Below are 57195 nucleotides of genomic sequence, written 5' to 3'. Positions count from 1 at the left end.
GACCAACGCGAACGAGCAGGTCGGCGACCTTCTCCCGCGCCTGCGACGCCGTGGCGAGCCCGTTGGCGAGCAATGGGGCCGCAATCGCCGTTCCCACCGACATGCGCGGATTGAGGCTCGCGAACGGATCCTGAAACACGATCTGCATCTGCTTGCGGAAGTGGCGCAAAGTGCGGGCATTCATGGCCAGCACATCCTGCCCGTCGATCAGGACGGTGCCGCTGTCCGGCTCCGTCAGCTTGAGAATGGAGCGGCCCGTCGTCGACTTGCCGCAGCCGGATTCGCCGACCAGCGCCAGCGTCTCGCCAGCGCGCAAGGTGAAGGAGATGTTCTCGACCGCATGAACGCGGCCCGAGACCTTGCCGAACAGGCCCGAGCGGATCGGAAAGCGCGTCGTGAGGTTGGAGACTTCGAGCAGCGGTCGCTCGGCAATCGAGACCGTATCGGGCGTCTCCGCCGGCTCGTCCGAGGTTCCCGTCAGCTTGTCGACGATCGGAAAGCGCATCGGCCGCGTCCGCCCGTCCATCGAGCCGAGGCGTGGCACGGCGGCGAGCAGTGCCCTTGTGTAGGGATGCGAAGGGGCTGCGAAGATGCGCGAGGTATGGTCGGTTTCCACCGCCTGGCCGCCATACATCACCACGGTGCGATCCGCGATCTCGGCAACCACGCCCATGTCGTGAGTGATGAAGAGGATCGACATCTCCTCTTCCTGCTGAAGCTCCTTCAACAGCTCCAGGATCTGGGCCTGGATTGTGACGTCGAGCGCGGTGGTCGGCTCGTCGGCGATCAGCAGCCTCGGCTTGCAGGCCAGCGCCATCGCGATCATCACACGCTGGCGCATGCCGCCGGAAAAGCGATGCGGATGCTCGTGGAAGCGCGACTTCGCCGCGGGTATCCGCACACGGTCGAGCAGGCGGATGGTCTCGGCCTCCGCCGCCGCGCGCGACAGGCCGCGGTGCTGAATCAGTGCTTCCGCAATCTGGAAGCCGATGGTGAGCACCGGATTGAGGCTCGTCATCGGCTCCTGGAAGATCATGGCGATGTCGTTGCCGCGAACATCCTTCATGCTCGCTTCGGGCAGCGTCAGCAGGTCGCGACCGGCAAGCCGGACACTGCCTTCGACGCGGCCGGTCTCCTTCGGGATGAGCCGCATGATCGAGAGCGCGGTGACGCTCTTGCCCGAACCGGATTCGCCGACGATCGCCACGGTTTCCCGCGAGGCAATATCGAACGATACATCGCGGACGACGGGAATCCATTGCCGCTCGCGCATGAAGGACGTCGTCAGGCCGGAAACCGACAGCACCGGCGACTGCGCGTTGACAGCGACTTGATCAGCTCCGCTTGCGCCCATGCTCATGCCAGTGTCCTAATAGCCACGAGTACGGTCGACACGCCCCGGCAATTCTTCACCGCGGCGGTGACGCGCGATCACGTCCAGCACGAAATCGACCGCCGTGTCCGGCGTGGTCATGCTGGCATTGTGCGGCGTGACCAGGATGCGCGGGTGGCCCCAGAACGGATGGCCTGCGGGCAGCGGCTCCGGTTCGGCGACGTCGAGGACGGCGCCTGACAATGCGCCGCTGTCGAGCGACGCGAGAAAGTCGGCTTCGACCAGATGCGGGCCACGCCCGACGTTGACGAGCGACGCGCCGCGCGGCAGGCGCGCGAACAAGTCTGCATTCAGGATGCCGCGGGTCTCGTCGGTCAAAGGCAGCAGGCAGACGAGAATGTCGGTCTGCGCAAGGAAATCCGGCAACGACTCCATGCCCGCATAACAGGTGACGCCGTCGAGCTCGCGCGGCGAGCGGTTCCAGCCGACAAGCGGAAAGCCGAACGCCGTGAGGCGTTCCAGCACGGCCTGGCCGAGCTGGCCAAGGCCCATCACGCCGACGCGCCGCCGCCTCGCCGGCGTGATCCGGATCTCGCGCCAGACCTGTTCCTTCTGCTGGTTGATGAAGTGCAGGAGATCGCGATGCAGAGCGAGCACCGCCATGGTGACGTATTCGACCATGGTCTCGGCGATGCCGGGCTCCAGCATGCGCACCAGCGGAATGTGTGGCGGAACTTTTGACGCGTCGAACTGGTCGACCCCCGCACCGACCGAGAAGACCAGCTCGAGATTGGGGAAAGTCGTCGCGATGTCGTCCGGCGGCACCCACGCCACGAGATAGCGGACGTCAGCGGGATCGCCGATGTCGGGCCAGAGCCGAAACGGAACATCGGGCGCGCGCTCGGCGAAGAAGCCCGCCCACTCAGCGCCCCGAACCATGTTGGCCTTGTAGAGGACCGTCATGCCGCAAAACCCTCAGAAGGGGCTGACCGGCGCGAGCCGGCGGCCGTCGATCAGGCGCTTGTGGCTGTAGGCCGCGGGATCGACGAGCGGCGTCGCGCCCGTTACGATGTCGGCGGCGAGCTTGCCAGCCGCAGGACCGATGCCAAAGCCGTGGCCGGAGAAGCCGGTGGCGAGGAAGAAGCCGGGCATGGCGTCGACCGGCGAGATGACGGGGATGGTGTCCGGCGTGCAGTCGATCGTCCCGCCCCAGGCTTCCGCGATCTCGATCTCTTTCAGCTCCGGGTTCGACTTGATCAACGAAGCCAGCGCGGCATTGACCAGAGACATGTCAGGCGCGGGATCGCGAACGCGCTCGGTCTCGAATGGCGACGGCTTGTCCAGGCTCCAGCTCGTGCCGCGCATGAGCTGGTCGAAGAAGGATTTGCCGAACGACAGTTTCAAGCCGTTCTTGCGATGCAGATAGGTTGGCCAGAAGGTCCGCGCGTAGCGGAACAGATCGGGCGACAGTTCGACCGTGCCGCGGTTGCGCAGCGCCAGCGTAAAGCCGCCGTCGAGGCGGCGGCGGATGCAATAGAAATCGGTGCCGAGCGCGCCGGAGGTGATCTCCGGCCCCGGCGTGGTCCGGCACGCGGTGGCGTTGACGAGGCCGATCGGCAGCTCGATGCCATGGCGGCGGCAGAACAGCGACGACCACGCTCCGCCGGACAGCAGCACCGATTGCGTGCGAATGGTGCCCTTCTCGGTGACGACGGCGCTCACCCGCCCGCCTTGCGTCTCCAACCCACGCGCGGCGCAGCCCTGATGAATGGTGACGCCGTGTTTTCGCGCGGCGGTCGCAAGCGCCGGCACCGCCATCGAGGGCTCGGCGCGCCCGTCGCTCGGCGTGTGCAGGCCGCCAACCCATGTCTCGGAATTGCCGGGCAGGCGCTCGGCGACTTCCGCCGGCGTCAGAACGGTCGAGTGGACCTGCATCTCGCGTGCCGTTGCGGCCCATCGCTCCCAGCTGGCGAGTTCGTCCTTGCTCTTGGTCAGGAACAGCACGCCGGTACGGCGGAAGCCGGCATCGACGCCGGCATCGTTCTGCATATCCTCCCATAACCGCAGCGCCTCGCGCGCCAGCGGGATCTCCTCACGCGCGCGACCCTGCTGGCGGCACCAGCCCCAATTGCGGCTCGACTGCTCGCCGCCGACATGGCCCTTCTCGACCAGGGCGACGGAGAGGCCCTTCTTCGCGAGGTGATAGGCCGCGGAGACGCCGATGACGCCGCCGCCGATCACGACGACATCCACCTGCGCCGGCAGGCGTTCGTCGCTGTTTATACGGGTGAGCGGCGGGGACATGGGACACTCCAGATATTCAGTTCGATGGAAGCTCGTCGGCTTGTCATGAGATGTTCATTCGCGGATCGAGCGCGTCGCGCAGGCCATCGCCGAGGAAGTTGAAGCTCGTGACCGCCAGCGTGATGGCGACGCCCGGCGCGATCGCGAGCCAAGGCGCGCTGGTGAGATAGATCTGCGCGTTGTTGAGCATGTTGCCCAGGCTCGCGGCCGGCGGCTGGATGCCGTAACCGAGATAACTCAGATAGGACTCCAGCAGGATCGCCTTGGCCACGTTCAGCGTCGCAGCCACCACGATCGGCGCGACCGCGTTGGGCACGAGCTCGCGGAACATGATCCGCAGGTTCGACGAGCCGAACGCGAGTGCAGCAACCGCAAACTCGCGTTCCCGCAGCGAGCGCACCTGGGCCTCGACGACGCGGGCCACCCACATCCAGGCGGTTGCCGCGATCAGCACGGTGGTGGTGACGAAGCCGGGCTCGATGAGCGCCGCGAGCGCAAGCAGCAGGAAGATGGTCGGAAAGCAGAGCATGGCATCGACCAGCCGCATCAGCACCGCACCGACCACGCCGCCATAGAAGCCGGCGAAGGCGCCGACGGCGATGCCCACCGCCATCGCGATCACCATCGCGATGAAGCCGATCGACAGCGAGACACGCGCGCCCATCATCAACCGGGCCAGCACATCGCGGCCGAGTTCGTCGGTGCCGAGGATATGCGCACCGGAAAACGGCGGCGCGAAGCGCTTCATGATGTCGATATAGGTGTCGTCGAACGGCAGGAGGTACGGGCCGAATGCCGAACCGAGGATGAGCAGCAGAATGATCACGGCGCCCGCGAGCGCGAGCCGGTGCCGGCGGAAGCGCCGCCAGGCGGCCTGGCCCGGCGCGAGCTGAACGGTCGTGAGGGCTGCGCTCGTCATCGCCTAGCCCACCCGGATCCTGGGATCGACGACGAGCGAGCAGCGACCCAATCAGCACCATGATCGCCGAGAACATCAGGATGCCCATCACCACGGGATAGTCGCGGTAGCCGATGGAATCGAGGAACAGCCGGCCCATGCCCGGCCAGGTGAACACGGTCTCGGCGACCAGCGCGCCCCCGAGCAGCGTCGGAAACTGAAGGCCGGCCACCGTGATCATCGGCAGCAGCGCGTTCCGCAAGGCGTGAACCGTAAGGATCCGCCATTCCGGCATGCCCTTGGCGCGCGCGGTGCGGATGTAGTCCTGGTTGATCACCTCGAGCATGGAGGAGCGCATGAAGCGGCCCCACATCGCGGTCTCGACCAGCGCCAGCACCAGGGCCGGCGCGATCAGATGATGCAGCAAGTCGAGGAAGGAGCCATCGCCGACGGTCTGCCGGTTGCCGGCCGGCAGCCAGCCGAGCTTCACCGAGAACACGTAGATGGTGACGAGTCCGAACCAGAAGGTCGGGATCGACAGCGCGATCATGGCGCCGACGGTTGCGAGCGTATCGAACAGCGAATAGCGGCGCAGCGCACCGAGCACACCGATCCAGCAGCCGAGCAGGACGGCGATGATGGTCGCGGTCGCCATCAGCTCCAGCGTGGCGCCGAGATGAGAAGAGATCACCGACAGCACCGCCTCGCCGTCGCGATACGAGCGGCCCCAATCGCCCCTCAGCATCCGGCCGAACCAGTCGAGATACTGGATCGGCAGCGGCCGATCGAGCCCGAGCTGCCGGGTAACGCGATCGAGGTCCTCCTGCGTCATCTGCGCGGACGCCGCGAATTGCGAGAGCGGACCGCCGGGCGCCAGATGCAGGATGGCGAAGCCGATCGCGGACACGATCACCAGCAACATGATCGCCTGCGCCAGGCGATTGGCGACGTAACGGGCCATCTCAGGCGATCTCGCGCACCTGAACCATCAAGCCCAGTACCATTCGCGGATGTTCCAGCAGTTGATCGACATGTTGATGTTGGGACGGAAACCCTGGAGCCCTTCCTTCACGCCCTCGGCGATGAAGCCCTGGAACAGCGGCAGGATCGCGAGGTCGTCGCGGATGAGCTTTTGCAGATTGCCATAGGTCGACTTGCGCTGCGTCAGATCGAATTGCTTGGCACCTTCTGCGAGAAGCCGATCCGCCTCAGGGTTGCGATACTGATAGGTGTTGTAGCCGCGGCCACCCTTGGCAGGAATGGCGCCGGAGCCGAAGCGAGGCGTCACGTCGGGGTCGCTGCCCAGCATGAAATTCACCCCCACGATCACCGAATTGAATTTCGACTGCTGCCAGAAATCGCCCCAGATCACGGCCGCCGGCATGTTGTTCACGCGCATCGCGGCACCGATCGCGCGCCAGTCCTGGATCAGCAGTTGCTGGGTTTGCTCCCGCACCGCATTGCCCGACGTTGTGGAATTGGCGAACTCGAGCTTGACGCCGCCTTTCTCGCGCACGCCGCCAGCGCCGCGGACCCAACCGGCCGCATCGAGCAGCGTGTTGGCCTTGGCCGGATCGTATTTGTGCTGCGGCAGTCCCTGCTGGAACGACCAGGCCTGTTGCGGCACGAAGCTTTCGGTCTGCGTCGGCAAGCCGTAGTTCAGCGCGTCGATGATCGCCTGCTTGTTGATCGCAAGATAAAGCGCCTCGCGCACGGTGCGGTCCGCCAACGCGCCGAACTCCAGATTCGGCGCGATGTGCTCCACCGACGACGTCGAGGAGACGAAGATCTTGCGCCCCTTCAGCGTCTTCGCCTCCTGCACGAAGTTCGGCAAAATGCCTTGCAGGCCGGTGTAATCGACCTGCCCGGTACGGAACTGAGTGTAGAGCACGGTGAGATCGGGAATGTATTTGAAGACCACGCGCTCAACGTAAGGTCCCTTGCCGTGGTAACCGGCATGCGCATTCAACTGAATGTGGTCGCCGGGAACGCGCTCGCCCCAGCGGAACGGCCCGGTGCCGACAGGCGCGTTGTGGAACGGCGAGGCGTTCGGATCGGTCACCTTTTCCAGGATGTGCTTGGGCACGATGAAGGTCAGCGATCCCAGGATCGACATATAGGGCGAATAGGGCGCTTCCATGCGCCAGTGAATCTCGTCGGGCGCGACGACCTTGATGTCCTTCACGAGGCTATGGCCGACGCGGCTGCGCGCGCGGAAATCGGGATTGTTGATCAGCTCGAGCGAGAACTTGACGTCCTCGGCCGTGAACGGCGTACCGTCGTGCCATTTCACGTCGCTGCGGAGCTTGATCTTCCAGGTCAGGCCGTCGGCCGACAGGCCGCCATTCTCGAGGGTCGGGACTTCGCGGGCGAGGTCGGGAACGAACTTGCCGTCGGGATCGATGAACCAGAGCGGCGAGAACACCTGCCACCAGATGCCCTGATCGACTTCGATGCCCGGCATCAGGGGATGAAAGACCGTCGGCTCCTGCGACAGCGCCGCGATCACCTGCCCGCGCGGCTTGTCCGGCGGTTGGGTCGGGCGTTCGGTCTGCGCAAATGCGTTGCCCGATAGCGTCCATCCCGCCGCGGCGCCCGCACCGAGCTGAAAGATCTGACGGCGATTCGGATTGCCGAGATGCAGTGCCCCAACGCCGAACTTCCCGGTGTCGTCCGCCATGACCACTCTCCGTTGTCGCACGCGGCACCGTCTCCCGCGCCCCCGAGATCCCCGGCAAGGGACAGGAGTGGGCTTTAGTGCTTCTAAATTTTTCTATCAAAAGTTCATCACGACTAAATACAGCTGTCAATCGCATTGCTAGGATGCGCGACCTTTTCACTTCGACTGAAGCTCCGGACCGTCGTCCTCCGGGCTGAGATGATGCATGGGAGAGCGACATGGATGGTCGCGGCGAGATCAACGATCCGAAGGATGCCCCGGCGATCGAAGCCGACGACGCCGTCGACCAGCGCCTCGGTGAGACCGTGCGGCTGCTGCGCCAGCGTGCGGGCCTGTCGATCCAGGACGTCGCCAACAAGACCGGCCTCTCCAACGGCATGATCAGCCAGCTCGAACGCGCGCGTGCCATGCCGTCGATTCGCACGCTGCGCCTGCTCAGCATCGCGCTCGACGTTCCCATCTCCTATTTCTTCGAGACCACCGATCCCGCCGACGTGCAGCGCTACATCGTGCGCAAGAACAGCCGGCGCCTGCTGCGGCTCACCGCCAGCGGCGTCGTCAAGGAGGCGCTGACGCCGGCAGACAAAGGCCAGCTCGAACTCTACGAGCTCACGCTCAATCCCGGCGCCTCGTCCGGCACCGACTTCCTGCAGCACACCGGCGAGAAGGCGGGCTATATCCTCTCCGGCAGCCTGCGACTGTGGCTCGACAACCAGGCCCACCTGCTCGAGGCCGGCGACAGCTTTCGCTTTCCGAGCATCGTGCCGCACATGTTCGACAACCCGACCCAGCAGACGGCGCGCGTGATCTGGGTGACGACGCTACGCCAGACCGATTCGCCGGCAGGTTGAAGCACCACCACCCGACACCACCGCAAATTGCCCCTCGACGCCGCCGCGCGGAATCTGTAGCTGACATCTGTAGCTCACGTGGAGCCGGACATTGACAGGGCGGACACGAGGGGTCCGCGACTGACGCGCTGGTGTGAGACCATGAAACTCAGGGGGCTTCTGACACTCGCGATGGCCACGCAGGTCATCGTGACCGCGGCGGCTCTCCTCGTCTCCTATGCCGCGACCGGAATCGGGTTCGGCATTGCTCAGATCGTCGCCCTGCTCGCAAGCGGCGCCACTGCCGTCCTGCTCGCTCGTCTGTGCACGCGCGCGATCGAAATGGCGCAGGAAAAACGCGCCGCCGCGTTACTGACCGAGCAGGCGCGGGCCAGCGCACAGATGACGCAAGCCGTCATCAAGACCGCGCTCGACGCCTTCGTTCAGACCGACCAGAACGGCATCGTGCTGGAATGGAGCCTTCAGGCCGAGGCCTTGACGGGATGGACGCGCAAGGAGGCGCTCGGCACCGACGTCGTCAACCTCCTCATTGCCGAGCCACTGCGCGACGGCTTCAGGCAACGCATGATGCGGCTGCTGCCGGAACTGTCGGATACGCCGATCGGCATCCGGTTCGAAGCGACCCTGCTGCACCGGAACGGCGACGAGATCCTGATCGAGGCGTCCAGCACGGCGCTCCACATCGGGGGTCGCACCCTCATCAACAATTTCGTCAAGGACGTCACCCGGAAGCGCGCCGCCGAGGAGCAGCTGATCCAGGCCCAGAAGATGGAGGCGGTCGGCCAGCTCACCGGCGGCATCGCGCACGAATTCAACAACATGCTCACCGTGATCACGGGCACGATCGAGATCCTCGCCGACGCCGTGAAGGACAATCCGCCGCTCGCGACCATCACCAAGCTGATCAGCGACGCCGCCGATCGCGGCGCCGCGCTGACGTCGAGCCTGTTGTCCTTTGCCCGCAAGCAGGCGCTCAAGCCGGCCGAGAGCGACATCAATGAACTGCTCGAAGAGCTCGCAAAGCTGCTGCTGGCAACCTTCGACAAGAAGATCGAGATCGTGACACGGCTCGACGGCAACGTCTGGCTCGCCCTCGTCGATCGCGGCCAATTGAGCTCGGCGCTTCTCAACCTCGCGATCAACGCCCGCGACGCGATGCTCGATGGCGGCAGACTGACGCTGACGACGCGCAACGTCGTGTTCGGCGTCCGCGAGGCCGTGGCGGTCGGGGCCGGCTATGCCGGCGACTATGTCGAGATCGAGATCGCCGACACCGGCACCGGCATTCCGCCGGCCATTCTGGAGCGGATCTTCGATCCTTTCTTCTCGACCAAGGACGTCGGCAAGGGCACGGGGCTCGGGCTCAGCATGGTGTTCGGTTTCGTCAAGCAGTCCGGCGGCGGCATCAAGGTCTCGTCCGAGGAAGGACGCGGCACGATTTTCACGATCTACCTGCCGAAGGCGGAGGCGAGCACGCTTCGCCCCGCCGCCTATGACGAGCGCAAGGTCGTGGGCGGGACGGAAACCATCCTTTGTGTCGAGGACGACCGCGACGTCCGCCAGTACGTCACGGTCCAGCTCGAAAGCCTCGGCTACAAGGTCATCCCGGCCGCCAATGCGGCCGAGGCACTGGCCATCGCGGCCGAAGGCACGCCCTTCGACCTGCTATTCACCGACATCGTGATGGCCGGCAGCTTGAACGGACGAGAGCTCGCCGACGAGATGGTGGCAGCGCACCCCTCGCTGCGGGTGCTTTTCACGTCGGGCTATGCCTACGACGCCCCGCATTCGCAGGGACGCGCCACCAAGGGCGCGCCGCTTCTGACCAAGCCCTACCGCAAGGCCGAGCTCGCGCGCATGCTGCGCCGCTCTCTCGACACCGCTGTCGACGACGCGGGCGATCCGATCCCGACGCCCTATTCCGTGCAGGCTGATCTCGAAGGCTTTCTGCGCAGGCAGGCGGCTGAACGCGACGGGCATTAGTGCGAGTCTTGCGCATGGACAGCGCATGGCTGCTGCGCAACACTCCGTCTCAGTTACAATCCCATTGGAGGCGAGCCATGACTGCACTCGAAAAAGGCATCACCGCGAACGGTACGGGGTATGGCGGCAAGACCTGGAACATCCTCGGCCAGGTCTACTTCCCGAAGGCGGTCACCGAGTCCACCTTCGCGTTCGAAACCAACAGCGATCCCGGCCAGTTCGTGCCGGTGCACATCCATCCGACCCAGGGCGAATTCATCCTGGTGCAGGAAGGCACACTCGACCTCAAGCTCGACGGCAAATGGGTGAAGGCTCATGCCGGCGACCTCGTGCGCCTGCCGCGCGGTATCCCGCACGGCTATTTCAACAAATCCGACAAGCCCGCCCGCGCGTTGTTCTGGGTCTCGCCGATGCAGAAGCTGGAGGCGCTGTTCAACCAGCTCCATGACCTGACCGACCCGGCCGAGGTCGTGCGCATCTCGGCGCTGCACGAGGTCGACTTCCTGCCGCCCGAAGCCAACGACTAGGCTACGATCCCCCGACCGACGAATCGTTGGGGGAACCGGCCATGCCTGCACGACGTCAACTCCTCGCAATCACCGCGGCGCTTGGGCTGCTCCTTACGACGTTCGTCCCGAGCCGGGCGCAAACGCTCACGGCCAGGCAAGCGGAAGCGCTTGCCTCCTACGAGCGTGCGCTCGACGACTTCAAGGCGATCCTGGCCGAGCGGCGCCGCCAGATCGAGGCGAAGCAGCCGCTGCCGAACCTGCCGGGCCAGGCGCTGTATCTGGCACGCGTCGCCGTGATCAGTGCCTACAAGGATCTCACCGACGCCATGCCGTCGCGGATCGGCAGGCCCAACAAGTTCGAGATACCTCCGGCCTATTTCGATGCCGACATCGAGCCGCTGGTGGACGAATACTCAAAGCTGTTCGAGATCATGGAAGCGCCGCCGGCCGGCGCGCAGAACTCGGGGACGCCGTTCAAGGACGTCGTCGATCTCGCGGTCGCGATCGCGCGCGCCAAGGGGCTTGCGCCTGACCACGCCGAAGCCGCGGGCCGCATCAGCCTCGGGCTGTTCTTCGCCGAGACCAACGGCAAGCAGAACGTCCGCAACGGGCGCTCGAACACCTATATGGGCAGCTTCCAGACCGGCCCGTCCGAGGACCGCAACGGGCGCAGGAAATGGGAGGCCATCAAGGCCGAGATCGCGGCCGCCGATCCCGACTTGAGCGCGCGCGATGACAAAGAGGAGGCGCGGGCCCGCGGCACCGATTATCGCTTCAATCACTGGACCAATGTGCGCGACGGCCTAATGAACGCGCATGCGGATGTTTTCCGGGATATCCCGGGAATCGTGAAGACGCTGCCCGACCCGATCGACCAGATGAAGCTGTTCGAGCTGATCCAGATCGTTCCCACGCCGACGCGGTCGGCGCTCAAGTCCGGCGATCTCCTGAACTACAGGGTGTCCAGTCCGACCATCATGAAGCACCTGCGCAACAACAGCATTTTTGCTTTTGGACAGGCCGACCGGGCGCGCACCTCCGCAAGCTTCCGCGAGATCCTCGCGGCGATGTGGCTGTTCAAGCGGAAGTTCGAGAAGGCGATGGCGAAATACGCAGAGATCAAACCGCGCTGAGGTCGCGGTTTGCGACATCAAACGCTCATGGCGAGGAGCCCGCCAAAGCGGCGTCTCGAACCATGCAGACCGAGCACGTTCGGCAGCCTCCCAGCTGTTCGTATCCGATCGCACTGGCCCGTCCTATTCGGTGCGGATCGGCGTGTCCTTCAGGCCGTTGTTATCATAGGCTTTGCGTAAGGTGCCATTCGTCACCGCCTCGTTCATGAACTTGGCGACGAAGGTGAGCGCTTGGGGATGACCGAGCGGCACAGCGACTGCGGTGACGGTCTTCTTGAAGGTTTCGTCGAGCACTCGCGTGCCCGGAATCCTCTGCGCCATCTTGTTGAGCTGGTCGCGCGACAGCGCGAAGGCGTCGATCTCGCCGCTCTTCAGGAGGCCGAAGATTTCGTCGTAGGTCTGATAGCCCGTGACCTTCGCGTTCTTCAAATGCGCGACCGCGCCGCGCATGGTGGTGGTGGCGTTGACGGCCGCGACCTTGATGCCGGGCTGGTCGAGCGTGACGAAATTGGTGACGCTCGAGCCGGGCTTGACGATGTAGGTGGCGTCCGCGACCTCGTAGATCGGGCCGAACATCATCCTGGACTCGCGCTCGGGGTCCTTGGGCAGCCAGGTGACGTCCTAAGCACCTTTTTCAAGAGTGCCTTTCGACGCCGCATCGGTGATCTGGCCGGAATTCTGGTGCACGACATATTCGATGGGCACGCCGAGCTGCGCAGCCATCTCCTTGCCGAGATCGACGGGAACGCCGGCATAGCCGGCTTCGGTCTTGGTGGACCAGAACGCGCCGCCCGCCGGGCTGATCGCGATCGCGACCCGCAGCTTGCCGGTCGGCGCGATCTCGTCCTTCAGACCATCGGCTAGCGCGGGCATGGCAACCGCCGCTGCGAGAACGAGGCCGGCAAGGACCGACTCAAGCACCGACTGGAGAGACGTGGGCATGTCATGATCTCCCGACCTTTTCTTCTTTTATTCTTCTCTTGTTCGTCCCGACTACTCCGCGTGCCGCCGCAGGGCCTTTGACATTATTCTGGTCGATCCTGCGCGCGATGAAAAGCGGTTTGTGATGGCAAAACTGCCAAAGGCCACAGCGCAGGCTGTAGCACAAGGCCGACGACTGCCATGGCTATGGTGTTCCACGTCCGGGCATTTGTTGGTAGCCTCCCGCCCCGACAGACAGCAACCGGGGGCCACCGAATGACCTGCGCGAATCCCGCATCTCCCGCACGGCGCAACGGAGCGTGGAGACATGTCGGGCAGGCACTGGCCGCCGCGATGGCGGTGGCCGCGCTCACCGGCTGCGAGGACAAAAATACGTTCGTCGCGCCGCCCCCGCCCAAGGTGGACGTGGCCGCGCCGGTGCAGCGCCCGGTGACCCGCTATGTTGAGGCCACTGGCAACACCGCGCCGGTCAAGAATGTCGATCTCGTCGCGCGCGTGCAGGGATTCCTGCAATCGATCGACTACCAGGACGGCGCGTTCGTCAAGCAAGGCACCCAGCTGTTCACGATCGAGCCCGAGACCTACAAGCTCAAGCTCGACCAGGCGCAGGCGGCCGAGGCCGGCGCGCAGGCCTCGCTCCGGCAGGCGGAAGCCGATTACAAGCGGCAGAGCGATCTTGTGCAGCGGCAAGCGGCCTCGCAAGCGACCTTGGACAACTCGACCTCGAACCGCGACAACGCACAAGCCAACCTCCAGCAGGCCCAGGCCAATACCCGCCTCGCCGAAGTCAACTACGGCTACACCAAGGTCAGCGCACCATTCGACGGCATCGTCAGCGCGCACATGGTCTCGATCGGCGAACTCGTCGGGGTCTCCTCCCCGACTCAACTCGCCTCCATCGTTGCGATGGACCCGATCTATGTGAACTTCACCGTCAACGAGCAGGACGTGCTGCGCATCCGTGCCGAGGCCGCTCGCCGGGGGCTGACCGCCGCCGACATGAAGCAATTTCCGATTCAAGTCGGTTTGCAGACCGAGGCCGGCTATCCGCATGAGGGCAAGCTCGACTATGTCGCCCCGACCCTCACCCAGTCGACCGGCACGCTCGCGGTGCGCGGTCTCGTGCCCAACGACAAGCGGGTGCTGCTGCCCGGCTATTTCGTCCGCGTTCGCGTGCCCTTCACCCAGGAGAAGGACGCCCTGCTCGTGCCCGACACCGCGCTCGGCAGCGACCAGGGCGGCCGCTATCTCCTCGTCGTCAACGGCGGCAACGTCGTCGAGCAACGCAAGGTGCAGATCGGTCCCGTCGACAACGGCCTGCGCGTGATCGAAAGCGGCTTGAAGCCGGACGATCGCGTGGTGACCGCAGGGCTGCTGCGGGTGATTCCGGGCCAGAAGATCGATCCGCAGGTGACGAAGATCGAGCAGCCGCAGGCGTCTGCCAAGTAAGTAGGAGCGCCAGCCATGATCTCAAAGTTCTTCATCGAGCGGCCGGTCCTCTCGAACGTCATCGCGCTGCTGATGATCCTGATCGGCGGCGTCGCGCTGTTCAACCTCGCGATCGCGCAATATCCCGATGTGGTGCCGCCGACGGTGCAGGTCACGACGCGCTATCCCGGCGCCAGCGCCAAGACCGTGATCGACACCGTGGCACTGCCGATCGAGCAGCAGGTCAACGGCGTCGAGGACATGCTCTACATGCAGTCTTACAGCGGCTCCGACGGCACCTATACGCTGACCGTGACCTTCAAGATCGGCACCGACCTCAACTTCGCGCAGGTGCTGGTGCAAAACCGCGTCTCCAGCGCGCTGTCGCAACTGCCCCAGTCGGTGCAGAACCAGGGCGTCACCGTGCAGAAGCGGTCGACGTCGATCCTGCTGTTCGTGACGCTGACCTCGCCCGACAAGACGTTCGACAGCCTTTATCTGAGCAACTACGCCACCATCAACCTCCGCGACGAACTCTCGCGCCTGCCCGGCGTCGGCAACGTCACCGTGTTCGGCGCCGGCCAATATTCGATGCGGGTGTGGCTCGATCCGAACAAGCTGCAGGTTCGTGGCCTGGTGCCGCAGGATGTCATTCAGGCGATCCAGCAGCAGAGCCAGCAGGTCTCCGCCGGCCAGGTCGGCGCACCGCCGACACCGTCGGGACAGGCGTTTCAGTATACCCTCAACGTCAACGGCAGGCTCGACGACACCACCGAATTCGAGAACATCATCGTCAAATCGGGCACCAGCGGCGACGTGACGCGGGTGCGCGACGTCGGCTGGGTCGAGCTCGGCGCGCAGACCTACAGCCAGATCTTCTCGCTGAACAAGCAGCCGGCCACCGGCATCGGCGTGTTCCAGTCGCCCGGCGCCAATGCACTCCAGGTCGAGCAGGCCGTCGAGAAGAAGATGGCGGAGCTTGCAAAGGCCTTCCCGCAAGGAATGAAATACGACACGCCGTTCGACACCACCAAATTCGTGCAGGCCTCGGTGCACGAGGTCTACACGACCCTGATCGAGGCCGGCCTGCTGGTGCTGGTCGTCATCCTGGTGTTCCTGCAGGATTGGCGCGCGATGCTGGTGCCGGCAACCACGGTGCCGGTCACCATCATCGGCGCCTTCGCCGCCATGGCGGCGCTCGGCTTCACCATCAACATGTCGACCCTGTTCGCGATCGTGCTCGCGATCGGCATCGTCGTCGACGACGCCATCGTCGTGGTGGAGGGTGCTGCTCACAACATCGAGCAGGGCATGAATGGCCACGACGCCGCGATCAAGGCGATGGACCAGCTGTTCGCGCCGATCGTCGGCATCACGCTCGTGCTGATCTCGGTGTTCTTGCCGGCCTCGTTCCTCGCGGGCCTCACGGGCCGGATCTATTCGCAATTTGCACTGGTGATCGCGGCAACCGCGCTCTTGTCTGCTATCAACGCCGCGACGCTGAAGCCGACGCAATGTGCGCTCTGGCTGCGGCCGACCGTGCCGCCCGAGCAGCGCAATTTCTTCTACCGGGGTTTCAACGCGGTCTATGATCACGTCGAGCGTGGCTACACGAGGCTGATCGGCTTCCTGTGCCGGCATGCCACGATCTCGGTCGCATTCGCGCTGGTGCTGATCGGGATCGGCGGCTACGGGCTGTCGCGAGTGCCGACCGGCTTCCTGCCGATCGAGGACCAGGGCTATCTGATCGCCGCCGTGCAACTGCCGGACGGCGCCGCGCTGGAGCGGACCCAGAAGGTGCTCGACAGAGCGAGCGAGCTGATCAAGGACACGCCTGGAGTCCAGCAGGTCATCACCATCGCCGGCATCTCCGCACTCGACAACAGCGCCAGCCTTGCCAATGCCGGTGTCGCCTACATCATCCTGAAGGACTGGGACGCGCGCAAAGGACCGGGCGAAGATCTGCGCTCGCTGGTCTACGGGCTGAACGACAAGCTCGCTGTGATCATGGAGGCACGCACTTTGGTGCTGCCGCCGCCGCCGATCCAGGGCATCGGCAACGCGGCCGGCTTCTCGATGCAGGTCGAGCTGCGCGACGGCAACAGCGATTTCGCCAAGCTCCAGGCCATCACGGGCGCGATGGTCTCCAACGGCCAGAGCCAGAGCGCGCTGCAGCGCGTCCAGTCCTCGTTCCGCTCCTCGGTGCCGCAATTCAACGTCGAGATCGACCGCATCAAGACCCAGACGCTGCACGTCACGACGGACCAGGTGTTCGCGGCGCTGTCGACCTATCTCGGCTCGTCCTACGTCAACCAGTTCAACAAGTTCGGCCGCGTGTTCCAGGTCTACACCCAGGCCGATCCCGCCTTCCGCGTCACCGAGCGCGACATCGCCAACATGATGGTGCGCAACTCGAACGGCGACATGATCCCGATCGGCACCGTCGCGACGATCACGCCGGCCACCGGCCCCTCGCTGATCAGCCTCTACAATCTCTATCCGTCCTCGACCGTCATCGGCCTGCCCGCGCAGGGCTACTCCTCCGGCCAGTCGCTGAAGCTGATGGAGGAGATCGCGGACAAGACGCTGCCGCCGGGCACCGGTTACGAATGGACTGCCATGTCCTATCAGGAGAAGGCCGTCTCGAACCAGATCTACTGGGTGTTCGGGCTCGCCATGCTGCTGGTCTATCTCGTGCTCGCCGGCCAGTACGAGAGCTGGTACGCGCCGATCTCGGTCATCCTGGCGGTGCCGCTGTCGTTGCTCGGCCCCATGCTGATCCTCAACGGCCTGAAGATCGACAACAACCTCTATTGCCAGATCGGCCTGATCCTCTTGATCGCGCTCTCGGCCAAGAACGCGATCCTGATCGTCGAGGTCGGGCTCGAGCTGCACGGCCGCGACGGCAAGCCGGTGCTGGAATCCGCCATCGAAGCTGCGCGCGCCCGCTTCCGCCCGATCCTGATGACGTCGTTCGCCTTCATCCTCGGCGTGGTGCCGCTGGTCCTCGCAACCGGCGCCGGCGCCAGCGCGCGCAAGTCGATCGGCATCACCGTGTTCTCGGGCATGCTGGCCTCGACCTGCCTCGCGGTGCTGTTCGTGCCGGCGTTCTTCGTGGTGGTGCAGCGCTTCGAGAATTGGCGTGCGTCGAAGAAGACGTCCAAGACGGTGGCAGTGGCCGAGGTGAAGTCCTAGGCTTTCTCCGTGGAATTCGGCCGCGCCTCGCCGCTTGAGACCAGCAGCACCGAGACCTTTGCCTGCCTGAGCACGGCGTCGGCGACGCCGCCAAAGGAGAGGTGATCGGCCTGGATGCGATCGACGCCCATCACCACCAGATCGACGTCGGTGGTCTCGATCTCGCGCAGGATCGCCGCTTCAGGCGCCCGGTTCGCGCGCAAGGTCGTGGTGATGTCGACTTCGTAGCGGGCGGCGAGATCGCTAGCGTCCTTCAGGATACCGGCCTCCTGGCTCAGACCACGAGAGGCGCCGCGTTGCGCGCCCTTGTCGCGCGTCGTCGCGACATAGATCACCCGGAGCGAGCCTGATCCCGCCTGCGCCAGCGCGACCGCGACCTCGGCGCCGCGCTTGGAGACGCCGCTGCCGGAGACCGGAACGAGGATGTTGAGCGCCTCGGGCATCGGCTGCTTCAGGTGCTTGCCCTTGGCCGCGACGATCGCGAGCGGCCCTTCGAACTCCGCTCCAATATCCTCGATCTTGCGGTCGAATCGATCCTTGGTGGCCGCGACCTTGTCGATACCGACGACAAGGAGATCGAAGCCCTTCTTCGCTTCGTCTCCTATCGTCTCACCGAGCCCGGATTTGCGGACTCGCGTCGTGACATCGACGTTGCGGACATCCTGGTCACCGCTCGCTGATACCGCTTCAGCCGCCTTCTTCACCACCGCTTCGGGGCTTTCTTCCTCGTCGCGGCCCTTCTCCTGCTCCTTGGCGCGCTTGCCGATGTGCAGCACGGTGATCGGCAGGCCACGCATGCCCGCGATCAGGCCAGCGATGTGGGCGGCGAAGCTGGCATTGACGCTTTCGTCCACTGCCAGCAAGGGACGTTCGAGATTGGCGACGAAGCCGCGCTTCTCGAACTCCTCGCGCTCCAGGCGCTCCCTCTCCTCCTCGCTCATCGGCAGCTTCGCCAGCGCCGCGCGCAGCATCGGCGGCATTGCCATCGTGGTCACGATCGCCATGGTCACGATCATCGTGAACAGGTTCTGGCTGAGCACGCCGATCGAGAGACCGATGGTGGCGATGATGACCTCGGTCGAGCCGCGCGCGTTCATCCCGCTTGCGAGCGCCAGCGACTCCCGTGTGTTCAACCCGCCCACGGTTCCGCCGATGAAAGCGCCGCCGAACTTGCCGACGCTGGCGATCACGACCAGCAGGCCGGTGAGCATCAGCAGGTTGGGATCGCGGAGCACGGTGAGGTCGGCGCTCAAGCCGGCCAGACCGAAGAACACCGGCATGAAGAAGCTGGAGATCAGCCCGCGCAGGCGCTCGTCGATCTGCCGCGTCAGGATCGGGGACTCGCCGACCAGAATGCCGGCGACAAAGGCGCCGAGCACGGTGTGGACGCCGATCAGATGCGTGATCAGCGCCATCGCGCACATCATCAGCAAGATCACCGTGATGACCGGCGCGGTGCTGACGAGATTGTCGTTGGCCCAGCGGATCAACTGGAATGCGAGGCGGCGGCCGATGGTGAAGCTGATGGCGAGGAAGGCCAGCGTGCCCAGCACGGCTTTCGCCACCGAGGCGATATCCAGCGTGCCGTGCGAGGCCAGGCTGAAGATGACGGCGATGATGATCCAGCCGATGGTGTCGTCGATGACGGCGGTGGCGACGATGATCTGACCGACATTGCGGCGCATGAAGTTCATCTCGCGCACAACCACCGCGACGATCTTCACCGAGGAGATCGACAGCGCCGTGCCCATGAACAGCGACGCAACCAGGCGGGCTTGCGAATTCGGCAAGAGTGAGTCGGGCAGGAACTCGCCGAGCGCGAAGCCGCAAGCGAAGGGCACGAGGATGCCGGCGATCGAGATTGCGATCGCGGCCTTGCCGACCTTCCTGACCAGCTTGAGGTCGGTCTCCATGCCGGTCAGCAGCAACAGCAGCAGGATGCCGAACTGCGCGATACCGTCGATCATCGCTTTCTGCTCGGGCGTCTTGGGGAAGATTGCGTGCTGTGCGTCAGGCCAGACCCAACCGAACAGCGAGGGACCGAGCAGGATGCCGGCGAGCAGTTCGCCGATCACCGAGGGCTGGCCGAGGCGCTGCATGATCTCGCCGAGACCGCGGCCGACCGCGATCAACAGCACGATCTGCGCCACCAGCAGGAATTCCGACGGACCGGCCGATTTGCCGCCCTCGGCGCTGGCCGCAACGGTGGTGAGGACAAGCGCCGCGGGGACAAGGCCGACCGGTCGGAGCAGGCTCCACTGCATGCAGGAATTTTACCCCTTCATCTGCCCCGGCGAGGTGCCGGGATGACGGGGATAGAACCCGCGGCAGGCGCAGCAGGTTCCTGTCGCTTGCAGGTGGTTAGGGAGGCAACACCAAAAAGCGCGAAAACAACCCCATGCACAGTAGAGATGGGGTTGAAAAGGCTGGAGAAAAATTTGTGTGCGCCGAAGCCAGAATTTCGTCTTTGCCGAAATTGCTTGCTCCGTCGGGCAAAACACTGGCATGATGGCATCATCGGCAGACTAAGCGAGCCGCCGCCACATCCGCCGTCATTGCGAGCGCAGCGACTTGTCCGCCGAAGCTTTAGCGAAGGCGGAAGCAATCCAGAGTCCCTCCCCGGAAGGATTCTGGATTGCTTCGTCGCTACGCTTCTCGCAATGACGCGGTTGAAACGGGCGCGCGCCTCACGCAGATCCCTCACACCGCCTGCGGTGTCCTGATCTCGCGCGGGAGAATGATCGCGGCTGCGATCGCGAGCAGGCAGAGTGCGGCGAAGGCGTGCAGCATGGTGACGAAACCGCCCTGCTCGTAGAGCCAGGCGACCAGGCCGACCGAGGCGCCGGCCGCGGTGAAGCCGATGAAATAGCGCACGGCATAGGCGCGCGAGCGCCATTCCTCGCTGGTGTATTTGCCGACCATGGCATCGTTGACCGTGACCTGCCCGAACGCGCCCATGACGATGCCGATCGAAACCAGGATCAGCGGCAAATTGGACAGGCTCGCGGCCAGATACAGAAACGGCGCCAGCATGAAGGACAGCGGCAGCGCCACTGTCTTCAGCGAGTAGCGGTCGAGCAGCCGGCCGATCGTGTACTGCGTCATCGCGCCGAATACGTAGACGCAGGCGGCGATGACGCCGAGCAGCGCCGGGCTTTTGGTGAGATCGGCAAGCCGCTCCGCGAACAGCTTTGGCAGCGCCACGGTGACGGCATTGAACGTGGTGGAGATCGCGATCACCACGATCAGCAGCGACAGAATCACGCGCCACATGTCCTGCTTGGCGACCCGCGCCTGCGCTGCCGCCTGCTTCGAGCCCTTGCGGTCCTCGTGCACGACCATCATCGCAAAGGCGATGCCGATCAGGATGGTGACGATGCCGGGTACGATGAAGGCGAAGCGCCAGCCGAGATATTGGCCGATCACGCCGGTGACCAGCGCCGACGACGCGACCCCGAGATTGCCCCAGACGCCGTTGATACCCATCTCGCGGCCGAGCCTGTCAGCGTAGGACACAATCATGGCAGTGCCGACGGGATGATAGATCGAGGCAAAAATGCCAATCGCGAACAGCGCCGCGCCGAGCTGCGCCGGGGTCTGCACGAAGCCGACCGAGATCATGGAGGCGCCGATGCCGACGAAGAAGATCAGCATCATGTGGCGGCGGCTCCAGCGATCGCCGAGCCAGCCGGTGAGCAGCGAGCCCGCGCCGAAGGCGACGAAGCCCGGCGTCGCGTAAGGCAAGAGTTCCGAATAGGCCATGCCGAGCGCCGGTCCCATGATGATCACCGCGGCGGCGAAAATCAGCATCGCGTAATGGTCGATGAAATGGCCCGCATTGACGAAACTGATCACCCGGCTGGGGCTGTTCATGGGAATCCTCTCCTGCTCCGAAATGAGTTATATGTCTTGGGCATGACGGGATGCTGCCAATGACTGTCGTCGAGACGCCAATCCTCCGGGCGGTCCGAAGCAACCATCGCTCCCCTGCGGGCGTGCATTTGGTCGCGCGCGACTACCCCAAGGGCATGCGGATCGCTCCGCATATGCACCGCGAGGCCCAGCTGATCTATGCCGCCAAGGGCACCATGCAGGTGACGACGCCGGCAGGGCGCTGGCTGGTGCCGCCGGACCGCGCGGTCTGGGTGCCGGCCGGGCTCCAGCACGCCATCGATTTGCTCGCCGACATCGAGATGCGCACGCTGTATTTCGACCTGTCCTGGCTGAAGCGCGAGCAGCGCCATGAGGGACTGACCAAGGAATTCGTGGTGCGGGTGTCGCCGCTGCTGAACCAGGCGATCCTCGCACTGTTCGACGCGCGCAATACCGAGGAGCGGACTGATCTGCTGGTTCGCCTGGTGATGCTGGAATTGGTCCAGGCCGAGGATTCCGCGACCTTCGTGCCGCTGCCGCACGAGCCGCGCTGCCGGCGCGCGGCCATGATCGTGCTCGACGATCCCACCGGCCTGCACGACATCGACACGCTGGCGCGCGAGGTCGGAACATCAGCGCGCACGCTGTCGCGGCTGTTTTCCACTGAGACGCAGCTGAGCTTCAAGAGCTGGTGCCAGCGCGCAAGAATTGCGGCGGCGATCCAGCGGCTGTCGACCGATGCCAACGTGTCGGTGAAGCAGCTCGCGACCCAGCTCGGCTATGCCAGCGTGCCGGCGTTTTCCGCCGCGTTTCGCCAGGTGACAGGGCGGACGCCGACGGAGTTTGCGGGGAGGTAGGGCCGCGAACGTTCACAACACAAGAGGTCGTCATGCCCGGGCTTGTCCCGGGCATCCACGTTCTCTGGGGTGCCAACGAAGGTCGTGGATGGCCGGGACAAGCCCGGCCATGACGATGTGGAAGCTGCAGCGCCCCAAACTTTCATGCGCAATTGCCTCGCCGTGGCGGGGCATGACAGCAATCCTGGATCGCACACCCCCCGCTAAACTTGCCAAAATCCCCCGCTTGATTGTGATCGGCTTCCGCCCAAATCCCGTGTAAGATTCCCGCATCGCACAAACCCGACACGAAAGCCCCGATGGCCAACGCCTTCTTCTCCGACCTGCTCACCACCATCTCCGAGCGCGGCCGCACGCTGCTTCGCCGCGGGGATTCTGCCGACACCAAGCCGGACGCCGATGGGCTCATCGAGCTCTGCGGCGCGCTGCTGTCGGGCCGGGGCGAAGCGTCGGGCACCGCCATGGCGCGTGAGGTGCTCGACATCTACCAGGACCTGGATGCGGCGGGACGTCGCGCCTTTTTCGAAGCCCTGGTGCGCGATTTCGGCCCGGATCGGGAGCGCCTGTCCAAGGCGATCGAGACATGGCGCGCCAAGCCGGCCGACGAGGATGCCAGCGCCCTTCATTTTGCCTCCGAGCCGCGCCGGCAGGAGCTGATCCGCCGCCTCAACCGCGCGCCCGGCGGCACCGGCGATCTCGTCAAGATGCGGGCCGATCTGCTCGACATGATGAACGGGCATACCGATCTCGCCGCGCTCGATCGCGATGTCTCGCATCTTCTCTCGTCATGGTTCAACAGGGGGTTTCTCGTGCTGCGCAGGATCGACTGGTCGACGCCGGCCAACATCCTCGAAAAGATCATCCGTTACGAAGCCGTGCACGAGATCAGCGACTGGGACGATCTGCGCCGCCGCATCGATCCGGTCGACCGCCGCTGTTACGCCTTCTTCCATCCCGCGATGGTGGACGAGCCCCTGATCTTCGTCGAGGTGGCGCTGACCGAGACGATCCCCGGCGCGATCGCGCCGCTGCTCGCGGTCGATCGCCCCTCCGTCCCGATCGAGCGCGCCCGCACCGCCGTGTTCTACTCGATCTCCAACACCCAGCGCGGTCTCGGCGGCATCTCCTTCGGCAGCTTCCTGATCAAGCAGGTGGTGGAGGAGCTGCGCCGCGAACTGCCCAAGCTCGACAATTTCGTGACGCTGTCGCCGGTGCCGGGCTTCATGCCATGGGTGAAGCAGGACAAGGACCTGCCGCTGTCGGACGAGGACCGCGAAGTGCTGAAGCGGCTCGACGATCCCAAATGGTTCGAGAACCCCGAGACCACGACACTGCTGCGTGGCGTGATCGAACCGCTCGCGGCGCACTACTTCCTCAAGGCGCGCACGCCCAAAGGCAAGCTGATCGACTCCGTCGCCCGCTTCCATCTCGGCAACGGCGCCCGCCTCGAGCGCATCAACTGGTTGGGCGATCTCTCGCCGAAGGGCGTGCGCGAGTCCGCCGGCGTGATGGTCAACTACCTCTACCGCCTCGACGACATCGAGAAGAACCACGAAGCTTATGCGAATGACGGCGAGGTCGTGGCCTCGAGCGCGGTGAAGAAGCTGCTGAAAGGCGAAGGGCGGCGGCTGCTGGATATGCGGCTGTCGTAGCTATGCTGTCGTCCCGGCGGAGGCCGGGACCCATAGCCACTAAACGCAGTTTGATGAAGACTCGGAGTTGCCAACTCAATCCATAACCTCTCCCTGGGGTTATGGGTCCCGGCCTCCGCCGGGACGACACTGAGTTTGGGCCGCAGCGCGGCCTACTCCGCCAGCGCCTTCATCTCCTTGTAGAGATCCGACTTGCCTTCGAAGCCGATGCCTGACAGCTCCGGCATGGTGATGTGACCGTTCTCGACCCGGACGCCGTCGGGGAAGCCGCCATAGGGCTGGAACAGGTCGGGGTAGCTCTCGTTGCCGCCGAGGCCGAGGCCGGCTGCGATGTTGAGCGACATCTGGTGGCCGCCATGGGGGATGCAGCGGCTCGGTGACCAGCCATGAGTTTTCAGCACCTCCAGCGTGCGCTGGTATTCGCACAGGCCGTAGGACAGCGCGCAGTCGAATTGCAGCCAGTCGCGGTCGGGGCGCATGCCGCCGTAGCGGATCAAATTGCGGGCGTCCTGGTGGCTGAACAGGTTTTCGCCTGTCGCCATCGGGCCCGGATAGAATTCGGCGAGGGCTGCCTGCAGCGCGTAGTCGAGGGGGTCGCCGACTTCCTCGTACCAGAACAACGGATAATCCCGCAGCATCTTGGCATAGGCGATCCCGGTCTCGAGATCGAAGCGGCCGTTGGCGTCGACGGCGAGCTGCGCGTCCTTGCCGATCTCCTTCAGCACCGCCTCGATGCGGGTGCGGTCGTCCTCGATATCGGCGCCGCCGATCTTCATCTTCACGACGTTGTAGCCGCGATCGAGATAGCCGCGCATCTCGCCGCGCAGCATCGAGAGGTCCTTGCCCGGATAATAATAGCCGCCGGCGGCGTAGACGAACACGCGCGGATTGGCTTTGACGCCGTGACGCTCAGCCAGCAGGCGGAACAGCGGTTGTCCTGCGATCTTCGCCACGGCATCCCACACCGCCATGTCGATGGTGCCGACCGCGACCGAGCGCTCGCCATGACCGCCCGGCTTCTCGTTGGTCATCATCGCGCCCCAGACCTTGTCGGGGTCGAGATTGTCGCCGGCCACGTTCAACAGTGATTTCGGATCGGCCTCCAGGATGCGAGAGGCAAAGCGCTCGCGGATCAGGCCGCCCTGCCCGTAGCGGCCGTTGGAGTTGAAGCCGTAGCCGACGACGCGCTTGCCGTCGCGGACGAAATCGGTGACGACCGCAACCAGGCTCGTCGTCATCTTGGTGAAATCGATATAGGCGTTGCGGATCGGCGAAGAGATCGGTTTCGTGATCTCGCGGACGTCGACGATGCGGACGGACATGGGCTTGGCCTTTCATTTTCGTCATTGCGAGAAGCGAAGCGACGAAGCAATCCAGACTGCCGCCGTTGAAAGATTCTGGATTGCTTCGCTTCGCTCGCAATGACGGAGAAGAGAGCGTTCGCAATGACGAGGAGAGAGCGCGCTCCTACTTCTTATCCCTGAAATACGGCTCGACCGGGCCGTGCACCTTGATGGTCAGCGGGTTGCCGTGGCGGTCCTTGGCGTTGCCTGCGGTGACGCGGACCCAGCCTTCGCTGATGCAGTATTCCTCGACATTGGTCTTTTCGACACCCTTGAAGCGGATGCCGACGTCGCGCGCCAGGATGTCCGCGTTGTAATAGGGGCTGTTCGGATCGACCGAGAGGCGGTCCGGAAATTCGTCGCTCATGATTGTCTCGCTCATAACAGGGTCTCGATTTGCTGCCGCAATCCTTCGGGCCGGGCGGTCGGTGCGTGGCGCGCGACCACCTTGCCGGCGCGATCCACCAGGAATTTGGTGAAATTCCATTTGATGGAGGCGCCCAGCAGGCCGGATTGCTGGCGTTTCAGGTACTCATACAACGGATGCGCATTGCTGCCGTTGACGTCGATCTTCTCGAACAGGGGAAAGGTGACGTCGTAATTGGTCGAGCAGAACGCCTGGATCTCGCTCGCCGGTCCAGGCTCCTGCGCACCGAATTGGTTGCAGGGAAAGCCGAGCACCGAGAAGCCGCGCGGATTGAGGTCGCGATGCAGATCCTCCAGCCCGCGATATTGCGGCGTGAAGCCGCATTTGCTCGCGGTGTTGACGATCAGCAGCACCTGTCCCTCGAAGCTGCGCAGGGCGACTTCTTCGCCGAGAAGCGAGTTGGCCTTGAAGTCGTAGATCACCGACATCGCTAACCCACGGGGTCGATCGGCGACGGCGGCACGCCGCCCGCCTCGATCGCCTCGCCTGCGAGCAGGCAGAGATCCTCGCGATAGCGGCCGGACACGATGTGCACGCCGACCGGCGCCTTGCCGACGAGCCCGGTGGAGACCACGAGGCCAGGCAGGCCCATGAAGGGAATGGCGATCTGCGGCAGCTGCGCTTCCCACACGCGGTTGAAGGAGTCGTCGTCCTTGCGGTCGAGATGATCGGGGAACGGCAATTCGCCGGAGACCGGCGTCAGCAGCACGGCATAGGTCTCGAAGAACAGCATCCAATCGCGGGTCAGCGTGGCGCGGCGGGTCAATGCCTTGGCGTAATTCGCCTGGTCCATTGGCGTGACTCTGGCGCGGTTGCCGCGCAGGCACGCCAGCGCGCCGGGATCGCCTTCACGCTCGGCCATCTCCAGCTGCGCCTCATAGCCGTCGCCGAGCCAGAGCTTGATCTGCCACTCGACCGCTTCGCGCATCGGCGGGGTGTTCTCGATTGTCTCGACGGTCCAGGCGGCCCGTTCGAGCCGCTTGCCGGCGTCGATGACGGCGGCCTTCACCTCGGGCGCGGTGGCCAGGCCGTCCGGATTGAGACACAGCGCGGCGCGCTTCGGCCGCGCGGGGCCTTCCAGCGGCGCGGGCACGAACCAGGGGTCGCGGATGTCGCGGGCCGACATGGCCGCGAGCGAAATCCTGATGTCGTTGACGGTGCGGGCCAGCGGGCCCGACACCGCCATGATCTGCGGCCCGATCGGGCGCTCCGGCAGGGCCGGATTGAAGGCCGGGATGCGGCCGAGCGTCGGGCGCAGACCATGCACGCCGCAGGCATAGGCGGGATAGCGGATCGAGCCCGCAATGTCGGTGCCATGGGCGATATGGCCGATGCCGGCCGCGACCGCCGAGCCGGCGCCGCCGGAGGAGCCGCCCGGCGTCAGCGAGGCGTCGCGGGGGTTCTTGGTGTCGCCGTGGACCAGATTGGTGGTGAACCAGCGATAGGAGAAGGCCGGGCAATTGGTGCGCCCAAGCAGAACGGCGCCGGCTTTGCGGAAATTGGCGACCACCGGATTGTCCTCGCGCGCGATCAGATCGCGCTGCAGTTTCAGGCCGTTGGTGGTGGCAAAGCCCTCCTGGTCGACATTCGCCTTGATGGTGACGGGCACGCCGGCCAACGCGCCGGGGTCCTCCCCCCTGGCAATGGCGGCATCGACGGCGTCGGCCTGCTTGAGCACGTCCTCCGGCCGGTGGTCGATCACGGCGTTGAGGCTGGGATTGACGGCGTCGAGCCGGGCCAGGCCGGCCTGCGCGGCCTCCCTGGCGGAGACCTTTTTGGTTTTGACGAGGTTGGCGAGGTCGGCCGCCGACAGGCGCCAGAGATCTTGCATGGCTTGCTCCGTTTAACCGGCGTCTTTTAGCCCCGGGAACGCGGCAAAGCCATGCGGATTTCGCAGGGACGAAGGGCGAGAGCCGGGTGAGGCTCATTCCCCGTCATTGCGAGCGAAGCGAAGCAATCCAGACTGCCTCCGCGGAAGCAGTCTGGATTGCTTCGTCGCAAGGGCTCCTCGCAATGACGGGGAGAGAGTCGGGGCTCAATGCCGCGTGGCGGACTGGTCCGGGATGTCCAGCAGGGCCTCGGTGAAGGGGAATTCGAGCACGATCTCGCCTTCGCGGTCGGTGACCTCGATGACGGCTTCGAGCAGGGCCGGCTGGGTGCCTTCCGATCGCAGCACCTCCAGAATCATCTGGCGGGCAACCTCCCAGGCACGGTCGGGATTGCGCAGATCCTCTCCCTCAGGATCCACGATCAGTTCGTTGCCGATACGGGTGTTGAAGAAATATCTGGGCATCACGAAGTTCCAGTTGGGTCGCCTGTACCGGATTGAAAGCTGCACTGCACTCACAACTGCTTTATCAGGACAGGGTTCGCGACCGAATGCGCCATGCGCAAGGCAGCATCACCAGCAAGTATTGTTCCGCCAGCATTTTTCGCGCCGCAACATGGGCTTCTCGGGAAAATTTCACTGGCGAACTTTTCCACCCGCACTAACTTAGGGGTTGGGCGGATACGTCCGAATTCTCGAAAATGGAGAGCCGAAATGGCCTGGAAAGCCCCGAAGATCGTCGAAGTGCCCTGTGGCATGGAAATCAACATGTATGTGAGCGCCACCCGCAAGTAAGTGGCTGGCGATCTGCGTTCAGCGCAGGTGGGTCTTTCGGTCACGGCAGGTTTCCGAACGACGGAAACTGTGTTGGCCTGAGATCCACCTCGCAGCGTTCCTTCCAGGAGACGGATCATGCTTCGCGTCGTCGTCCTGGGCGCCGCAGCCGGCGGCGGAGTGCCGCAATGGAATTGCGGCTGCGAGGGCTGCCGGACGGCCCGTGAAAACGGCCAAGAGCTGCAACGGACCCAAGCCTCGGTCGCCTTCAGCGGCGACGGCGAGCACTGGTTCCTGATCAACGCCTCCCCCGACCTCCGCCAGCAATTGAATGCGACGCCACAGCTGCATCCGAAGGCAGGCGCGCTGCGCCATACGCCGATCGCAGGCGTGATCCTGACCAACAGCGAAGTGGATGCGGTGGCAGGCCTGCTGTCGATGCGCGAGGGCTCGCCCTTCACGGTCTATGCGCATGAGAAGGTGCTGGCGATTCTGAAGGCCAACAGCATCTTCAACGTGCTGAACGAGAAGAACGTGCAGCGCCAGCCGGTCGAGATCAATGAGCCGTTCGAGCCGCGGCTGCCGGACGGGGCGCGCTCAGGACTTGAGGTGCTGCCCTTCGCGGTCTCGGGCAAATCGGCCTGGTACCTAGAAGGCAAGGCGCATCCGGGCGGCGACACCGGCGAAGGCGATACGCTGGGGCTGAAGATCACCGACAAAGCGACCGGCAAATGCTTCTACTTCATCGCCGCCTGCGCCGAGGTCACCGACGCGCTCAAGACCGAGATCGACGGCGCCGCGCTGGTGTTCTTTGACGGCACGGTGTGGCGGGACGACGAGATGATCAGGGCCGGGCTCGGCCACAAGACCGGCAAGAGCATGGGCCATGTCGCGATGTCCGGCGACCACGGCGCCATCGCGCGGCTCGCCGACCTCACTCTCGACAGGAAGATATTTCTGCATATCAATAACTCGAACCCGGCGCTGCTGCCCGCTTCTCCCGAGCGCAAGGCCGCTGAAGCGGCGGGCTGGCAGATACCCGCCGACGGAACGGAGATCGTGCTGTGAATGCCGCGTCACTGACTGGAATGACCGCGCTCTCGATCGGCAAGGACATCAGGCTCAACTCGGCCGAGGAGCTGGAGGCGACGCTGCGCCATATCGGTGCGACGCGCTATCACAGCCTGCATCCGTTCCATAAGCTGCTGCACGGCGGCAAGCTGAACAAGGGCCAGGTCCAGGCCTGGGCGTTGAACCGTTACTATTACCAGAGCACGATCCCGATCAAGGACGCGGTGGTGATCTCGCGCTTCCGCGACCGCGCCACGCGCGTGGAATGGCGCCATCGCATCGAGGATCATGACGGCGATATCGGCTCCGAAGGCGGTATCGAGCGCTGGCTGAAGCTGACCGACGGCCTCGGGCTGGACACGGCCTACGTGGAATCGACCGAAGGCATCCTGCCGGCGACGCGCTTTGCGGTGGAAGCCTATGTGCACTATTGCCGCGAGAAGTCGCCGCTGGAGACGATCGCCTCCTCGCTTACCGAATTGTTCGCGCCGAACCTGCACGAAGTGCGCATTGCCGGAATGCTGGAGCACTACGACTTCGTCAATCCTGACATCATGAGCTACTTCAAGCGCCGGTTGGCGCAGGCGCCGCGGGACGCCGGCTTTGCGCTCGACTATGTCAAGGCGCATGCCACCACGCCCGAGCAACGCGCGTCGGTCTGCAACGCGCTGATCTTCAAGACCAACGTGCTCTGGGTGCAGCTCGACGCGCTCCAACACGCCTATGTCGAGGGCCACATTCCGCCGGGCGCGTTCGTGCCCCAAGAACACCAAAAAGCGAGCTGAGGAACAAGCGATGGCCGGGCCGCGTCACATCAGCGTCAGCGAGACCAGCCGGCCGGTTCTGCCGCGGCACGCCAAGCTGAAATATGACGAGACGCGAAACGTCTGGGTGATCCTGGCGCCCGAACGCGTGCTGGCGCCGGACGAGATCGCGGTCGAGGTCTTGCAGCTCTGCGACGGCGAGCGCAATGTCGGCGAAATGTCCGACCAGCTCGCGGCGAAATACGCCGCGCCGCGCGAGGCGATCCTGGCCGACGTCATCGTCATGCTGCAGGATCTCGCCGACAAGGGCTTTCTCACGGAGGCCCGGGAGAAAACGTCATGAGCGATGTGCTCGGCAATCCCACCATCCCGCCCGATGCCAGCGACAGCCTCGCGGTGCTGGAGAAGCAGCGCTCGACGGCAGAGACGTTCGGCATTCCGCTCGCCGTGCTGCTCGAGATCACCCATCGCTGCCCGCTGCAATGTCCCTATTGCTCCAACCCGGTCGAGCTCGACCGCTCGGGCAAGGAGCTGACCACCGAGGAATGGAAGAAAGTCCTGAGCGAGCTCGCCGAGATCGGCGTGCTCCAGGTGCATTTCTCCGGCGGCGAACCGACCGCGCGCAAGGACCTGGTCGAGCTGGTCAAGCACGCCAGCGACGTCGGCCTCTACACCAACCTCATCACCTCGGCCGTGCTGCTGACGCGCGAGCGGCTGAGCGAGCTTGCCGATGCCGGGCTCTGCCACGTCCAGATCAGCTTCCAGGGCGTCGAAGAAGCCCTCGCCGATCGCGTTGGCGGTTACAAAAACGGGCACCGCAAGAAGCTCGAAGTGGCAAAATGGACCCGCGAGCTCGACCTGCCGCTCACCGTGAACGCGGTGATGCACCGGCAGAACCTGCACCAGCTGCCTGAGATCATCCAGATGTCCGTCGATCTCGACGCCGACCGGCTCGAGGTCGCCAATGTCCAGTATTACGGCTGGGCGCTGAAGAACCGCGCCGCGCTGATGCCGACGGTGGCGCAGCTCGACGAGTGCACCCGCATCGTCGAGGAGGCGCGCGAGCGGCTGAAGGGCCGGCTAACGATCGACTATGTCGTGCCCGATTATTACGCGCTGCGGCCGAAGAAGTGCATGGGCGGCTGGGGCCGGCAGTTCTTCAATATTTCGCCGGCCGGCAAGGTGCTGCCCTGCCACGCCGCCGAGAGCATCACCGGGCTCGACTTCGAATCGGTGCGCTCCAACCATTCGATCGCCTGGATCTGGCAGAACTCCGAGGCCTTCAATCGCTATCGCGGCACCGGCTGGATGAAGGAGCCGTGCAAGAGTTGCGAATTCCGCGAGATCGATTTCGGCGGCTGCCGCTGCCAGGCCTTTGCGCTGACCGGCGACGCCGCCAACACCGATCCTGCCTGTGCGCTGTCGCCGCTGCACGAGACCATCTTCAAGCAGGCCGAGCGCGAGGCCGAGGGCGAAACCAACCGCTTCCTCTATCGCAATTTCGCCGGCGGCACTCTGGAATCCGGGAATGATGCCTGACGCCGACGCGGCCAGCTCAGTCAAGCGCGCCGATCCCTTTGCGCCGCTGACCTCCGAAATGCTCGACGTCGGCGACGGCCACGAGCTTTATGTCGAGAGCGTCGGCCGCACCGACGGCCTCCCCGCGGTCTATCTGCATGGCGGCCCCGGCAGCGGTTGCCAGCCCGACCATCGCCGGCTGTTTGATCCCGACCGTTTCCATGCCGTGCTGTTCGACCAACGCGGCTGCGGCCGCAGCCGGCCGAAGGGATCGCGCCAGCACAACACCACGCAGCATCTGATCGCGGACATGGAAAAGATCCGCGAGAAATTCGGCGTCGCGCGCTGGATGGTGGTCGGCGGCTCCTGGGGCGCGACGCTGGCGCTGGCTTATGCGCAGGCGCATCCCGCGCGCGTCTCCGGAATTGCGCTGCGCGCGACGTTTCTCGGCACGCGTGCTGAAGTCGAGATCGCCTTCACTTCGCGCCTGTCGCAATTCTACCCCGCGCTCTACGAGGATTTTCTGAGCGTGCTGTCGCTGGAGGAGCGCGCGCGGCCGGTGGAAGCCTACTATCGCCGCATCCTCGATGCCGATCCGGCCGTGCATGGCCCGGCCTCGCGCGCATGGCACGACACCGAGCGCGCCTTGTCGGAGCACAAGGCGGCAAAGACGCGGATCGACCTGGCGTCGCTGAACGTGTGGCGCACATTGCCGGCGACGCCGTTCATGGAGGCGCATTATTTCGTGCAGGACAGCTTCATGACGGAGAACCAGTTGTTGCGGAACGCCGGCAAGCTCGACGGCATTCCTGGCATCATCGTTCAGGGCCGCTACGATCTGTTGTGTCCTCCCGAGACATCGCAGGCGCTCGCGAAAGCGTGGCCGGGTTCCGAGATTCGTATCGTGGAAGAAGCCGGCCATTCGCTCTATGATACCGGCGTGCGAGACGCGGTCATGAAGTCGATCGCGGATATCGCCTCGAAGATCTCGCGATAGTAGGACAACAAGAAAATGCCGCTCGCCGGGAAAGGCATGCTGCTGACGTCGATGAACGTCGACGTTTCAGATGAAGCCGATTTCAATCGCTGGTACGATCGCGAGCATCTGGAAGAGCGCGTTGCGATCGAGGGTTTTCTGGAGGCGCGGCGCTATGTCGCGCACGCCGCCAATCCCAAATATCTCTCGCTGTATTCGACCGCGACGCTCGACGTGCTCGACAGTCCCGCCTACCGGGCGCGACTCGCCAACCAGACTGAATGGTCGCGGCGGAGCATGGCGCATTTCAAGGACATGCTCCGAGTGGTCGCCCGCATCACGATCAGCAATGGTACCGGACGTGGCGCGGCGCTCGGGCTCGTGCGGCTGCGGCGTACGCCGGACAATGCAGTCGCATGGCGTGACGCACTGCAAGACAGGCTGACGCCGGAAAAGCACGACGGCATCATCTCGATGCATCTGCTCGAAAGCGAGCCGGAACTGTCGGGCGCGACGGCGGACATTCCGGCGGTGCGCAACGAAGGCGCGCGCGACTGGTTCGTGCTGATCGACGGCACGCATGTCGGCGCGGTCTCCGCCGTGATCGCCGCGCGCTTCACCGGCCCTGCCGCCGCGCCATTCCCGCTTCCCGTGTCGGTCGGCACCTACAGCCTGATGTGGGACCTCGCGAAGAGCGACATCGCGCGCAACTAACCCATCGGACGCATCGCAACATGCTGCACCGCACGCATCTCGCGCGACCATTAATGATGTGCGCGCTGGGCTCCCATGAAAGCCGGTGATCCCCCAAATTTGCCGTTGTACTTCGGAACGGTTCTAATAAGCTAACCCAATGACGTCATTCAAGATCGCCGCGCGTTAGCGTTCGCCAAGCTCAAGAAAAGGCCGCGGGGTCTTTGAGCCTGCGCGGACAGGGTAGGAATGAAACCGACCGATATTGCGGCCCCCGACTACTTTCACAAAGTGGTCGATTGCCAATGGGCCTGTCCTGCGCACACTCCCGTTCCCGAATACATCCGACTGATCGCCCAAGGCCGCTACAGCGACGCCTATATGATCAATTGGAAATCGAACGTGTTTCCCGGAATTCTGGGACGCACCTGCGATCGTCCATGCGAGCCGGCGTGCCGCCGCGGACGCGTCGAGGAGACGCCGGTCGCGATCTGCCGCCTGAAGCGCGTCGCCGCCGACTTCAAGGACGACATCACGCAACGCCTGCCGCGGCCCTCGGCCAAGAACGGCAAGCGCGTTGCATTCGTCGGCGGCGGTCCCGCTTCGCTGACGGTGGCGCGCGATCTCGCGCCGCTCGGCTATCACTGCACGGTGTTCGATGCCGATCCGAAAGCCGGCGGCATGATGCGCTCGCAGATCCCGAAGTTCCGCCTGCCGGATTCAGTCATCGACGAGGAGACCGGCTACATCCTGGGTCTCGGCGTCGACTTCAAGGGCGGCCACCGCATCGAAAGCATGAAGGCGCTGCTCGCGGAGAAGTACGACGCGATCTTCGTCGGCTCCGGCGCGCCGCGCGGCCGCGAGCTCGACATTCCCGGACGCAAGGAAGCAGCCGCCAACGTCCATATCGGCATCGACTGGCTGTCCTCGGTCTCGTTCGGCCATACCGACAAGATCGGCAAGCGAGTCATCGTGCTCGGCGGCGGCAACACCGCGATGGATTGCTGCCGCACCGCGCGCCGCCTCGGCGGCGAAGAGGTGAAGGTCGTCGTGCGCTCCGGCTTCGAGGAAATGAAGGCCTCGCCCTGGGAGAAGGAAGACGCGCTCCACGAGGACATCCCGATCCTCAACTTCCTCGTGCCCACAGCCTTCGTCCACGACAACGGCAAGCTCACCGGCATCACCTTCCAGAAGGTGAAGGCCGAATACGACGCCAAGGGCCGCCGCAACCTCGTGCCCTCGGGCGAGCCGGACCAGACCATCGAATGCGACGACGTGCTGGTCGCAGTCGGCCAGGAGAACGCCTTCCCCTGGATTGAGCAGGACTGCGGCATCGAGTTCGACAAATGGCACATGCCCAAGGTCGATCCGCAAACCTTCGTCTCGACCAATCCGAAAGTGTTCTTCGGCGGCGACGCCGCGTTCGGGCCGAAGAACATCATCTGGGCGGTGGCGCAGGGCCATGATGCCGCGCTGTCGATCCACAAAATGCTCTCGGGCGAGGACGTCACCGAGCGGCCATTGCCGGAGGTGCACGTCTCCTCGCAGAAGATGGGCATCCACGAATGGAGCTATGACAACGACATCTCCAACGACAAGCGCTACAAGGTGCCGCATCGCGACAAGGTGATCGCGCTGAAGGACATCCGCACCGAGGTCGAGCTCGGCTACGACGTCAAGCTGGCGCTGGGCGAAGCCCATCGCTGCCTGAACTGCGATGTCCAGACCGTGTTCTCGACCTCGCTCTGCATCGAGTGCGATGCCTGCGTCGACATTTGTCCGATGGATTGCATCACCTTCACGGACAATGGCGAGGAAGGCGATCTCCGTCAGCGCCTGAAAGCGCCCTCGCTGCATCCGGACCAGGATCTCTATGTGTCCAGCGATCTCAAGACCGGGCGCGTGATGATCAAGGACGAGGATGTCTGCCTGCATTGCGGGCTGTGTGCCGAGCGCTGTCCCACCGGCGCCTGGGACATGCAAAAATATTTGATCGAGATGACTCACGCAGGTTCAGCATGTCCGACAAAAAGCCGATCAGCAGCGTAAACGACTTCGTCGTCCGCTTCGCCAACGTCAACGGATCGGGCTCGGCCAGCGCCAACGAGATGTTTGCGCGCGCGATCCTGCGCCATGGCGTTCCGGTGAGCCCGCGCAACATCTTCCCCTCCAATATCCAGGGACTGCCGACCTGGTACGAGGTGCGGGTGACCGAAGACGGCCATCTCGGCGCGCGCGGCGGCGTCGACATGATGGTCGCCATGAACCCGCAGACCTGGGACAAGGACGTCGCCGGCATCGAGCCCGGTGGCTATCTGTTCTACGATTCCACCAAGCCGATGCCGTCGACGAAATTCCGCGACGACATCACCGTGATCGGCGTCCCCCTGACCGCGATCACCAACTCGACTTACACCGATCCGCGCCAGCGCCAGCTGTTCAAGAACATCATCTATCTCGGCGCGCTCTCGGCGCTGCTCGACATGGATCCGAAACTGATCGAGCAGCTGATCGGCGAGCAGTACAAGGGCAAGGAGAAGCTGCTCTCGTCCAACGTCCACGCGCTGCATCTCGGCCGCGACTGGGCGCTCCAGAATCTGAAATGCCCGACCGGGCTGCGGGTGAAGAAGTCCGACAAGGTCGGCGACCGCATCTTCATCGAGGGCAACAGCGCCGCCGCGCTCGGCGCCGTCTATGGCGGCGCCACGGTGTGCGCTTGGTATCCGATCACGCCGTCCTCGTCGGTGGCGGAGGCTTTCACCGCCCACTGCAAGAAGTACCGGCACGATCCCCAGACCGGCAAGGCCAAATACGCCATCGTGCAAGGCGAGGACGAGCTGGCTTCGATCGGCATCGTGATCGGCGCCTCCTGGAACGGCGCGCGCGCCTTCACCGCGACGTCCGGCCCTGGCATCTCACTGATGACCGAGTTCATCGGCCTGTCATATTTCGCCGAAATCCCGGCCGTGATCATGAACATCCAGCGCGCCGGTCCCTCGACCGGCATGCCGACCCGCACCCAGCAATGCGACATCATCGCCTGCGCCTATGCTTCGCATGGCGACACCAAGCATGTGCTGCTGTTCCCGGAGGATCCCGCCGAGGCGTTCGAGTTCGCGGCCGCGGCCTTCGATCTCGCCGAGCGGCTCCAGACCACCATCTTCCTGATGCTCGACCTCGACATCGGCATGAACCACCGGCTCTGCCGGCCGCTGAAATGGGACGATTCCAAGCAATATGACCGCGGCAAGGTGATGACCGCGGAGATGCTGGAGGAAGGCCGCGACTTCGGCCGCTACCTCGACGTCGACGGCGACGGCATTCCCTACCGAACCTATCCCGGCACGCATCCGACCAAGGGCTCCTATTTCACCCGCGGCACCTCGCGTGATCGCTATGCGCGCTACTCCGAGGAAGGCTCGGTCTACGCCGACAACATGCAGCGCCTGATGCGCAAGTTCGAGACCGCGCAGGATCTGGTGCCGCGGCCGCTCCAGGCCAATGCGGAACGGCCGACCAAATACGGCGTGATCTATTTCGGCTCGACCACGCCGGCGATGGACGAGGCGATCGGATTGTTGGAGACACGAGGCCATCAGCTCGATCGCCTGCGCATCCGCGCCTTCCCGTTCCATTCGAGCGTGGCGAGCTTCCTCGCCGAGCACGATTTCGTCTACGTCGTCGAACAGAACCGCGACAGCCAGCTGCGCCAGCTCATCGTCAACGAGAACGGCATCGACCCGGTGCGGCTGGTGCCGATCGTGCATTACGACGGCTCGCCGATCACCGCCCGTTTCATCGCGAAAGCCATTGGCGACCACCAGGATCACCTTAAAGTGACCCCGCTCCGCAAGGCCGTGTCATGACCTACATCGCAAAGCCGAAATTCCACCATCCCGGCCTCAAGAAGAACGAGCTCGGCTACACCCATCGCGACTACGAGGGCAAGATCTCGACGCTGTGCGCCGGTTGCGGTCACGACTCGATCACGGCCTCGATCATCGAGGCCTGCTATGAGCTTTCGATCGAGCCGCACCGGGTCGCCAAGATCTCGGGCATCGGCTGCTCGTCGAAGACACCCGATTATTTCCTCGGCAATTCGCACGGCTTCAACTCCGTGCACGGCCGCATGCCCAGCGTGCTGACCGGCGCCAACCTCGCCAATCGCGACCTGATCTATCTCGGCGTCTCCGGCGACGGCGATTCCGCCTCGATCGGCTTCGGCCAGTTCGCGCATTCGATCCGGCGCGGCGTCAACATGACCTACATCGTCGAGAACAACGGCGTTTACGGTCTGACCAAGGGCCAGTTCTCGGCGACGGCCGACCGCGGCTCGAAGTCCAAGAAGGGCGTCACCAACACGGACAACGCCATCGACCTCGTCGCCATCGCGCTGCAGCTGGGCGCCACCTTCGTCGCGCGCTCGTTCTCCGGCGACAAGACCCAGCTCGTGCCGCTGATCGCGGCCGCGATCGGCCACAAGGGCGCGTCGTTCATCGACGTCATCAGCCCCTGCATCGCCTTCAACAACCACGCCGGCTCGACCAAGAGCTTCGACTATGTCCGCGAGCACAATGACGCGGTGAACCGGCTCGACGTGCTGGTCGGCCGCGATCCGATTGCGGTGGATTACGCACCGGGCACGGTGCAAATGGTCGAGCAGCATGACGGCAGCAGGATCGCGCTGCGCAAGATCGACGCCGACTACGATCCGCACGACCGGCTCGGCGCCCAGACCTTCCTGCAAAAGCACGCCGCAAAGGGACAGATCGTCACCGGCCTGCTCTATGTCGATCCCGACGCGGAAGATCTGCACGAGCATCTCAACACGGTCGAAACGCCGCTCAATACGCTGGAAGCGGACACGCTCTGCCCGGGCTCGGCGATGCTTGACAAGTTCAACGCCAGCCTGCGGTGATTGCTACCGCGCCGTTGCGGGCTGCCGGACGCGTACGGTGATCTTCTCCGACACGATGGGCGGCTCGAACGGATAGTGCTTGGCATCGCCCAGCACGAGTTGCAGCGTGTGGGTCCCGGGCGGAAGCTCGAGCAGCGTTTCGGTCTGCCCTGCCCCGAAATGCAGATGCGACTTGTCCTGCAGGATCGGCTCCTTGGGATCGATGGGGTCGTTGACGTCGATCAGCAAATGATGATGACCGGCATTCTGATACTCGTCGCCGGCATGGGTCACACCCATGTTGCGCAAGCCGAACCGGACCCAGAATCCGCCGCGGACCTTCTGCCCGTCATGCGGGGTGATGAAATAGAGCTTTGCGTCCTTGGGAGCTATCTTGCCTTGCGAAAAGGCCGTCGCCGGAAGCAATGCGAGCGCCGCCGCCAGTGCGACGCAACGAAGGATCTGCATCAAACCAACTCCTCCACTCAAGGGCTGAGCGCCACGCGGAAGCCGTGCGTCGGATAACGAACATGGGTGTCGTAGCCATCGCGGTTGGACGGCCGCACATATCTGGAATCGTTCTTCCAGGAGCCCGAGCGCAGGACATGGGCGCTGCAGTCCCCACTGCTCCATGCCGAGCCGTCGCCGGGCGCGCCCTGATAGGTCTTGTGCCAGCAGTCCTCGACCCACTGATCGACACCGCCGCCCATGTCGTGGAGCCCGAACGGATTAGGCCTGAAGCTGCCGACCTTCGCTGGTTGCTCGGCCGCGAGATCACCGCAATCCTTGCAACCGGCCATGCCCGGCTGCAGCTTGTCGCCCCACCAATATTTGGTCTGCGTTCCGCCCCGCGCGGCATATTCCCATTCGGCTTCGCTCGGAAGCCGATAAGTCTTCTTTGTCGCCTGAGCGAGATAGGCCGCATATTGCTGCGCGTCGGTCCAACTCACATTACTGACCGGCGCATCGTCCTTGCCGATGGCCGTGAAGCCGCACGCCTTTGCAGCGGCGCACTCGTTCCATTCCTGCACGGTCACCGGATATTTGCCGATCGAGAACGGCTTCACCGTCACCTGATGGACAGGACGCTCGGTCGGGTCGTCGTTGCTTCCCATCGCAAAGCTGCCGCCGCGGATGGCGACCATTTCGGGTTCGCGGACGGGAATTGGCGATGGAGTTGGCGCCGGAGCGGGCGACGGGGATGACGAAGCCGACGAGGGAGAAGGCTGCGGCGTCTGCGGCGCGGCTTCGCGCGGCGGAGGCTGCGGGCTTGGCGATGCGGCAGGAGAAACGGTAGTGACGGCGGCCTGCTCGCTCACCCTGCCCGGTGTCTGAGCCAGCAGATACCACAGCACACCGGCGGCAATCACCGACAGCGTGATACCCAGGAGAAAGATCAGAGTATTCTCGCGCCGCCCCCGCGTCCTGCCGACCGCGTCTGCATCCGGCAGCACTTTATAGACGCGCACGGGATCGGTGATGTTCTTGACCTTGCGGTCCCCGAGCGACTCGTAACCGCACACGACCTTGTGCTTGATCTGCTCGTAGATCGCGCCGGAGATAAAGACCTGGCCTGGTTCGGCGATGCCCTCGATGCGCGTTGCGATGTTGACGCCGTCGCCGTAGACGTCGTCCGGCTCCACGATGACGTCACCGAGGTTGACGCCAATCCGGTACTCGATCCGGGTCTCCTTCGGAAGCGAGGCGTTGCGGCCGATGAGATTCTGCTGGATGACGATGCTGCATCGGACGGCCTCGACCGGACTGTCGAAAATCGCGATGAAGCCATCGCCCGTCGTCTTCACCAGACTTCCATTGTGCTCGACGATGCTGGGCCGGATGAGATCCCGCTCGATCCGCTTGACGCGGACGTGCGTGCCCTCCTCGTCGGCCTGCATCAGGCGGCTGTAGGAAGCGATGTCACCGACAATGATGGCCGCGAGGCGACGAGGCATAGGGCCGTGCGAAGGCGGCTCGTCATTCCCGGATCTGAAGTTGCGAATTTCGCCCATCGCGGGGGGACTCCACAAACTTACAAGGCAAGCCCCAGCCTACGACCGCCAGAGGCGATCGTCTGTGAAGGCTATCACATCGATGACGTCGGGTAATCTCGTAAGAACCGCAGGGCGTCAGGTTCCGAAAGGCGAAGGGGTCACGTCGAATGAACCTTCATGACCCCACCGATGACTAAAGCCCGGCGTGGAACTGATCACCTGGCTCCGCCCAGCGATGATCCTGTCAGATGTGCGGACGTTGAACGCGTCGCACCCGGGCCGCGTCTACAGCGTACAGCTCAGCTGCTGCACGCGAGGCCATCATGAAGCTTTCTCTTTTTGCTGCCGTCTTCCTTGCCGCGCTTGGCGGCGCTGCTTACGGCGAAGAGGCCGACGATATCCGTGAGGCCAGCAAGGCCGAAGCCGAGACCTTCAACGCGCGCATGTATGCGGGTGCACCCGGCAACAAGGCCTATGCCTGCTTCGTGCGGCGCTACGATGCCGAGCATCTGGCGCGCCATCCGAAGCAGAAGGTCGCCTCGATGAAGTTGCTGATCTCGGCGGAATTGGACACGGAGGACAAGCAGCTCCACAACTCCTTCCGCCTGGGATTCAGATATCGTCACCGCTCCGGCGATTTCGATTCCAGCGGCTCCTGTCATCACGCCGTGTTCACCAAGAACGGCACCGAAATCCGCCTCGGTTGCGGCGTCGACTGCGAGGGCGGCGGCATCGGCGTCGCGCTCTCAAAGGACGACAAATCGGCGATCGTGCGGCTGGCGCAGGTCAGGGTCTGGCAGAACAACAAGCCGGATGAGGATGCCGAACTGTCACTGGTCGCCGGGGCCGACGACGGGATTTTCCGCCTAGATCGAACGGACAACAAGGAATGCGCCTCACTCGTGACCGACCGCAAGGAACTCGCCGCGCTCCGCCACAAATGATATGTGTCCGGCGCAATCGAGGGAGATCATCATGAACCGGCGGAACATGTTGTGGAGCGCCGTCTCGGGTCTGGGCGCGGCGCTTGGCGCCTCCAGCGCGAAGGCCGCGACCGAAGCCGGCACGGGCAATAAGCTGAAGGTGGTCTATCATTTGAGCGATGCCGAAAAAGTCAATTTCGTGCTCGGCAACATCCAGAACCATATCGACGGCGTCGGCGGTCCGGACCATGTGACGATTGCGCTGGTGATCCACGGGCCGGCGCTGAAGGCGTTTCACTCGGCGCAAGCCAACCCTGACATCAGCAAGCGCGTCGGCGATTTCTCCAAGGATGGGGTCGAGCTTGCCGCCTGCGGCAACACGATGAAGGCGCAGAACGTCACGCTCACGGATCTCCTGCCGGGCTTCGTCAGCGCGGAGAAAGGCGGCGTGGTTCGTTTGGCCGAGCTCCAGTCGCAGGGCTATCTCTATCTGCGGCCGTAGGGGCGCGGGAGGCGCCGCTACGTTGTCCGTCATTGCGAGCGGAGCGAAGCAATCCAGTCCCTCCGCGGAAGCAGACTGGATTGCTTCGTCGCAAGGGCTCCTCGCAATGACGGCGGAGCGGGTTGCGCGAGCGAGTGCCACTGCCTCGCAACGCGCTTGACTTACCCATAACTCCACGGTTATGAATGTATCCATAACTCATAGGTTATGAATGTATGCCCGCTGCCGCTCACGACCTTCTGTTCAGGACGCTCGCCGACCCGACCCGTCGGGCGATCTTCGAGCGATTGTGCCGCGAGGGCGAACAGACGGTTGGGGCCCTGACGGCACTGTCGGGCGTGTCCCAGCCGGCGGTCTCAAAGCATCTCGGCGCGCTGAAGCAGGCTGGCCTCGTGCGCGACCGGCATCAAGGACGGCAGACGCATTACAGCGCCCAGCCCGGCGCGCTCAATCCGCTGATCGACTGGACCAGCCAGATGGCAGGGTTCTGGCAGAACCGGCTCGACGCGCTCGACGATCTCCTGAAGAGGATGGACCAATGAACGAATCCACGGCCGAAACCCGATCTGTCGTCGTCGAGCGCGAATTTGCCTTTCCGGCAGAGCGGATCTGGCGCGCGCTGACGCAGCCGCATCTGATCGAGGAATGGCTGATGAAGAACGACTTCAAGCCGAACGTGGGCCACCGCTTCAACCTTCGCGGCGAGTGGGGCGGCGTGCTGGACTGCGAGGTCCTCACCATCGAGCCGCAGAAGACGCTCGCTTACACCTGGAATTTCTCGCATGACGACGCGGCGTTCGATCTCAAGAGCGTCGTGACCTTCACGCTGACGCCGACGGGCGCAGGCACTCACTTACGTGTCGAGCAAGCGGGCTTCAGCCCGACGCAGAAGCAGGCTTTTGGCGGCGCGCATGCCGGCTGGAAGCAGTTTTTCGCCAAGCTGGACGAACTGCTGGCAAGGGCAGACTAGCTCGGCCACCGGCCTTCATTCGATCATCTCAAGAGGAGGTTTCATTGACCGGAAACATGTGGGTTCGGCAGATCCATCGCTGGCTGTCGATCGCTTTCACGCTGGCCGTCATCGCCAACATCGTCGCCATGACCATGCAGCTCCAGGCCATCTGGATCGGCTTTCTCGCGCTCGTCCCGTTGATCCCGTTGCTCGCGACCGGGCTCTATATGTTCGCGCAGCCCTATCTCGGCCGACGCGACGGCACGCGACAGGAGGCGTGATCGTGACAAAGGCCGCGACCGCGACAAAGAAGGACGCGAATGGATCGTCGCCCTCCAAGCTGATCGACGGCAGGATCAAGGAGCTCGGCGACTGGCGCGGCGACATGCTCGGGCGAATCCGTGCCCTGATCAAGGAGGCCGATCCTGATGTTGTCGAGGAATGGAAATGGCGCGGCGTGCCGGTGTGGGAGCACGACGGCATCATCTGCACCGGCGAGACCTACAAGGCCGTGGTGAAGATGACGTTTGCCAAGGGCGCCGCGCTGGAGGATCCCGCCGGCCTTTTCAACTCGAGCCTCGACGGCAACGTGCGCCGCGCGATCGATATTCGCGAAGGCGAGAAGATCAACGAAAAGGCGTTGAAGGCGCTGATCCGCGCGGCCGTGGGGCTGAATGCGTCCAAAGCCAAGAAGAAGCCAGCGAAACGTTCCGGATAGAACAGCCGTTGTAGAGCCAGAACGCTTTCCTTCTTCCCTTGTGGGAGAAGGTGGCGCGAAGCGTCGGATGAGGGGTCTCTATCGGCACAGGAAACGTGGAGAGATACCCCTCACCGCAGTGAGCTTGTGTCTCCCGGCGTCGCCGCCCTCTCCCACAAGGGGCGAGGGCACATCAACGCGCATTGCTCCGCATTGTCAGCAGCGTCAGGCCGCCGCGGTGATCGGGCGGGGGCTCACGACATATTCGCGCAGCACCTTGTCGTTGGCGTCGACCTCGATCAGCGCAACGTCGTAGGTCCAGAGATCGGCCAGATGCTGGAGCACGCGCTTGGCGTCGGTCTCGTTGAGCTGCGCGCCCTTGATGACATGGTGATGCAGGATCAGCCGCCGGTCGCCGGAGAGATCGACGTCGACCACCTCGATATTGGCGTCGATGTAGCCGACATCGTGCTGCCGTGCCAGCTCGCGCCGGACGCGGCGGAAGCCGCGCTCGTCGTGAATGGCGTCGACCCGGATGCCGGCGCGTTCCTCGGGATCGTCATGCAAGTGGAACATGCGGAGGTGCCGCATCAGCTTCGGACTCAGGAACTGGGCGATGAAACTCTCGTCGCGGTAGTTGGCCCAGACGTCGCGTAGCACGCCCATTACGTCGTTCTTGCCGGCGATGTCCGGGAACCACTCGCGGTCCTCGTCTTCCGGCCGGGTGACGATGCGCTCGATGTCCTGCATCATGGCGAAGCCGAGCGCATAGGGGTTGAAGCCGGAGAAGCGCTGGTCGTCGAATTCGGGCTGGAACACGACGTTGGTATGCGACTGCAGGAATTCGAGGAAATTGCCGTCGCTGATGCGGCCCTGCTGATGCAGCTTGGTCATGATGCGATAGTGGACGTAGGTCGCCGTCCCCTCGTTCATCACCTTGGTCTGGCTCTGCGGATAGAAATATTGCGCGATGTGTCGGACGACGCGCAACAGCTCGCGCTGCCAGGGCGCCAGCCGCGGCGCACTCTTCTCGAGGAAATACAGCAGGTTTTCCTGCGGCAGGCCGAGCAGCTTGCGGCGGCGCTCGATGCTGAGCGCGGACCGGGTCTTGCTCTTTCCCGCCGGCACGGTGCGCCAGAGGTCGTTGAAGACCTCCTCCTCATGCTGGCGGCGGCGCCCTGCCCGCTTCTCTTCGGCGCGGAGATCGAGCTTCTTCTTGCCGGGATAGCGGTCGATCCCGTGCGACATCAGCGCGTGCGCGGCATCGAGGGTGCGCTCGACCTCGACGCGGCCGTAGCGATCCTCGCATTGCATGACGTAGTTCTTGGCGAAATCCAGATAGTCCAGGATGCCGTCGGCGTCGGTCCATTGCTTGAACAGATAGTTGTTCTTGAAGAAATGATTGTGGCCGAAGGCGGCGTGCGCGATCACCAGGGTCTGCATCGTCGCCGTGTTCTCCTCCATCAGGTAGGAGATGCAGGGCGAGGAGTTGATCACGATCTCATAGGCGAGCCCCATGAGGCCCTTGCGGTATGAGGCCTCGTGATATGCAAAGTGCTTTCCGAACGACCAGTGTTTGTAGAACAGCGGCATGCCGACGGACGAATAGGCGTCCAGCATCTGCTCGGCGGTGATCACCTCGATCTGGTTCGGATAGACGTTGAGCCCAAGATCTTTCGTCGCCACCTCCTCGCAGGCATCCGTGATGCGCTGCAAGGTGTGGAAATCCCAATCGGCGCCTTCGAACAAGCGTTCCGTCATGGAGCGGCTTTCTCCTGGGCAGTGTCGCGGCGCTGGAACAGATCGTGGAACACCGGAAAAATCTCGCTGCGCTCGCTGACCTTGCGCATCGAGAGCGGCGCGCCGCTGTTGCGCAGGCGCTCGTAGAGGGTCCAGAGCGAGGAATCGGACAGATCGAAGGCGCTGCCGCCGGACTCGCCGACCTCGAGGTAGGCGAAGAATTGGCAGACCGGCAGGATCTTGTCGGTGAGCAGCATGCCCGCGAGTTCGCCGTCGGAATAGGAATTGTCGCCATCGGAGGCTTGCGCGGCGTAGATATTCCAGTCCGACGGGCTGAAGCGTTCGCGCACGATCTCGTGCATGGCCTGCAGCGCGCTTGAGACCAGCGTGCCGCCGGAAGCCGGGCCGTAGAAGAAAGTCTGCTCGTCCACCTCCTCGGCGCGATCGGTGTGGCGGATGAAGACGATGTCGACATGCTTGTAGCGGCGCTTCAGGAATACGTAGAGCAGCATGTAGAAGCGCTTGGCGAGATCCTTCATGTGCTCGGACATCGAGCCCGACACGTCCATCAGGCAGAACATCACGGCCTGGGCAACGGGCTTGGGCACCGTCTCGAAGCGGCGATAGCGGATGTCGAGCGGATCGATGAAGGGAATGCGCTTGGACCTCGCCTTCAGTTTTTCGAGCTGGGCCAGCAGCACCAGGCGCTCGTCCTCATCCGCGCATGCGGCGATGGCGGCTTCCAGCTCCTCGATCTCCTCCTTGCTGGGACGCTTGAGCGCGATACGGCGCGCCATTGCGCGCCGAACCGTCCGGCTCACCGAGATGTTGGAGGGCGAGCCCGACGTGGTGTAGCCGGCGCGCTGGATGCCCTCGCTCTCGGTCTGCGCGATCTTGCGCTTGGCGAGATCGGGAAGTTCGAGATCATCGAGGAAGAGATCGACGAATTCGTCGCGGCTGAGCACGAAGCGGAAGGCGTCCTCGCTGTCGCCTTCGCCGGGACCGGAATCCTTGGCGCTGCCCTGGCCGGAGCGCTGGAGATAGTCGCCCTCGATGAACTTCTTGTTCCCGGGCAACACCATGTCGCGCGTTCCGCCGTCGCGGCGGAAACGCGGCTCGTGCATGCCGTCGAGCGGAATGGTGACCTCGCCACCCTCCAGGACGTCCTTGATGTCGCGTTCCTGCGAGGTCTTCTTGACGGCGCCCTGCACCAGGGATTTGGCCCGACGCAAGAACCGCTGCCGGTTCTCGAGACTCTTGCCGCCTGGATTCAGGCGCCTGTCAATAATGTGAATCGGCACTTTTCCATCCGCCTCAACCGGCCTGCTTCACGCGCATGTACCATTCGACGAGCCGGCGAACCTGACGCTCGGTGTAGCCGCGCTCCACCATGCGTGCGACGAACTCGCCGTGCTTCTTCTCCGTCTCGCCGTCCTTCTTCGACCCGAAGGAGATGACCGGAAGCAGGTCCTCGACCTGGGAGAATATCCGCTTTTCGATCACATCGCGAATCTTCTCGTAGGAGATCCAGGTCGGATTCTTGCCACCGTTCTGGGCGCGCGACCGTAACGAGAATTTGACCACCTCGTTGCGGAAATCCTTCGGGTTGGCGATGCCCGCCGGCTTCTCGATCTTGGTCAGCTCCTGGTTCAAGAGTTCGCGGTCAAGCAGCTGGCCGGTGTCGGCATCCTTGAAATCCTGGTCCTCGATCCAGGCATCGGCGTAGTCGACATAGCGGTCGAACAGGTTCTGGCCGTAATCCGAGTAGGATTCGAGATAAGCCTTCTGGATCTCGTTCCCGATGAACTCGGCATAACGCGGTGCAAGGTCGGCCTTGATGAATTCGAGGTAGCGCTTCTCGACTTCCTCGGGCAGCTGCTCGCGCTTGATCGATTGCTCCAGCGCGTACATCAGATGCACGGCGTCGGCGGCGACTTCCTGCGGATCGTGGTTGAAGGTCGCAGCCAGGATCTTGAAGGCAAAGCGGGTGGAGACACCGTCCATGCCCTCGTCGACGCCGGCGGCATCGCGATATTCCTGGACGCTGCGCGCCTTCGGATCGGTCTCCTTCAGGCTCTCGCCGTCGTAGACCCTCATCTTGGCGTAGGTCGTGGAATTTTCGTGCTTGCGCAGGCGCGACATCACCGAGAACCGCGCCAGCGTCTCCAGCGTCGCGGGCGCGCAAGGCGCGGCCGCGAGCTCGGAGCCCTGGATCAGCTTCTCGTAGATCTTCTGCTCTTCCGTGATCCGCAGGCAATAAGGCACCTTGATCACGCAGATGCGGTCGATGAAGGCCTCGTTGTTCTTGTTGGCCTTGAAGCTCGACCACTCGGCCTCGTTGGAGTGCGCGAGGATGACGCCGGTGAACGGGATAGCGCCGATATTCTCGGTGCCGATGTAGTTGCCTTCCTGCGTCGCGGTGAGCAGCGGATGCAGCATCTTGATCGGCGCCTTGAACATCTCGACGAACTCGAGCACGCCCTGGTTGGCGCGATTGAGGCCGCCGGAATAGCTGTAGGCGTCGGGATCGTTCTGCGCGTAGGTTTCGAGCTTGCGGATGTCGACCTTGCCGACCAGCGAGGAGATGTCCTGGTTGTTCTCGTCACCCGGCTCGGTCTTGGCGATCCCGATCTGGCGCAACCGCGACGGCTGGATCTTTGCGACCCGAAACTGGGAAATGTCGCCGCCGAAGGCTTCCAGCCGCTTGTAGCACCACGGGCTCATCAGGCCGGTGAGACGGCGGCGCGGAATGCCGTATTTCTCTTCCAGCATCGGGCCGAGCTGATCCGGATCGAACAGGCTGAGCGGGCTTTCGAACACGGGCGAGAGCTCGTCGCCGGCCTTGAGCACGTAGATTGGATGCACTTCCATCAGCGACTTGAGCCGCTCGGCGAGCGAGGACTTGCCGCCGCCGACCGGACCGAGCAGATACAGGATCTGCTTGCGCTCTTCGAGGCCCTGCGCCGCGTGACGGAAGAAACCGACGATGCGCTCGATGGTTTCTTCCATGCCGTAGAAGCCGGCGAAGGCCGGATAGGTGCGGATCGTGCGGTTCAAAAAAATACGGCCAAGGCGTGGGTCCTTGGCCGTGTCAATCGTCTGGGGCTCACCGATCGCTGCTAGCAGTCGTTCGGCCGCGTTCGCGTATTTCATGGGATCGCTTCGACACGATTCCAGATATTCCGCCATCGACATGTCGTGTTGGCTTCTCGCCTCGAACGACTTAGCGAAAGCGTTGAATAGAGAATCGTTATACATGATCCCTCTCCGCGTGAGTTCCGCTACACAATTGAACGAAAGCAGCGACCGGACCGTTCCTTAGCGCCACTCTCGAATCAGCGTGAGCACATGACGATCATTCGACACCCGGGCGCCTTCTCGGCGCAACGCACAACGTAGGCACAGGGTGAGTTACGAACAGGCACCTGCCTGATATTTGAGCGAATCTTTGTCTATATTGGCTCATTTCCAGAAAATGTCACTCGCTCGCAACATCCGGGCATTACCGGGGATGCGTTCATCCGGCGCTGCATCATAGCCGTCTGCGAACGGCGGCGAAGCCTTGGGTGCCGCGTTCATCTTCCTGCTGCAATGCGGTGCGTGGACCGCTGGCGGCGTGACAGTCGCGGCAAGCGCGCAGCAGTGTATCAAAATCGGTCGCCAGGCCCTCCGACCGGATGACGATGCGGTCGTCCCTCACGCAGCGGGCCAAGCCGCGGATGCTGCTGAGCTGCCGCTGCAGAGCCGGCGTCGGGGTCAGCACGATCACCTTGCGCCCGCGGCGTTCTTCAGCCGAAATCTCCGCGATCGAGTCCCACAGCAGAAATTCATTGCCGATGCGGAGATCGCGAATGCCGTAGGGGGTGACGATCACCACCGATCCCCGTTCGGCGGGGAGCACCCAGATCAGCCCACCGGTCATCAGGGCGAACACCACCACGCCGGCATAGCCGAGCATCGTGTCGTAATGGCCAAAAGCATTCCACCAGCCCAAGGCGAGCGTTGCGCTGAGCAGCGTCATGGCGAAGCCCGTTACGACCAGCAGCCGCAGTCGGGTCGTACATGGACCGATTTCGAGATCGTGGGACGCATCGACGCATCCGGTCGACGTGACCGATCGGGGTCTGTCCGTGACAGCGAGCGCCGGACGGTCATGATGTGCTTGCATGCCTTCCCCCAGCATGGCCATTCGCGACCGAGCCACAATGCATCAGGCGGACCGGAATCCGCTGATGAGTACTCCGCGCAGCCGCTAGCGGCGAGGCGAGGCTGCTGACGTTACACAACGAGGCCCGGCCGATTCCTCACGGCCGACAACCCTTTACGCAACTTGCGCTACCTCTACGCCGATCGCCATGATCGCGACGGAGTTACACTGGAGGATATGACGCCCATACCCTTGATTGGTTCCCTCAAGGAAGCATGTAAGCTAGAGGATAGCGCGTCAGGACCGGCGCGGAAACCCCTCGCCCGCAGGCTTGGAGATAAATTAGCATCATGAATCCCGTCAAAGAACTGGAAAAGCACGGACAAGCCGTCTGGCTGGACTTCCTGGCCCGTGGCTTCATCGCCAAGGGCGACCTGAAGCGGCTGATCGACACCGATGGCGTCAAGGGCGTCACCTCCAACCCCTCGATCTTCGAGAAAGCGATCGGCAGCTCGGACGAGTACGACGCGCCGATCGGCAAGGCCTTGAAGCGCGGCGACCGGTCGGTCGCCGACCTGTTCGAGGCCGTCGCGGTCGAGGACATCCAGAACGCCGCCGACGTGCTGCGCCCGGTCTACGACCGCCTCAAGGGCGGCGACGGCTATGTCAGCCTGGAAGTCTCGCCCTATCTGGCGATGGACACCAGCGGCACGGTCACCGAGGCGCGGCGGCTCTGGAAGGACGTCAATCGCAAGAACCTGATGGTGAAGGTGCCGGCAACGCCGGAGGGCCTGCCGGCGATCGAGACCCTGATCGGCGACGGCATCAGCATCAACATCACGCTGTTGTTCTCCAGGGACGTCTATCTGCAGGTCGCCGAGGCCTATCTCGCCGGTCTGGAGAAATACGTCGCAGGTGGCGGCGACCCCTCGCACGTGGCGAGCGTGGCGAGCTTTTTCGTCAGCCGCATCGACTCGGTGGTCGACAAGCAGCTCGACGACAAGATCGCCCGCGCCAACGACCCGAGTGAGAAGGAACGGCTCGCCGCGCTGAAGGGCAAGGTGGCGATCGCCAATGCGAAGGTCGCCTACCAGGATTACAAGCGCCTGTTCTCGGGTCCCCGCTGGGACAAGCTCGCGGCCAAAGGCGCCAAGCCGCAGCGCATGCTGTGGGCCTCGACCGGCACCAAGAACAAGGACTACAGCGACGTTCTCTATGTCGAGGAATTGATCGGTCCCGACACCATCAACACCGTGCCGCCGGCGACGCTCGATGCGTTCCGCGACCACGGCACCCCGCGCGACAGCCTGGAAGAGAATGTCGACGACGCCAGGCGCGTGCTGGAAGAGCTGGAGCGTTCCGGCGTCTCGCTCGATGCCATCACCGAGGAGCTCGTCAAGGACGGCGTCAAGCAGTTTGCCGACGCCGCCGACAAGCTCTATGGCGCGGTCGCCCACAAGCGCGTCACCGTGCTCGGGCCCGCGATCGACCGCCAGCTGCTCTCGCTCGGCGACGGTCTCGGCAAGGCCGTGGCCAAGAGCACCGAGGAATGGCGTGCGTCGGCAAAGATCCGCCGGCTGTGGCAACGCGACAAATCGGTCTGGACCGGCACCGACGAGGACAAATGGCTCGGCTGGCTCGACAGCGCCGCCAAGGCCGACGTCGCCGACTATGAGGATTATGCCAGCCGCGTGAAAGGCCAGAAATTTTCCGACGCCGTCGTGCTCGGCATGGGCGGGTCAAGCCTCGGGCCGGAGGTGCTGGCCGAGACCTTCGGCAAGAAGCCCGGGTTCCCGAAGCTGCACGTGCTGGATTCCACCGATCCGGCGCAGGTGGGGGCGATGGAGGCCAGGATCGACATCGCCAACACCGTGTTCATCGTCTCCAGCAAATCCGGCGGCACCACCGAACCGAATGCGATGAAGGATTATTTCCACGAGCGCGTCGCGCAGGCCGTCGGGCCGAAGGTCAAGACCGGCCATCGCTTCATTGCGGTCACCGATCCCGGATCGTCGCTGGAGAAGGCGGCGAAGACGCTGAACTATGCGCGCATCTTCCACGGCGAGCCCTCCATCGGCGGACGCTACTCAGTGCTCTCGCCGTTCGGCCTTGTGCCGGCGGCAACCGCGGGCATCGATATCAAGACCTTCGTCAAGCATGCGCTTGCGATGGCCCGCTCCTGCGGACCGGACGTGCCGCCAGCCGAGAACCCCGGCGTGCAGCTCGGCCTTGCCATGGGCCATGCAGCCCTCGAAGGCCGCGACAAGGTGACGATCCTGTCGTCGAAGAAGATCGCCGATTTCGGCGCCTGGGCCGAGCAGCTCATCGCGGAATCGACCGGCAAGGACGGCAAGGGCCTGATCCCGATCGACGGCGAGCCGCTGGGCGAGCCCGCGGTCTACGGCAATGACCGGCTCTTCATCGACATCCGTATCGAGGGCGAAGCGGACGCCGCCCATGACTCACAGCTTGCTGCGATCGAAGCGGCCGGCCATCCCGTCGTGCGCATCGTGATGAAGTCGATCGACCATCTCGGCCAGGAGTTCTTCCGCTTCGAAATGGCAACGGCGGTGGCGGGCAGCATCCTCGGCATCAACCCGTTCGACCAGCCGGACGTGGAAGCGGCCAAGATCAAGACCCGGGAGCTCACGGCGTCGTTCGAGAAGACCGGCTCGCTACCGGCCGAACGGCCGGTGGTCAGCACCACCGAGGCTGATCTCTACACCGACGAGACCAATGCCGCGGCCCTACGCGCCGCCGGCGCCAACGGCGACCTCACCTCATGGCTGAAAGCGCATCTGTCGCGCTCCAACCATGGCGATTACGTCGCCCTGCTCGGCTACATCGCCCGCGACAAGGCGACGATCGACGCACTCCAGGCCATGCGGCTCGAAGTCCGCGAGAAGCGACATGTCGCAACCTGCGCCGAGTTCGGACCGCGCTTCCTGCACTCGACAGGACAGGCCTACAAGGGCGGCCCCGACAGCGGCGTGTTCCTCCAGATCACCGCCGACGATGCCAAGGACTTGCCGGTGCCGGGTCAGAAGGCCAGCTTCGGCGTCATCAAGGCCGCGCAGGCGCGCGGCGACTTCGACGTGCTCACCGAGCGCGGCCGGCGCGCGCTGCGGGTCCACCTGAAGGGTGGGCTCAAGAAGGGTCTCGCGGCGCTCAATGCGGCGCTCAACGACGCACTGAATTAAGGGAATTCCTCAAATGCAACTCGGCATGATCGGCCTCGGCCGGATGGGCGGCAACATCGTTCGCCGGCTGATGCGCCAGGGACATTCGACCGTGGTCTACGACAAGGACGCCAAGGCCGTCGCGGGCCTTGCCGCAGACGGCGCTGTCGGGTCGGCGACGCTCGAAGAGTTCATTGCGAAACTGGAGCGGCCGCGCACGGCCTGGGTGATGCTGCCGGCCGGCCACATCACCGAGACCACGATCAACACGATCGCGGGCGCGATGCAGGACGGCGACGTCATCATCGACGGCGGCAACACGTTCTGGCAGGACGACGTGCGCCGCGGCAAGGCGCTGAAGGAGCGCGGCATCCACTATGTCGACGTCGGCACCTCCGGTGGAGTCTGGGGCCTCGACCGCGGCTATTGCATGATGATCGGCGGCGAGAAACAGGTGGTCGATCGGCTCGATCCGATCTTCGCCGCGCTCGCGCCCGGCGCCGGCGACATTCCACGCACCGAGGGACGCGAGGGGCGCGATCCCCGCATCGAGCAGGGCTACATCCATGCCGGCCCCGTCGGCGCCGGGCATTTCGTCAAGATGATCCACAACGGCATCGAATATGGCCTGATGCAGGCCTATGCCGAAGGTTTTGATATCCTCAAGAACGCCAACATCGAGGCCTTGCCGGCGGATCATCGTTACGATTTCGATCTCGCCGATATCGCCGAAGTGTGGCGGCGCGGCAGCGTGATCCCGTCCTGGCTGCTCGATCTCACCTCGACCGCACTCGCCGACAGCCCGGCACTGACGGAGTATTCCGGCTTCGTCGAGGATTCCGGCGAAGGACGCTGGACCGTGAACGCCGCAATCGACGAGGCCGTGCCGGCCGAAGTCCTGACCGCGGCGCTGTTCGCACGTTTCCGTTCCCGCAAGGAACACACCTTCGCCGAGAAAATTCTCTCAGCGATGCGAGCCGGCTTCGGCGGCCACAAGGAGCCGAAACAGCCGGCTGCTTCGAAGCCCAAATAGCGAGCCGAAGTAAAACGTAACAAGCGAAGGCCAATAGTTCGTGACAAAAGACCCGCAGCCAAAGCGCAAGCCGGAAAATTGCGCCTTCGTCATCTTTGGCGTGACCGGAGATCTCACCCATCGGCTGGTGATGCCCTCGCTCTACAATCTGGCGGCCGAGAAAATGCTGCCGGAGAAATTCTGCGTCGTCGGCGTGGCCCGCAAGGGCCAGTCGGATGACGAATTGCGCGACAGCCTGATGAAAGGCCTGCGCGAGTTCGCGACCCGCCCCGTAGACGACGTCGTCGCCCGGCAGCTCCTGCAATGCGTCACCTTCGTCGAGGCCGACGCCAAGGACCCGCCGTCGTTCGACCGCCTGCGCGCGCATCTCGATCAGCTGGAATGTTCGGAAGGTACCGGCGGCAACCGGCTGTTCTACCTCGCGACCCCGCCGGCTGCGTTCGCGCCGACCGCGCGTGAGCTCGGCCGCACCGGCATGATGAAGGAGAACGGCGCGTGGCGGCGGCTGGTGATCGAAAAGCCGTTCGGCACCGACCTCGCCTCCGCGCAAGCGCTGAACGGCGAACTGCTGAAGATCATGGACGAGCACCAGATCTACCGGATCGATCACTATCTCGGCAAGGAGACGGTGCAGAACATCCTGGTGCTGCGCTTCGCCAACGGCATGTTCGAGCCGATCTGGAATCGCAACCATATCGACCACATCCAGATCACGGTGGAGGAGAAGCTCGGCGTCGGCCATCGCGGCGGCTTTTACGACGCCACCGGAGCGCTGCGCGACATGGTGCCGAACCATCTGTTCCAGCTAATGTCGCTGGTCGCGATGGAGCCGCCGGCGCGTTTCGACGCCCATTCCGTGCGCTCCGAGAAGGCCGAAATTCTGACCTCGATTCAGCGTCCGAGCGAAGAGGAGGCGCTGAAGAGCTCGGTGCGCGCACAATATCTCTCGGGGCGCATCGGCGACGACGAGATCCCGGACTATCGCAAGACCGAGGACGTCAAGCCCGGCAGCACCACCGAGACCTATGTCGCGCTGAAGCTGATGATCGACAATTGGCGCTGGGCCGGCGTACCGTTCTATTTGCGTACCGGCAAGGCACTCGGCCACAAGCGCACCGAGGTCGCGATCAAGTTCAAGCAGGCGCCGCTGTCGATGTTCTCAGGCACGGCTGTCGATCGCCTCTCGCAGAACTTCCTCACCATCGGCATCGCACCGACCGAGACCATCGAGCTCCAGTTCAACGCCAAGGTCCCGGGGCCGAGCGTCACCATCGACGGCGTCGAGATGAAGTTCCGCTACGGCGACTATTTCCGGGCCGATCCCTCGACCGGCTATGAGACGCTGATCTACGACTGCATGATCGGCGACAACATCCTGTTCCAGCGCGCCGACGGCATCGAAGCCGGATGGCAGGCGGTGCAGCCATTCCTGGACGCCTGGAAGAAGGCGGGCAGCAACGGCATCGAGACCTATCAAGCCGGCAGCGACGGCCCCGCCTGCGCCGATGAATTGCTCCGCCGCGACGGCCGAAGCTGGCGTAAGTTTTCGTGACGGCGGCCGAACAGCCGAAGCTGATCGTCGAGGCCGACGCCGAGGCTCTCGCGCGGGCCGCGGCCGAACGGGTGATGGCGCGAATCGCGGCCAATTCCGGGCGGATCGCGATCTGCCTGACCGGCGGCTCCAGCCCAAAGAGGCTCTATCAGCTGCTCGGCAGCGACGCCTGGCGCGAAAAGATCCCGTGGGAGCGCGTGCACTGGTTCATCGGTGATGAGCGCTTCGTGCCCGAAAGCGATCCCCTCAACAACATGGCGGTGGCGCGCGCGACCTTCCTCGATCGCAACGCGCCCTCCGGCCATGTTCACCCGATCCCGACCGCGGCCAACGACCCTGATCAGAGCGCCGAGGCCTATGCGCGCGAGCTGCAGTCTTTCTACGGCACTGCACGCCTGGATCCGGCACGGCCGCTGTTCGACATGGTTTTGATGGGCGCGGGCCCGGACGGCCACACGGCTTCGCTCTTCCCAGGCTACCCCGCGATCGGGGAGACGGAACGCTGGGTGGTCGGCGTGCCCAAGGCCAATGTTGCCCCCTTCGTGCCGCGGGTCTCGCTCACCCTGCCCGCGCTGGCGTCCTGCCGCGAAATGCTGTTCGAGATAGCGGGGCACGACAAGCAGCCGATCTTGACGCGCCTGCTCAATGGCGAGACTCTGCCGGCTGTACGCGCGCGCTCGAATGGCGAGACCGTCTGGCTGGTCGACCAAGCCGCGCTTCCGGAGGGAATTCGTGGCGGGCGTTGAAGCACCTTGTGCATTGATCGTGATGGGCGTGTCGGGCTCGGGCAAGAGTACGGTTGCAAAAGCGCTCGGCGAGCGCCTCGGCTGGCGCTTCGAGGACGGCGACAGCTTTCATCCCGCCAGCAATGTCGAGAAGATGCGGGCCGGCCATCCCCTCACCGACGAGGACCGCTGGCCCTGGCTCAATGCCATTGCCGACGAGATCGCGCGGGTCTGCGACAAGGGCGAGCACGTGATCATCGCCTGCTCGGCGCTGAAGCATACTTATCGGGACGTGCTCCTGCGCGGACGCGACGACGTCCGCTTCGTGTTCCTGAGGGGCACGAAGGAGCTGATCGCCGCCCGCCTCGCGCAACGCAAGGGGCACTTCATGCCGCCCGGCCTGCTGACGAGCCAGTTCAACACGCTGGAGCCGCCGGAGGCTGGCGAGCACGTGATCACCGTCTCGATCGACGAATCCGTGGAAGCGATCGTGGACGGCGCGGTGCGGCAGTTGAAACTGGGCGGCGCGAAACGCTGAGGCCAAACACCCAAGGGACCGCCATGACAAAAATCTCACTCGTCGTCTCGGACGTCGACGGTACGCTGCTGACCAAGGACAAGACGCTGACCGACCGCGCGAGGTCCGCGGTGCAGCGTTTGCACCAGGCCGGCATCGGCTTCACGATTACGTCGAGCCGCCCCGCGATCGGCATGCGCTTCCTGATCGAGCCGCTGGCGCTCTGGCTGCCGGTCGGCCCGTTCAACGGCTCCTCGATCGTCGACCCCGAGATGAATCCGGTCGAACAGCATCTCATCCCGGCCGGCGCGGCCGAGCGAAGCTTGCAAATTCTCCGGGACTTCGGCGCCGACATCTGGCTGTTCACCACGGACCAATGGCTGATCGACAAGCCTGATGGCCAATACGTCGCTCACGAGCAGCACACGATCCGCTCCGATCCCACCATCGTGACGGACTTCTCGCCCTACCTTGCGAGCGCCTGCAAGATCGTCGGCGCCAGCGCCGATGCAGCTGGCCTCGAAGCTTGCGAGAAGGCGATGCAGCAGGCGCTCGGCAGCGAGGCGACCGCCGTGCGTTCGCAAACCTATTATCTCGACATCACCCCGCCCGGCTTCGACAAGGGCACATTCGTGCAAGCCATGGCCAAGCGCCTCGGCATTTCAACGGACGCAGTCGCCACCATCGGCGACATGCAGAACGACCTCGCAATGTTCCGCGTCAGCGGCACCTCGATCGCGATGGGCAATGCGGCCGACAACGTCAAGGACCAGGCGACCCACGTCACCGCGTCCAACGAGCAGGACGGTTTTGCCGAGGCGATGGAGATGATCTTGAAGCGGAACGGAGTCGCCTAGGTCACTACTTCGACCGCTGCATTGCAGGCTTCTGGCTGCCCTGCCTTGCCGCCGACAGATTATGCGCGGTGTTGACCAGCGCGATATGGGTCAGCGCCTGCGGGAAATTTCCGGTCTGACGCCTGGCGCCTGAATCATATTCCTCGGCCAGCAGCCCGACATCGTTCGCGATACCGACCATGCGGTCGAACAGGATCTGCGCCTTGTCGAGATCGCCCGACAGCACATGGGCATCGGCCAGCCACAGGCTGCAGGCGAGGAAGGCGCCCTCGATCGGCTGCTTCTCCTCGGACATTTCGCGCGGATCGTGCCGCAGCACGAAGCCGTCAGGCATCATGTGCTTTTCCATCGCCGCGATGGTGCCGCGAATGCGCGGATCCGACGCTTCCAGGAAGCCGACGGACGGCAGCAGCAGCACGCTGGCATCGAGCAGCTTCGAGCCGTAGGA

The 57195-nt window shown here is 64.1% G+C and carries 49 protein-coding genes and 2 pseudogenes (2 of these 51 only partly in view); 30 read left to right on the top strand and 21 right to left on the bottom strand.

Annotated features, from left to right (window positions below):
• From ABIB66_RS26125 to ABIB66_RS26100, 6 genes and pseudogenes are all read right to left on the bottom strand, one after another.
• Positions 1-1360 carry the 5' portion of an ABC transporter ATP-binding protein gene (locus ABIB66_RS26125; protein WP_354205149.1) on the bottom strand. It extends 509 nt beyond the left edge of the window, so the window shows 1360 of its 1869 coding nt (coding positions 1-1360); the start codon lies at positions 1358-1360; its stop codon lies beyond the left edge, outside the window.
• A 9-nt stretch (positions 1361-1369) separates the two neighbouring features.
• Positions 1370-2296, bottom strand: coding sequence for a 2-hydroxyacid dehydrogenase (locus tag ABIB66_RS26120; RefSeq protein WP_275169224.1), 927 nt, complete (start codon positions 2294-2296; stop codon positions 1370-1372).
• Positions 2297-2308: 12 nt separating this feature from the next.
• Complete coding sequence (locus tag ABIB66_RS26115; RefSeq protein ID WP_354205146.1) at positions 2309-3637, bottom strand: NAD(P)/FAD-dependent oxidoreductase; 1329 nt, start codon at positions 3635-3637, stop codon at positions 2309-2311.
• Between the two features lie 43 nt (positions 3638-3680).
• Entirely contained in the window at positions 3681-4556 is an 876-nt protein-coding gene (locus ABIB66_RS26110) for an ABC transporter permease (protein WP_354205144.1), read from the bottom strand.
• Positions 4557-4559: 3 nt separating this feature from the next.
• Positions 4560-5496, bottom strand: a pseudogene (locus ABIB66_RS26105) (ABC transporter permease).
• Positions 5497-5523: 27 nt separating this feature from the next.
• On the bottom strand, positions 5524-7215 hold the full coding sequence (locus tag ABIB66_RS26100; RefSeq protein ID WP_354205142.1) for a peptide ABC transporter substrate-binding protein: 1692 nt from the start codon (positions 7213-7215) through the stop codon (positions 5524-5526).
• A 218-nt stretch (positions 7216-7433) separates the two neighbouring features.
• Between ABIB66_RS26100 and ABIB66_RS26095 the strand changes: the two genes are divergently transcribed.
• From ABIB66_RS26095 to ABIB66_RS26080, 4 genes are all read left to right on the top strand, one after another.
• Entirely contained in the window at positions 7434-8066 is a 633-nt protein-coding gene (locus ABIB66_RS26095; RefSeq protein WP_007595614.1) for a cupin domain-containing protein, read from the top strand.
• Between the two features lie 141 nt (positions 8067-8207).
• Positions 8208-10049 carry an ATP-binding protein gene (locus ABIB66_RS26090; RefSeq protein WP_354256086.1) on the top strand — a complete coding sequence of 614 codons (1842 nt, stop codon included), beginning with the start codon at positions 8208-8210 and terminating at the stop codon, positions 10047-10049.
• 77 nt (positions 10050-10126) lie between these two features.
• Positions 10127-10576 carry a cupin domain-containing protein gene (locus ABIB66_RS26085; RefSeq protein WP_354256083.1) on the top strand — a complete coding sequence of 150 codons (450 nt, stop codon included), beginning with the start codon at positions 10127-10129 and terminating at the stop codon, positions 10574-10576.
• A gap of 41 nt (positions 10577-10617) precedes the next feature.
• Positions 10618-11691 carry a hypothetical protein gene (locus ABIB66_RS26080; RefSeq protein ID WP_354205137.1) on the top strand — a complete coding sequence of 358 codons (1074 nt, stop codon included), beginning with the start codon at positions 10618-10620 and terminating at the stop codon, positions 11689-11691.
• 123 nt (positions 11692-11814) lie between these two features.
• On the opposite strand, the pseudogene ABIB66_RS26075 reads toward ABIB66_RS26080, so the two are convergent.
• Positions 11815-12633: pseudogene (locus ABIB66_RS26075) on the bottom strand (ABC transporter substrate-binding protein).
• Between the two features lie 255 nt (positions 12634-12888).
• Here ABIB66_RS26075 and ABIB66_RS26070 point away from each other — a divergent pair.
• The gene (locus tag ABIB66_RS26070; protein WP_354205133.1) at positions 12889-14082 is read left to right on the top strand and encodes an efflux RND transporter periplasmic adaptor subunit; all 1194 of its coding nucleotides are present in this window, start codon (positions 12889-12891) and stop codon (positions 14080-14082) included.
• A gap of 15 nt (positions 14083-14097) precedes the next feature.
• On the top strand, positions 14098-17256 hold the full coding sequence (locus ABIB66_RS26065; protein ID WP_354256080.1) for an efflux RND transporter permease subunit: 3159 nt from the start codon (positions 14098-14100) through the stop codon (positions 17254-17256).
• Here the strand turns inward: ABIB66_RS26065 and ABIB66_RS26060 are convergent.
• Together ABIB66_RS26060 and ABIB66_RS26055 are read right to left on the bottom strand one after the other, a co-directional pair.
• A complete protein-coding gene (locus ABIB66_RS26060) occupies positions 17253-19520 on the bottom strand; it encodes a cation:proton antiporter domain-containing protein (RefSeq protein WP_354205129.1) in 2268 nt (755 codons plus the stop codon). The genes ABIB66_RS26065 and ABIB66_RS26060 overlap by 4 nt on opposite strands.
• Positions 19521-19956: 436 nt before the next feature.
• The gene (locus ABIB66_RS26055; protein ID WP_027519745.1) at positions 19957-21129 is read right to left on the bottom strand and encodes an MFS transporter; all 1173 of its coding nucleotides are present in this window, start codon (positions 21127-21129) and stop codon (positions 19957-19959) included.
• Between the two features lie 59 nt (positions 21130-21188).
• Here ABIB66_RS26055 and ABIB66_RS26050 point away from each other — a divergent pair, with 59 nt between their 5' ends.
• Entirely contained in the window at positions 21189-21986 is a 798-nt protein-coding gene (locus ABIB66_RS26050; protein WP_354205126.1) for an AraC family transcriptional regulator, read from the top strand.
• A gap of 299 nt (positions 21987-22285) precedes the next feature.
• Positions 22286-23638: a malonyl-CoA decarboxylase gene (locus tag ABIB66_RS26045; protein WP_354205124.1), complete on the top strand. Its 1353-nt coding sequence runs from the start codon at positions 22286-22288 to the stop codon at positions 23636-23638.
• A 152-nt stretch (positions 23639-23790) separates the two neighbouring features.
• On the opposite strand, the gene tarD is transcribed toward ABIB66_RS26045, so the two are convergent.
• From tarD to ABIB66_RS26020, 5 genes are all read right to left on the bottom strand, one after another.
• Positions 23791-24960, bottom strand: coding sequence for a D(-)-tartrate dehydratase (gene tarD / locus ABIB66_RS26040; RefSeq protein ID WP_354205122.1), 1170 nt, complete (start codon positions 24958-24960; stop codon positions 23791-23793).
• Positions 24961-25105: 145 nt separating this feature from the next.
• Positions 25106-25363 carry a DUF3297 family protein gene (locus tag ABIB66_RS26035; RefSeq protein WP_018318553.1) on the bottom strand — a complete coding sequence of 86 codons (258 nt, stop codon included), beginning with the start codon at positions 25361-25363 and terminating at the stop codon, positions 25106-25108.
• Entirely contained in the window at positions 25360-25836 is a 477-nt protein-coding gene (locus ABIB66_RS26030) for a glutathione peroxidase (protein WP_354205120.1), read from the bottom strand. The genes ABIB66_RS26035 and ABIB66_RS26030 overlap by 4 nt, the downstream gene beginning before the upstream one ends.
• A 2-nt stretch (positions 25837-25838) precedes the next feature.
• Positions 25839-27239, bottom strand: a complete 1401-nt coding sequence (locus ABIB66_RS26025) for an amidase family protein (protein ID WP_354205118.1) — start codon at positions 27237-27239, stop codon at positions 25839-25841.
• A 204-nt stretch (positions 27240-27443) separates the two neighbouring features.
• The gene (locus ABIB66_RS26020) at positions 27444-27701 is read right to left on the bottom strand and encodes a DUF6894 family protein (protein ID WP_007595657.1); all 258 of its coding nucleotides are present in this window, start codon (positions 27699-27701) and stop codon (positions 27444-27446) included.
• Between the two features lie 249 nt (positions 27702-27950).
• On the opposite strand from ABIB66_RS26020, the gene pqqA reads away from it, so the two are divergent.
• The 10 genes from pqqA to ABIB66_RS25970 all read left to right on the top strand — a co-directional run bounded on the left by pqqA (position 27951) and on the right by ABIB66_RS25970 (position 37950).
• Complete coding sequence (gene pqqA, locus ABIB66_RS26015) at positions 27951-28031, top strand: pyrroloquinoline quinone precursor peptide PqqA (RefSeq protein ID WP_007595659.1); 81 nt, start codon at positions 27951-27953, stop codon at positions 28029-28031.
• Between the two features lie 117 nt (positions 28032-28148).
• On the top strand, positions 28149-29078 hold the full coding sequence (pqqB, locus tag ABIB66_RS26010) for a pyrroloquinoline quinone biosynthesis protein PqqB (protein ID WP_354205116.1): 930 nt from the start codon (positions 28149-28151) through the stop codon (positions 29076-29078).
• A gap of 20 nt (positions 29079-29098) precedes the next feature.
• Positions 29099-29866, top strand: a complete 768-nt coding sequence (pqqC, locus tag ABIB66_RS26005; RefSeq protein WP_473320516.1) for a pyrroloquinoline-quinone synthase PqqC — start codon at positions 29099-29101, stop codon at positions 29864-29866.
• Between the two features lie 10 nt (positions 29867-29876).
• Entirely contained in the window at positions 29877-30188 is a 312-nt protein-coding gene (gene pqqD / locus ABIB66_RS26000) for a pyrroloquinoline quinone biosynthesis peptide chaperone PqqD (protein ID WP_085351888.1), read from the top strand.
• The gene (gene pqqE / locus ABIB66_RS25995) at positions 30185-31384 is read left to right on the top strand and encodes a pyrroloquinoline quinone biosynthesis protein PqqE (protein WP_354205111.1); all 1200 of its coding nucleotides are present in this window, start codon (positions 30185-30187) and stop codon (positions 31382-31384) included. The genes pqqD and pqqE overlap by 4 nt, the downstream gene beginning before the upstream one ends.
• On the top strand, positions 31374-32360 hold the full coding sequence (gene pip / locus ABIB66_RS25990; protein WP_354205109.1) for a prolyl aminopeptidase: 987 nt from the start codon (positions 31374-31376) through the stop codon (positions 32358-32360). Before pqqE ends, pip begins: the two co-directional genes overlap by 11 nt.
• 15 nt (positions 32361-32375) lie before the next feature.
• The gene (locus tag ABIB66_RS25985; protein ID WP_354205107.1) at positions 32376-33053 is read left to right on the top strand and encodes a hypothetical protein; all 678 of its coding nucleotides are present in this window, start codon (positions 32376-32378) and stop codon (positions 33051-33053) included.
• A 228-nt stretch (positions 33054-33281) separates the two neighbouring features.
• Positions 33282-35081, top strand: coding sequence for an FAD-dependent oxidoreductase (locus ABIB66_RS25980; protein WP_354205105.1), 1800 nt, complete (start codon positions 33282-33284; stop codon positions 35079-35081).
• Positions 35051-36898, top strand: a complete 1848-nt coding sequence (locus tag ABIB66_RS25975) for a 2-oxoacid:acceptor oxidoreductase subunit alpha (protein WP_354205103.1) — start codon at positions 35051-35053, stop codon at positions 36896-36898. The genes ABIB66_RS25980 and ABIB66_RS25975 overlap by 31 nt, the downstream gene beginning before the upstream one ends.
• Entirely contained in the window at positions 36895-37950 is a 1056-nt protein-coding gene (locus ABIB66_RS25970; RefSeq protein WP_275169264.1) for a 2-oxoacid:ferredoxin oxidoreductase subunit beta, read from the top strand. The genes ABIB66_RS25975 and ABIB66_RS25970 overlap by 4 nt, the downstream gene beginning before the upstream one ends.
• Before the next feature lie 3 nt (positions 37951-37953).
• Here the strand turns inward: ABIB66_RS25970 and ABIB66_RS25965 are convergent, their stop codons facing one another.
• Positions 37954-38397 (bottom strand): DUF4399 domain-containing protein, encoded by a 444-nt coding sequence (locus ABIB66_RS25965; RefSeq protein ID WP_354205101.1) that lies wholly within the window; start codon positions 38395-38397, stop codon positions 37954-37956.
• Between the two features lie 17 nt (positions 38398-38414).
• Complete coding sequence (locus ABIB66_RS25960) at positions 38415-39941, bottom strand: SUMF1/EgtB/PvdO family nonheme iron enzyme (RefSeq protein WP_354060291.1); 1527 nt, start codon at positions 39939-39941, stop codon at positions 38415-38417.
• 305 nt (positions 39942-40246) lie between these two features.
• On the opposite strand from ABIB66_RS25960, the gene ABIB66_RS25955 reads away from it, so the two are divergent.
• The 6 genes from ABIB66_RS25955 to ABIB66_RS25930 all read left to right on the top strand — a co-directional run bounded on the left by ABIB66_RS25955 (position 40247) and on the right by ABIB66_RS25930 (position 43018).
• Positions 40247-40867 (top strand): hypothetical protein, encoded by a 621-nt coding sequence (locus ABIB66_RS25955; RefSeq protein WP_354205098.1) that lies wholly within the window; start codon positions 40247-40249, stop codon positions 40865-40867.
• Between the two features lie 31 nt (positions 40868-40898).
• Positions 40899-41348 carry a DsrE family protein gene (locus ABIB66_RS25950; RefSeq protein WP_354205096.1) on the top strand — a complete coding sequence of 150 codons (450 nt, stop codon included), beginning with the start codon at positions 40899-40901 and terminating at the stop codon, positions 41346-41348.
• 215 nt (positions 41349-41563) lie between these two features.
• A complete protein-coding gene (locus ABIB66_RS25945) occupies positions 41564-41890 on the top strand; it encodes an ArsR/SmtB family transcription factor (RefSeq protein WP_007595691.1) in 327 nt (108 codons plus the stop codon).
• Complete coding sequence (locus tag ABIB66_RS25940) at positions 41887-42318, top strand: SRPBCC family protein (RefSeq protein ID WP_354205094.1); 432 nt, start codon at positions 41887-41889, stop codon at positions 42316-42318. Before ABIB66_RS25945 ends, ABIB66_RS25940 begins: the two co-directional genes overlap by 4 nt.
• A 56-nt stretch (positions 42319-42374) precedes the next feature.
• On the top strand, positions 42375-42581 hold the full coding sequence (locus tag ABIB66_RS25935; protein ID WP_473320517.1) for a hypothetical protein: 207 nt from the start codon (positions 42375-42377) through the stop codon (positions 42579-42581).
• 2 nt (positions 42582-42583) lie between these two features.
• Positions 42584-43018 carry a DUF1801 domain-containing protein gene (locus tag ABIB66_RS25930; RefSeq protein WP_354205090.1) on the top strand — a complete coding sequence of 145 codons (435 nt, stop codon included), beginning with the start codon at positions 42584-42586 and terminating at the stop codon, positions 43016-43018.
• Positions 43019-43222: 204 nt separating this feature from the next.
• Here ABIB66_RS25930 and ABIB66_RS25925 read toward each other — a convergent pair whose 3' ends face one another.
• The 4 genes from ABIB66_RS25925 to ABIB66_RS25910 form a co-directional block, all read right to left on the bottom strand.
• The gene (locus ABIB66_RS25925; RefSeq protein ID WP_354205088.1) at positions 43223-44758 is read right to left on the bottom strand and encodes a SpoVR family protein; all 1536 of its coding nucleotides are present in this window, start codon (positions 44756-44758) and stop codon (positions 43223-43225) included.
• Positions 44755-46032: a YeaH/YhbH family protein gene (locus tag ABIB66_RS25920; RefSeq protein ID WP_354205520.1), complete on the bottom strand. Its 1278-nt coding sequence runs from the start codon at positions 46030-46032 to the stop codon at positions 44755-44757. Before ABIB66_RS25920 ends, ABIB66_RS25925 begins: the two co-directional genes overlap by 4 nt.
• A 19-nt stretch (positions 46033-46051) precedes the next feature.
• The gene (locus ABIB66_RS25915; protein WP_007595704.1) at positions 46052-47995 is read right to left on the bottom strand and encodes a PrkA family serine protein kinase; all 1944 of its coding nucleotides are present in this window, start codon (positions 47993-47995) and stop codon (positions 46052-46054) included.
• A gap of 274 nt (positions 47996-48269) precedes the next feature.
• On the bottom strand, positions 48270-48926 hold the full coding sequence (locus tag ABIB66_RS25910; RefSeq protein ID WP_354256076.1) for a hypothetical protein: 657 nt from the start codon (positions 48924-48926) through the stop codon (positions 48270-48272).
• Positions 48927-49234: 308 nt separating this feature from the next.
• Between ABIB66_RS25910 and ABIB66_RS25905 the strand changes: the two genes are divergently transcribed.
• The 6 genes from ABIB66_RS25905 to ABIB66_RS25880 are packed head-to-tail and all read left to right on the top strand — an operon-like array spanning position 49235 to position 56747.
• Entirely contained in the window at positions 49235-52084 is a 2850-nt protein-coding gene (locus ABIB66_RS25905) for a bifunctional transaldolase/phosoglucose isomerase (protein WP_354205084.1), read from the top strand.
• A gap of 13 nt (positions 52085-52097) precedes the next feature.
• The gene (gene gnd / locus ABIB66_RS25900; protein ID WP_354205082.1) at positions 52098-53096 is read left to right on the top strand and encodes a phosphogluconate dehydrogenase (NAD(+)-dependent, decarboxylating); all 999 of its coding nucleotides are present in this window, start codon (positions 52098-52100) and stop codon (positions 53094-53096) included.
• A 40-nt stretch (positions 53097-53136) separates the two neighbouring features.
• Positions 53137-54648 carry a glucose-6-phosphate dehydrogenase gene (gene zwf, locus ABIB66_RS25895; RefSeq protein WP_354205080.1) on the top strand — a complete coding sequence of 504 codons (1512 nt, stop codon included), beginning with the start codon at positions 53137-53139 and terminating at the stop codon, positions 54646-54648.
• A complete protein-coding gene (pgl, locus tag ABIB66_RS25890; RefSeq protein ID WP_354205078.1) occupies positions 54645-55394 on the top strand; it encodes a 6-phosphogluconolactonase in 750 nt (249 codons plus the stop codon). Before zwf ends, pgl begins: the two co-directional genes overlap by 4 nt.
• Positions 55381-55911, top strand: coding sequence for a gluconokinase (locus ABIB66_RS25885; protein WP_106945853.1), 531 nt, complete (start codon positions 55381-55383; stop codon positions 55909-55911). Before pgl ends, ABIB66_RS25885 begins: the two co-directional genes overlap by 14 nt.
• A gap of 23 nt (positions 55912-55934) precedes the next feature.
• Entirely contained in the window at positions 55935-56747 is an 813-nt protein-coding gene (locus ABIB66_RS25880) for an HAD family hydrolase (RefSeq protein ID WP_354256073.1), read from the top strand.
• Positions 56748-56751: 4 nt separating this feature from the next.
• Here the strand turns inward: ABIB66_RS25880 and ABIB66_RS25875 are convergent, their stop codons facing one another.
• Positions 56752-57195: the 3' end of a glycoside hydrolase family 15 protein gene (locus tag ABIB66_RS25875; RefSeq protein ID WP_354205074.1), read on the bottom strand. 1356 nt of this gene lie beyond the right edge of the window; 444 of the gene's 1800 nt are visible here — the last part of the coding sequence; its start codon lies off the right edge, out of view — the gene reads right to left on this strand; it ends in the stop codon at positions 56752-56754.

The sequence above is a fragment of the Bradyrhizobium sp. F1.13.3 genome, from assembly GCF_040548265.1.
Taxonomy (GTDB): domain Bacteria; phylum Pseudomonadota; class Alphaproteobacteria; order Rhizobiales; family Xanthobacteraceae; genus Bradyrhizobium.
The sequence above is the reverse complement of the archived record's forward strand: the minus strand, read 5'-3'. Positions and strand labels throughout refer to the sequence as shown.

What these genes read in the sequence shown, in the direction of transcription:
- ABIB66_RS26120 (WP_275169224.1), bottom strand. Translation starts at nt 2,296, where the DNA reads ATGACGGTCCTCTACAAGGCCAACATGGTTCGGGGCGCTGAGTGGGCG.
- ABIB66_RS26115 (WP_354205146.1), bottom strand. Translation starts at nt 3,637, where the DNA reads ATGTCCCCGCCGCTCACCCGTATAAACAGCGACGAACGCCTGCCGGCG.
- ABIB66_RS26110 (WP_354205144.1), bottom strand. Translation starts at nt 4,556, where the DNA reads ATGACGAGCGCAGCCCTCACGACCGTTCAGCTCGCGCCGGGCCAGGCC.
- ABIB66_RS26100 (WP_354205142.1), bottom strand. Translation starts at nt 7,215, where the DNA reads ATGGCGGACGACACCGGGAAGTTCGGCGTTGGGGCACTGCATCTCGGC.
- ABIB66_RS26095 (WP_007595614.1), top strand. Translation starts at nt 7,434, where the DNA reads ATGGATGGTCGCGGCGAGATCAACGATCCGAAGGATGCCCCGGCGATC.
- ABIB66_RS26090 (WP_354256086.1), top strand. Translation starts at nt 8,208, where the DNA reads ATGAAACTCAGGGGGCTTCTGACACTCGCGATGGCCACGCAGGTCATC.
- ABIB66_RS26085 (WP_354256083.1), top strand. Translation starts at nt 10,127, where the DNA reads ATGACTGCACTCGAAAAAGGCATCACCGCGAACGGTACGGGGTATGGC.
- ABIB66_RS26080 (WP_354205137.1), top strand. Translation starts at nt 10,618, where the DNA reads ATGCCTGCACGACGTCAACTCCTCGCAATCACCGCGGCGCTTGGGCTG.
- ABIB66_RS26070 (WP_354205133.1), top strand. Translation starts at nt 12,889, where the DNA reads ATGACCTGCGCGAATCCCGCATCTCCCGCACGGCGCAACGGAGCGTGG.
- ABIB66_RS26065 (WP_354256080.1), top strand. Translation starts at nt 14,098, where the DNA reads ATGATCTCAAAGTTCTTCATCGAGCGGCCGGTCCTCTCGAACGTCATC.
- ABIB66_RS26060 (WP_354205129.1), bottom strand. Translation starts at nt 19,520, where the DNA reads ATGCAGTGGAGCCTGCTCCGACCGGTCGGCCTTGTCCCCGCGGCGCTT.
- ABIB66_RS26055 (WP_027519745.1), bottom strand. Translation starts at nt 21,129, where the DNA reads ATGAACAGCCCCAGCCGGGTGATCAGTTTCGTCAATGCGGGCCATTTC.
- ABIB66_RS26050 (WP_354205126.1), top strand. Translation starts at nt 21,189, where the DNA reads ATGACTGTCGTCGAGACGCCAATCCTCCGGGCGGTCCGAAGCAACCAT.
- ABIB66_RS26045 (WP_354205124.1), top strand. Translation starts at nt 22,286, where the DNA reads ATGGCCAACGCCTTCTTCTCCGACCTGCTCACCACCATCTCCGAGCGC.
- tarD (WP_354205122.1), bottom strand. Translation starts at nt 24,960, where the DNA reads ATGTCCGTCCGCATCGTCGACGTCCGCGAGATCACGAAACCGATCTCT.
- ABIB66_RS26035 (WP_018318553.1), bottom strand. Translation starts at nt 25,363, where the DNA reads ATGAGCGAGACAATCATGAGCGACGAATTTCCGGACCGCCTCTCGGTC.
- ABIB66_RS26030 (WP_354205120.1), bottom strand. Translation starts at nt 25,836, where the DNA reads ATGTCGGTGATCTACGACTTCAAGGCCAACTCGCTTCTCGGCGAAGAA.
- ABIB66_RS26025 (WP_354205118.1), bottom strand. Translation starts at nt 27,239, where the DNA reads ATGCAAGATCTCTGGCGCCTGTCGGCGGCCGACCTCGCCAACCTCGTC.
- ABIB66_RS26020 (WP_007595657.1), bottom strand. Translation starts at nt 27,701, where the DNA reads ATGCCCAGATATTTCTTCAACACCCGTATCGGCAACGAACTGATCGTG.
- pqqA (WP_007595659.1), top strand. Translation starts at nt 27,951, where the DNA reads ATGGCCTGGAAAGCCCCGAAGATCGTCGAAGTGCCCTGTGGCATGGAA.
- pqqB (WP_354205116.1), top strand. Translation starts at nt 28,149, where the DNA reads ATGCTTCGCGTCGTCGTCCTGGGCGCCGCAGCCGGCGGCGGAGTGCCG.
- pqqC (WP_473320516.1), top strand. Translation starts at nt 29,099, where the DNA reads ATGACCGCGCTCTCGATCGGCAAGGACATCAGGCTCAACTCGGCCGAG.
- pqqD (WP_085351888.1), top strand. Translation starts at nt 29,877, where the DNA reads ATGGCCGGGCCGCGTCACATCAGCGTCAGCGAGACCAGCCGGCCGGTT.
- pqqE (WP_354205111.1), top strand. Translation starts at nt 30,185, where the DNA reads ATGAGCGATGTGCTCGGCAATCCCACCATCCCGCCCGATGCCAGCGAC.
- pip (WP_354205109.1), top strand. Translation starts at nt 31,374, where the DNA reads ATGATGCCTGACGCCGACGCGGCCAGCTCAGTCAAGCGCGCCGATCCC.
- ABIB66_RS25985 (WP_354205107.1), top strand. Translation starts at nt 32,376, where the DNA reads ATGCCGCTCGCCGGGAAAGGCATGCTGCTGACGTCGATGAACGTCGAC.
- ABIB66_RS25980 (WP_354205105.1), top strand. Translation starts at nt 33,282, where the DNA reads ATGAAACCGACCGATATTGCGGCCCCCGACTACTTTCACAAAGTGGTC.
- ABIB66_RS25975 (WP_354205103.1), top strand. Translation starts at nt 35,051, where the DNA reads ATGTCCGACAAAAAGCCGATCAGCAGCGTAAACGACTTCGTCGTCCGC.
- ABIB66_RS25970 (WP_275169264.1), top strand. Translation starts at nt 36,895, where the DNA reads ATGACCTACATCGCAAAGCCGAAATTCCACCATCCCGGCCTCAAGAAG.
- ABIB66_RS25965 (WP_354205101.1), bottom strand. Translation starts at nt 38,397, where the DNA reads ATGCAGATCCTTCGTTGCGTCGCACTGGCGGCGGCGCTCGCATTGCTT.
- ABIB66_RS25960 (WP_354060291.1), bottom strand. Translation starts at nt 39,941, where the DNA reads ATGGGCGAAATTCGCAACTTCAGATCCGGGAATGACGAGCCGCCTTCG.
- ABIB66_RS25955 (WP_354205098.1), top strand. Translation starts at nt 40,247, where the DNA reads ATGAAGCTTTCTCTTTTTGCTGCCGTCTTCCTTGCCGCGCTTGGCGGC.
- ABIB66_RS25950 (WP_354205096.1), top strand. Translation starts at nt 40,899, where the DNA reads ATGAACCGGCGGAACATGTTGTGGAGCGCCGTCTCGGGTCTGGGCGCG.
- ABIB66_RS25945 (WP_007595691.1), top strand. Translation starts at nt 41,564, where the DNA reads ATGCCCGCTGCCGCTCACGACCTTCTGTTCAGGACGCTCGCCGACCCG.
- ABIB66_RS25940 (WP_354205094.1), top strand. Translation starts at nt 41,887, where the DNA reads ATGAACGAATCCACGGCCGAAACCCGATCTGTCGTCGTCGAGCGCGAA.
- ABIB66_RS25935 (WP_473320517.1), top strand. Translation starts at nt 42,375, where the DNA reads ATGTGGGTTCGGCAGATCCATCGCTGGCTGTCGATCGCTTTCACGCTG.
- ABIB66_RS25925 (WP_354205088.1), bottom strand. Translation starts at nt 44,758, where the DNA reads ATGACGGAACGCTTGTTCGAAGGCGCCGATTGGGATTTCCACACCTTG.
- ABIB66_RS25915 (WP_007595704.1), bottom strand. Translation starts at nt 47,995, where the DNA reads ATGTATAACGATTCTCTATTCAACGCTTTCGCTAAGTCGTTCGAGGCG.
- ABIB66_RS25910 (WP_354256076.1), bottom strand. Translation starts at nt 48,926, where the DNA reads ATGGCCATGCTGGGGGAAGGCATGCAAGCACATCATGACCGTCCGGCG.
- ABIB66_RS25905 (WP_354205084.1), top strand. Translation starts at nt 49,235, where the DNA reads ATGAATCCCGTCAAAGAACTGGAAAAGCACGGACAAGCCGTCTGGCTG.
- gnd (WP_354205082.1), top strand. Translation starts at nt 52,098, where the DNA reads ATGCAACTCGGCATGATCGGCCTCGGCCGGATGGGCGGCAACATCGTT.
- ABIB66_RS25880 (WP_354256073.1), top strand. Translation starts at nt 55,935, where the DNA reads ATGACAAAAATCTCACTCGTCGTCTCGGACGTCGACGGTACGCTGCTG.